This window comes from Clostridium sp., from assembly GCF_026168755.1.
GTDB lineage: Bacteria > Bacillota > Clostridia > Clostridiales > Clostridiaceae > Clostridium.
Genome location: NZ_JAPFDR010000020.1, coordinates 1 through 50,890 on the forward strand (window position 1 = coordinate 1; position 50,890 = coordinate 50,890).

Annotated in this window: 42 protein-coding genes and 1 pseudogene; 6 read left to right on the top strand and 37 right to left on the bottom strand. The window is 27.3% G+C overall.

Annotated features, from left to right (window positions below):
• The 11 genes and pseudogenes from Q0Y03_RS08820 to Q0Y03_RS08870 all read right to left on the bottom strand — a co-directional run.
• Window positions 1-1,353, bottom strand: a 1,353-nt coding sequence (locus tag Q0Y03_RS08820; RefSeq protein WP_297713464.1) for an N-acetylmuramoyl-L-alanine amidase, incomplete at its 3' end; no start/stop codon positions are given.
• Window positions 1,354-1,479: 126 nt separating this feature from the next.
• On the bottom strand, window positions 1,480-2,901 hold the full coding sequence (locus Q0Y03_RS08825; RefSeq protein ID WP_297713465.1) for an aminotransferase class I/II-fold pyridoxal phosphate-dependent enzyme: 1,422 nt from the start codon (window positions 2,899-2,901) through the stop codon (window positions 1,480-1,482).
• A 46-nt stretch (window positions 2,902-2,947) separates the two neighbouring features.
• On the bottom strand, window positions 2,948-4,162 hold the full coding sequence (locus tag Q0Y03_RS08830) for a pitrilysin family protein (protein WP_297713467.1): 1,215 nt from the start codon (window positions 4,160-4,162) through the stop codon (window positions 2,948-2,950).
• Window positions 4,163-4,481: 319 nt separating this feature from the next.
• Window positions 4,482-5,420 (bottom strand): hypothetical protein, encoded by a 939-nt coding sequence (locus Q0Y03_RS08835; protein WP_297713468.1) that lies wholly within the window; start codon window positions 5,418-5,420, stop codon window positions 4,482-4,484.
• 162 nt (window positions 5,421-5,582) lie between these two features.
• Complete coding sequence (gene scfB, locus Q0Y03_RS08840; protein WP_297713469.1) at window positions 5,583-6,935, bottom strand: thioether cross-link-forming SCIFF peptide maturase; 1,353 nt, start codon at window positions 6,933-6,935, stop codon at window positions 5,583-5,585.
• A gap of 140 nt (window positions 6,936-7,075) precedes the next feature.
• Complete coding sequence (gene scfA / locus Q0Y03_RS08845; protein WP_291677670.1) at window positions 7,076-7,213, bottom strand: six-cysteine ranthipeptide SCIFF; 138 nt, start codon at window positions 7,211-7,213, stop codon at window positions 7,076-7,078.
• Between the two features lie 204 nt (window positions 7,214-7,417).
• On the bottom strand, window positions 7,418-7,684 hold the full coding sequence (locus Q0Y03_RS08850) for a hypothetical protein (protein WP_297713470.1): 267 nt from the start codon (window positions 7,682-7,684) through the stop codon (window positions 7,418-7,420).
• Between the two features lie 168 nt (window positions 7,685-7,852).
• Entirely contained in the window at window positions 7,853-8,023 is a 171-nt protein-coding gene (locus tag Q0Y03_RS08855) for a hypothetical protein (RefSeq protein ID WP_297713471.1), read from the bottom strand.
• 16 nt (window positions 8,024-8,039) lie between these two features.
• Entirely contained in the window at window positions 8,040-8,954 is a 915-nt protein-coding gene (locus Q0Y03_RS08860; RefSeq protein ID WP_297713472.1) for a M15 family metallopeptidase, read from the bottom strand.
• A 12-nt stretch (window positions 8,955-8,966) separates the two neighbouring features.
• Window positions 8,967-9,104: pseudogene (locus Q0Y03_RS08865) on the bottom strand (phosphohydrolase); the annotation flags it as partial.
• A 123-nt stretch (window positions 9,105-9,227) separates the two neighbouring features.
• The gene (locus tag Q0Y03_RS08870) at window positions 9,228-11,375 is read right to left on the bottom strand and encodes a YhgE/Pip domain-containing protein (RefSeq protein WP_297713473.1); all 2,148 of its coding nucleotides are present in this window, start codon (window positions 11,373-11,375) and stop codon (window positions 9,228-9,230) included.
• 382 nt (window positions 11,376-11,757) lie between these two features.
• On the opposite strand from Q0Y03_RS08870, the gene Q0Y03_RS08875 reads away from it, so the two are divergent.
• Window positions 11,758-12,897 carry a DEAD/DEAH box helicase gene (locus Q0Y03_RS08875; protein WP_297713474.1) on the top strand — a complete coding sequence of 380 codons (1,140 nt, stop codon included), beginning with the start codon at window positions 11,758-11,760 and terminating at the stop codon, window positions 12,895-12,897.
• 55 nt (window positions 12,898-12,952) lie between these two features.
• Here Q0Y03_RS08875 and Q0Y03_RS08880 read toward each other — a convergent pair whose 3' ends face one another.
• The 4 genes from Q0Y03_RS08880 to Q0Y03_RS08895 all read right to left on the bottom strand — a co-directional run bounded on the left by Q0Y03_RS08880 (window position 12,953) and on the right by Q0Y03_RS08895 (window position 16,527).
• The gene (locus Q0Y03_RS08880; RefSeq protein ID WP_297713475.1) at window positions 12,953-14,464 is read right to left on the bottom strand and encodes a HAMP domain-containing sensor histidine kinase; all 1,512 of its coding nucleotides are present in this window, start codon (window positions 14,462-14,464) and stop codon (window positions 12,953-12,955) included.
• The gene (locus Q0Y03_RS08885; protein ID WP_297713476.1) at window positions 14,454-15,122 is read right to left on the bottom strand and encodes a response regulator transcription factor; all 669 of its coding nucleotides are present in this window, start codon (window positions 15,120-15,122) and stop codon (window positions 14,454-14,456) included. Before Q0Y03_RS08885 ends, Q0Y03_RS08880 begins: the two co-directional genes overlap by 11 nt.
• A 201-nt stretch (window positions 15,123-15,323) precedes the next feature.
• Window positions 15,324-16,277 carry an aldo/keto reductase gene (locus Q0Y03_RS08890; protein ID WP_363318733.1) on the bottom strand — a complete coding sequence of 318 codons (954 nt, stop codon included), beginning with the start codon at window positions 16,275-16,277 and terminating at the stop codon, window positions 15,324-15,326.
• Between the two features lie 88 nt (window positions 16,278-16,365).
• On the bottom strand, window positions 16,366-16,527 hold the full coding sequence (locus Q0Y03_RS08895; RefSeq protein WP_297713479.1) for a hypothetical protein: 162 nt from the start codon (window positions 16,525-16,527) through the stop codon (window positions 16,366-16,368).
• A 92-nt stretch (window positions 16,528-16,619) separates the two neighbouring features.
• On the opposite strand from Q0Y03_RS08895, the gene Q0Y03_RS08900 reads away from it, so the two are divergent.
• Both Q0Y03_RS08900 and Q0Y03_RS08905 read left to right on the top strand, forming a co-directional pair.
• The gene (locus tag Q0Y03_RS08900) at window positions 16,620-17,189 is read left to right on the top strand and encodes a LemA family protein (RefSeq protein ID WP_297713480.1); all 570 of its coding nucleotides are present in this window, start codon (window positions 16,620-16,622) and stop codon (window positions 17,187-17,189) included.
• A 5-nt stretch (window positions 17,190-17,194) separates the two neighbouring features.
• The gene (locus Q0Y03_RS08905) at window positions 17,195-18,004 is read left to right on the top strand and encodes a TPM domain-containing protein (RefSeq protein ID WP_297713481.1); all 810 of its coding nucleotides are present in this window, start codon (window positions 17,195-17,197) and stop codon (window positions 18,002-18,004) included.
• A 65-nt stretch (window positions 18,005-18,069) separates the two neighbouring features.
• Here Q0Y03_RS08905 and Q0Y03_RS08910 read toward each other — a convergent pair whose 3' ends face one another.
• The 4 genes from Q0Y03_RS08910 to Q0Y03_RS08925 form a co-directional block, all read right to left on the bottom strand.
• Complete coding sequence (locus Q0Y03_RS08910) at window positions 18,070-23,730, bottom strand: endo-alpha-N-acetylgalactosaminidase family protein (RefSeq protein WP_297713482.1); 5,661 nt, start codon at window positions 23,728-23,730, stop codon at window positions 18,070-18,072.
• Between the two features lie 249 nt (window positions 23,731-23,979).
• On the bottom strand, window positions 23,980-24,285 hold the full coding sequence (gene trxA / locus Q0Y03_RS08915) for a thioredoxin (RefSeq protein WP_297713483.1): 306 nt from the start codon (window positions 24,283-24,285) through the stop codon (window positions 23,980-23,982).
• A gap of 140 nt (window positions 24,286-24,425) precedes the next feature.
• Complete coding sequence (locus tag Q0Y03_RS08920) at window positions 24,426-24,722, bottom strand: HNH endonuclease (protein WP_297713484.1); 297 nt, start codon at window positions 24,720-24,722, stop codon at window positions 24,426-24,428.
• A gap of 89 nt (window positions 24,723-24,811) precedes the next feature.
• Window positions 24,812-25,639 (bottom strand): alpha/beta hydrolase, encoded by an 828-nt coding sequence (locus Q0Y03_RS08925; protein ID WP_297713485.1) that lies wholly within the window; start codon window positions 25,637-25,639, stop codon window positions 24,812-24,814.
• Between the two features lie 204 nt (window positions 25,640-25,843).
• On the opposite strand from Q0Y03_RS08925, the gene Q0Y03_RS08930 reads away from it, so the two are divergent.
• The gene (locus Q0Y03_RS08930) at window positions 25,844-26,266 is read left to right on the top strand and encodes a hypothetical protein (RefSeq protein WP_297713486.1); all 423 of its coding nucleotides are present in this window, start codon (window positions 25,844-25,846) and stop codon (window positions 26,264-26,266) included.
• A 119-nt stretch (window positions 26,267-26,385) separates the two neighbouring features.
• On the opposite strand, the gene Q0Y03_RS08935 is transcribed toward Q0Y03_RS08930, so the two are convergent.
• From Q0Y03_RS08935 to Q0Y03_RS08960, 6 genes are all read right to left on the bottom strand, one after another.
• Window positions 26,386-26,499, bottom strand: coding sequence for a manganese catalase family protein (locus Q0Y03_RS08935; RefSeq protein WP_363318731.1), 114 nt, complete (start codon window positions 26,497-26,499; stop codon window positions 26,386-26,388).
• 249 nt (window positions 26,500-26,748) lie between these two features.
• Window positions 26,749-27,585, bottom strand: a complete 837-nt coding sequence (locus tag Q0Y03_RS08940; protein WP_297713487.1) for a ParA family protein — start codon at window positions 27,583-27,585, stop codon at window positions 26,749-26,751.
• 640 nt (window positions 27,586-28,225) lie between these two features.
• A complete protein-coding gene (locus tag Q0Y03_RS08945) occupies window positions 28,226-28,609 on the bottom strand; it encodes a hypothetical protein (RefSeq protein WP_204572738.1) in 384 nt (127 codons plus the stop codon).
• A 211-nt stretch (window positions 28,610-28,820) separates the two neighbouring features.
• Window positions 28,821-29,333 carry an adenylate kinase gene (locus Q0Y03_RS08950; RefSeq protein WP_297713488.1) on the bottom strand — a complete coding sequence of 171 codons (513 nt, stop codon included), beginning with the start codon at window positions 29,331-29,333 and terminating at the stop codon, window positions 28,821-28,823.
• A 32-nt stretch (window positions 29,334-29,365) separates the two neighbouring features.
• Window positions 29,366-29,572 carry a GNAT family N-acetyltransferase gene (locus Q0Y03_RS08955; protein ID WP_363318732.1) on the bottom strand — a complete coding sequence of 69 codons (207 nt, stop codon included), beginning with the start codon at window positions 29,570-29,572 and terminating at the stop codon, window positions 29,366-29,368.
• Between the two features lie 115 nt (window positions 29,573-29,687).
• Entirely contained in the window at window positions 29,688-30,239 is a 552-nt protein-coding gene (locus tag Q0Y03_RS08960; protein WP_297713489.1) for a biotin transporter BioY, read from the bottom strand.
• A 157-nt stretch (window positions 30,240-30,396) separates the two neighbouring features.
• Between Q0Y03_RS08960 and Q0Y03_RS08965 the strand changes: the two genes are divergently transcribed.
• Window positions 30,397-31,032, top strand: coding sequence for a 5'-nucleotidase (locus Q0Y03_RS08965; protein ID WP_297713490.1), 636 nt, complete (start codon window positions 30,397-30,399; stop codon window positions 31,030-31,032).
• A 139-nt stretch (window positions 31,033-31,171) separates the two neighbouring features.
• On the opposite strand, the gene Q0Y03_RS08970 is transcribed toward Q0Y03_RS08965, so the two are convergent.
• Both Q0Y03_RS08970 and Q0Y03_RS08975 read right to left on the bottom strand, forming a co-directional pair.
• Entirely contained in the window at window positions 31,172-33,331 is a 2,160-nt protein-coding gene (locus tag Q0Y03_RS08970; RefSeq protein ID WP_297713491.1) for a YhgE/Pip domain-containing protein, read from the bottom strand.
• Between the two features lie 12 nt (window positions 33,332-33,343).
• Window positions 33,344-35,509 carry a YhgE/Pip domain-containing protein gene (locus tag Q0Y03_RS08975; RefSeq protein WP_297713492.1) on the bottom strand — a complete coding sequence of 722 codons (2,166 nt, stop codon included), beginning with the start codon at window positions 35,507-35,509 and terminating at the stop codon, window positions 33,344-33,346.
• A 197-nt stretch (window positions 35,510-35,706) separates the two neighbouring features.
• On the opposite strand from Q0Y03_RS08975, the gene Q0Y03_RS08980 reads away from it, so the two are divergent.
• Entirely contained in the window at window positions 35,707-36,399 is a 693-nt protein-coding gene (locus Q0Y03_RS08980) for a YjjG family noncanonical pyrimidine nucleotidase (protein ID WP_297713493.1), read from the top strand.
• An 81-nt stretch (window positions 36,400-36,480) separates the two neighbouring features.
• Here the strand turns inward: Q0Y03_RS08980 and hydF are convergent, their stop codons facing one another.
• The 10 genes from hydF to Q0Y03_RS09030 form a co-directional block, all read right to left on the bottom strand.
• Window positions 36,481-37,668, bottom strand: a complete 1,188-nt coding sequence (gene hydF, locus Q0Y03_RS08985) for a [FeFe] hydrogenase H-cluster maturation GTPase HydF (RefSeq protein ID WP_297713494.1) — start codon at window positions 37,666-37,668, stop codon at window positions 36,481-36,483.
• Between the two features lie 9 nt (window positions 37,669-37,677).
• Entirely contained in the window at window positions 37,678-39,054 is a 1,377-nt protein-coding gene (hydG, locus tag Q0Y03_RS08990; RefSeq protein WP_297713495.1) for a [FeFe] hydrogenase H-cluster radical SAM maturase HydG, read from the bottom strand.
• 89 nt (window positions 39,055-39,143) lie between these two features.
• Window positions 39,144-40,184 (bottom strand): [FeFe] hydrogenase H-cluster radical SAM maturase HydE, encoded by a 1,041-nt coding sequence (gene hydE, locus Q0Y03_RS08995; RefSeq protein ID WP_297713502.1) that lies wholly within the window; start codon window positions 40,182-40,184, stop codon window positions 39,144-39,146.
• Window positions 40,185-40,368: 184 nt separating this feature from the next.
• Window positions 40,369-41,775, bottom strand: a complete 1,407-nt coding sequence (locus tag Q0Y03_RS09000; protein ID WP_297713496.1) for a [FeFe] hydrogenase, group A — start codon at window positions 41,773-41,775, stop codon at window positions 40,369-40,371.
• Between the two features lie 178 nt (window positions 41,776-41,953).
• Window positions 41,954-42,343: a (deoxy)nucleoside triphosphate pyrophosphohydrolase gene (locus tag Q0Y03_RS09005; RefSeq protein ID WP_297713497.1), complete on the bottom strand. Its 390-nt coding sequence runs from the start codon at window positions 42,341-42,343 to the stop codon at window positions 41,954-41,956.
• Window positions 42,344-42,388: 45 nt separating this feature from the next.
• The gene (locus tag Q0Y03_RS09010) at window positions 42,389-44,071 is read right to left on the bottom strand and encodes a hypothetical protein (RefSeq protein WP_297713498.1); all 1,683 of its coding nucleotides are present in this window, start codon (window positions 44,069-44,071) and stop codon (window positions 42,389-42,391) included.
• Between the two features lie 217 nt (window positions 44,072-44,288).
• A complete protein-coding gene (locus Q0Y03_RS09015; RefSeq protein ID WP_297713503.1) occupies window positions 44,289-44,651 on the bottom strand; it encodes a DUF2809 domain-containing protein in 363 nt (120 codons plus the stop codon).
• Window positions 44,652-44,753: 102 nt separating this feature from the next.
• Window positions 44,754-47,924 (bottom strand): DUF3427 domain-containing protein, encoded by a 3,171-nt coding sequence (locus Q0Y03_RS09020; RefSeq protein WP_297713499.1) that lies wholly within the window; start codon window positions 47,922-47,924, stop codon window positions 44,754-44,756.
• Between the two features lie 420 nt (window positions 47,925-48,344).
• The gene (locus tag Q0Y03_RS09025) at window positions 48,345-48,524 is read right to left on the bottom strand and encodes a hypothetical protein (RefSeq protein ID WP_297713500.1); all 180 of its coding nucleotides are present in this window, start codon (window positions 48,522-48,524) and stop codon (window positions 48,345-48,347) included.
• A 241-nt stretch (window positions 48,525-48,765) separates the two neighbouring features.
• On the bottom strand, window positions 48,766-50,352 hold the full coding sequence (locus Q0Y03_RS09030; protein WP_297713501.1) for a recombinase family protein: 1,587 nt from the start codon (window positions 50,350-50,352) through the stop codon (window positions 48,766-48,768).
• Window positions 50,353-50,890 lie beyond the last annotated feature (538 nt).

Genomic DNA, 50,890 nt, shown 5'->3' on the forward strand with positions numbered 1-50,890 from the left:
ACCTATTACTGAATAGCTTGTTCCTGCTCCACTTCTTACATTTAATGCACCATTTACTTTTACTGTTCCACTTTGGATTGTTGTAGAGCTACTATTTCCATTATTGTTACTATTACTGTTACTTCCATTATTACTGTTTCCGCTATCAGTACTTCCACTATTATTACTTGATGATACTGTTACATAATCTTTACTTACATAACCATATCCACTTCCGTATTTTATCTTATACCAGCTTCCACTTGTTTCTACTATTTCTACTTTTGCTCCATTATTTAATGAACCTATTACTGAATAGCTTGTTCCCGCTCCGCTTCTTACATTTAATGCACCATTTACTTTTACTGTTCCACTTTGGGTTGTTGTAGTACTTCCACTATTATTGTTAGCATTGCCTCCAGAATTATTTAATATAACATTTGATTCTAAGTACTCCATTATTCCATTAACAATACCCTCTGCAACTTTATCTTGATAGCTGCTAGAACTTAAACTTTTAGCTTCTGTTGGATTTGATATAAATCCACACTCAACTAAACTTGAAGACATACTTGATGTTCTAATTACTGCATAATTGGCAGTCTTAACTCCTCTATTAACACCATTAGTCGATTGTATTAAATCTTCCTGTATTTCACTAGCTAATTCCTTACTATCTTGTCTTGTTGAATAATAGTAAGTTTCTATTCCCTTAGCACTAGAACTTGTTGCAGAGTTTTGATGTATAGAAACAAATATATCAGATCCCCAATTATTTGACATTCTTGTTCTATCCGTTAATGATAAATATGTATCATCATATCTACTCATTTTAACTTGTACACCTTTTGCTTTTAACTTAGCTTCTATCTTTTGAGATATTTGCAAGTTTATTTCATCCTCAAGTACTCCATTTTGAACTGCTCCATTATCATATCCTCCATGACCTGGGTCAATGAATACTTTATAATAATCCCTATCAACATTTTTAGTTATTCCTCTTGAATAAGAAGCTGTAGATACTTCATTTTCTGTTATACATACTTCTAAAATATATACTGTATCATCTATTTCTTGAGATACAAATGTACTTCCTACAGATTTTCCTACCAACTCCCCATCAACTATCTCTGCTACATTTTCGTTATAAATAGTCCAACCTTCATTTATAGGTAAGTTTATAGCTTCACCAACAGTTAAAACTAATCCGTCTTCTAATACAATTTCTTCATTCTTATATTTTTCTAATAATTTAATTAAGTCACTTTCTGATACATTATAAATTTCTTCTGCTCTTGCTATGCTAGAAGGAGTTATTAACATTCCTGAAACTATCAATAGACTTAATATCTTTAACTTATTAATATTAACCACCTTGCTTTCTATTTACTTATAAATTAGAATCATATACTACATTATACATAAAATTACGGCAAAATAAACCAAGTTTTAACGAAAATTTTGGTGTAATTTAAATTTATCTATATGTATTCATTTAAATTAATTACCATATTCCCCTTTTATTACCTTAATTAATTTTCCTTCTAGACCTATTACTGTTTTTTTATTTCTAATATATCCACTTATAATATCAATTGCTTCTTTAGATATAACTTCACCTGCACAAATTAATGGAATTCCAGGTGGATATGGAATTAATGCTTCCTTTGAAATTCTACCTACACTTTCATAAATATCTACATATTCAAATTCCATATTAAATACCTCATATGGCTCTAATACCTTCTTAGGAATTAAACTATAATAATTTTGATACTGTATATCTACTATTGATAATAAGTCTAATTTTTCAAGTGAATCATATATTTTTTCAAAGTCTTTTTCTAAGTTAAATGGTGATAAAATTAAAACTACTCCCCCTGCAAAACTCATTTCACATTGTATATTCGTATTTCTTAAGTAATCTAATAATTTATGTCCACTATATCCCTTGGGTAATATCAATATATATCTACTTGAATCTAAATTATATCCATTTGGTAGGTCTCTTTCATTTAAAATACTTACTTTAGTTAACCTATTGATTTTATCGATCCACTTATTGGCTAAATCAATTAATTTATCATAATCTTCTTTCCCATAATTATCTAAATAATATCTTGAATAATCTAATGATGACATTATTAAGTATGATGGTGATGTAGTCATAAACGCTTTTAAATAAAAATCAATATTATTATCATTATTAACCAAAAGATATGAACCCTGAGTTAAACTTGGCAATGTCTTATGTGCACTTAAAACTATATAGTCCGCATATTTTACTATAGATTTAGGTAATTTTTCAGTTATTCCATAATGTGATCCATGGGCTCCATCTATAATTATTTTCAACCCTTTTTTCTTTAGTTCTATTAATGTATTAAATATATCATAACCAATTCCAAAATAATTTGGATAAGTCAATATTATTCCCCTTGCATTTTTACTTTCATCTAATGCCTTGTATATTTCCTTTTCTGTAGGTGGTAGGAATATACCTTTATCTTCATGAATTACAGGTTCAATATATTTAACTTTTAACTTTCTTAAAATAAGTCCATTATAAACTGATTTGTGGCAATTTCTCTCTACTAAAATTTCATCGCCTTCATTAAAAGCATCAAAAATAGAAGCCAAATTTCCAGCAGTACTACCATTAACAACAAAATATGCTTTTTTAACATCATAAGTTTTTGCCAATAATTCTTGAGCTTCTTTTATGACACCTTCTGGACAGTGAAGATTATCTAATGGATCAACTTCCGTAATATCTAAGAACCCCATATTATTTACAAATTCTTTTCCTATATCATCTCTTAAAAATCCAATACCACTTTTATTTCCTGGCATTGAAAGAATAAGATTATTCTCTTTTTTATATTTTAAAACTTCATCTAGTAACGGTATTCTTTTGCTCATATTTTCCTCTTCTTAAAAAATTAATTTACCCCTTATCAAGATTGACTTAATTACTTATCACTTGTACTGTCATATTCTTAAACACCTTATTAGCTGTGTCAATAATATAATCTATAGGTAGCTTATCTAAATTTTCAGTTTCATCAATGTATAACATACCATCACCAAACATAGTATCATATGTTGATATTCCCATTGCTAATCTTACACTTTGCTCATTTGCAAATAACCTCTTTAATCTAAAGCTCTTTATTAAAGATTCAATATCATCCTTTTGTAATTTAGATCTATAGCTATCAATATTTTTTACTAAAGCCTTAACTATGTCTATAGACTTTTCCACATTTTCATGTGAAGTACTATAAGTAATTTTATAAACTTTTATATGTTCTTCATTAGCTACTCTTGTTAATACATCATAAACTAAAGCATTTTTTATTCTTAATGTGTCAAATAGAATCGAATTTACTCCTTCTCCAAAGTATTGATTAAAAATTCTTAATGCTTTTATTTCCCACTGATTTAACTCATCAATAGGGAATATAATTTGAATTTTAGCACTATTAATCTCTTCCTTGTTATCTATAAATATTCCATTCTTAGGAATAGTAATGATTTTTTCCATTTCAGGTAGTTTCTCACTTCTCCAATCTATAAAATATTCTTCTACCATATCTCTTACTTCTTCAAACTCTAAATCTGAAATAATAGTAATAGTTGCATTATTAGCACAATAATAATTATTAAAAAAATCTATTGCATCATCTATTGTCATACTATTTAATGATTCTTCAGTACCTATAATAGGATACTTAACTCTCCTATTCTCCATACAATTATAATAAAGCTTATCTTCTGTGTATTGCTCTAAGTCTTCATCCCATTCCTTAAGTTCTTGCTTTATTACTTCCATTTCTTCCTTAAAACCCTCTTCAGTAAATACTGGTGCTAAAAGAATATCTGAAAATAAATCTAATCCTTTCTTTAAGTCATAACTTAACAAAGTTCCATAATATACAACATAAGGATAATTAGTCATAGCATTTTGGAAACCAAATATACTACTTAACTCTGTATTTATTTCTTTTTCACTTCTTGTCTCTGTTCCTTTATATACCATGTGTTCTGTTACATGTGCCACTCCTAACACTTCACCATCACGAGCTGCCCCTGCATCTAATGATATGCATATAGAGCTTAATTCACTATTACTCTTTTTATAAATAAATTTTAATCCATTGTCAAAAATAAATTCCTTCATTATATGTATCACCTCTTTTTTAATTATATCATTTTTTATATTATGCTTTTCTATCTAATTTAAAGTTATAATACATTCTATCTTTATATAGTATATTGTTATATAAAAATGTTGTTAGCAACACTTTTATATAACATTAGTAAATATAATTAAATATTTATTAATATATCTTACTATTTAAATAGCCAGTCCATCGATCATATAATTAAATTATTTTTCTTAAAGTTACTTTTAATAAACAAAAACAAGCCATTATCAAAATTGATAATCGCCTCATAATACTTATATGTATATAAAACTCTTAATCACTCTTATACAATTATATAGGTATTACCTTTGCCTTTATTTTCTCCCAGGATATATATGTGTTTATTTCTGCTTTGACATTAACTTTAAAATTTATTTTTTCTAAAACCGGTTTATCTTTTTTATATTCTATACTATTTTTATACTCAAAAGCTCTCCAGCTTAAGTAATGTCCTAAATATTTACTAGCTACCCCATTAAATTTACTAAGCCATCTTTTTATTTTATTAGAATACTCTATATCTATATTTGAAATCTTATTTTCTTTTAACTTAACTTTATTAATTTCATTAAATCCTTTTGCAAAAACTTTTAATCTACCATCTAAAAACCCAACAACATAAGCTTTCCTATCTAATCGTGGAATAATATTATCCCTTATATCAAATAATCCAATAAAATTTCTAGCAGCAAAGATTGGAATAATATCTATATAATCATTGACTGCATTTACTATTATAATCTTATCTCTTTTTTCTCCATGATACTCTCTATCTCCTTTAAAATTTTCATTCAAAACTAGTTTTGTTAATTCAACATACGAACCTATCTTTTCAATATAATTTTTTTTACAGAAATCATGTAAAAATCTATGCCTCCAGAAAAATGCTGTTACTAATGTAATATTCATTCTAATAGCACATTCTCTTAAAGATATGCCTTCAAGAAAAACTTCAAAATATTTTTCCCACATCCCTTTAAATTTTTTAGAATATCTAAAAGGACTATTTATATCATTACTAAATGTTTTTCCACAGCCTTCATTCTTACATTTATACCTTTGAATACCATTATAAAAACCATACTTAATAAATTTCTCTCCTTCACAATATGGACATAAATTTTTATTCTCTTTATCACACTTTTGACAACTATTATTCGATTTTCTACATTTCCTTATATCTTTATCATTAGATTTATTATTCATTAAAATTTTATAGATATTAATCATAATTACATCACCAATTGTAATTATTAACTTATATCAATAGTAATAAACTATTTTTATTTACTTTTTTAACTTCTTCCTCAAATTTTATTTATAATATTCATATTTACAATTATAAAAAATAGCAAGAACAGATATATTCTCTTGCTCTTGCTACTTAATAATTTATTCAGCTTTAAGTGCTATTGCACATTCAATTCTCTTCTTTTGCATTTTACATCCAACTTCATATGGTATATTAATATCATTGTTAAATGCTATGTTGTTTGCTTGACATCCTCCACTACAATAGAATCTCGCCCAACAGCTCTTACATTTTGGCTTGTTATAAATATGAGCTAGTTTAAACTTCTTACCTAATTCTGAGTCATAACTATCATCAAAAATAGTACCTAACTTATATTGCTCCTTACCAACAAATTGGTGACATGGATAAACATCACCTTGTGGAGTTATTGCAACATACTCAAATCCTGCACCACAACCTGAAATTCTCTTATAAACGCATGGTCCACCATTTAAATCAACCTTGAAATGATAGAAATTAAATTCCTCTCCAGCTTTTTTTCTTTTCACCATCTCTTCATATAATTTATCATAACTTTCAAATATCTTTGGTAAATCCTCTTCTCTTAATGCTAAAGGATGTCCATCTTCTAAAACAACTGGTTCTATAGATATTTCTTTAAATCCTTCTTCAACCATCATTTTAACATCTTCATAGAAATCAAGATTTGCTCTAGTAAATGTTCCTCTTACAGTGTGAGCCTTCTTCTTATCTCTTTTTTCAACCATCTTTTTAATATTAGGTAAAATGTCATTATATGATCCTGAACCATCAATTTTAATTCTTACCTTATCATTTACTTCTTGTCTACCATCTAATGAAAGAATTATATTTTCTAATTCTTTATCCATATAATCCATCATTTCGTCAGTTAAAAGAGTTGCATTAGTAGTCATAGTGAATCTAATATTTTTATTCCATGCCTTTTCATTTTCTCTAGCATATGCAATTATTTCTTTGATTCTATCCATGATCATTGTTGGCTCTCCACCAAATAAATCAATTTCAATATTTCTTCTTGGACCACTTCTCTTAACTACATACTCAATTGCTTTTTTAGCAGTTTCAACAGACATTACTCCTTTATGTCCATTATATTCTCCTTCATCAGCAAAACAATACTTACATCTTAGATTACAAGCATGTATTATATTTAAACATACTGCTTTTATACAATCTCTATCATCCATTGATGAATGTGCTATATCTTCATATTGATCTTGTGTATATAATATTTCCTGATCTATAAGTTCTAATAATTCTTCATAAGCTTCGCTTATAGTTTCTTTATCATACTTATCTCCAAACTCTTTTATAAGTTCTTCTTTATCTCTTAGTTTATTATCGTCCACTAAATCATAAACTAATTCATCTACAATATGTACAGCACCAGTATTAACGTCTAAAACAAAGAAATTATCTCCCTGTTTAAATTTGTGTATTAAAGCCATTTCAATTTCCTCCTAGTAATATTTTTCCCCTATATCTTGAAACAATATCTTATTTAATCCTAATGTCAATTTGATAAATCAACTTTCACCAACTAATAAAGTTAAGCAGCAACTTATCTCAAGTTACTGCTTGTCTTTAATTAGTTTTCACACTCTAAGTTAGCAACTGTACAAGAAGTTTTGCAAGCTGATTGGCATGAGTTTGCACATTCCTTACATGCTGGTTTGCATAAGCTATTTTTGATGTTTGTTTTGTTGATTGTTTTTATGTGTTTCATGTCGAATCCTCCATATTTCAAATATAACATTGGTAATTATAGCACAGTTTTTCATGGTAATAAAGTATTTATTTTCTAGCACTGTCCCCTATTACCTTTACAGTAAAATATATTGAAAAAATATTTATATTATTACTTTAACTAAAATTTTATTTTCAATAAAACAAAACAGCATTTACATTAATAGTAAATACTGTTTTTATTCTATAAAGAAGTTTCTTTTTTTATTTCTTCTATCATGTCTTCTTCTGATAAAGTCTTATCATCATATGAACTATAAATATCATTTAAATGCACTGTATAATATACATTCTTACTTTTCTTTTCTTTTTTATTATTATTTCTATTCTCTTCATCAACATTCTTAGTTTTTTTATCTATATTATTCTTTACTAAAACACCTGCAGCAACTGATGCTACAACCGCTGATAATGCCCCAAAAATTAACTTTTTATTGTTTTTAATGCTCATATCCTCCACCTCACTGTTATAAAAATTATATACAGATTAACTATTTTAGTCAATTTACAAAACCGTTAAATTTTTATTAAATATTATAATTTTAAGTTTTAATTTTTTAGTTAAGTGTATCTATTTTTAATATTAACATTATTTATGTTTTTCTTACAATACTGCTTATTATTTATTACTAAAATTTTCTCTTTCTATATCTATACTATCCTTTATATCATTAAAATTATTTTTATTATTAGATTTAACTATATCTTCAACATCTACAATAGAAGTATTACTACTTTCACTTTCTATAAGAATATCATCATCTATTATACTATCTTTAAATTTATTCATAATTTTCTCCTTACTCTCATAACTTCTTATTTATTAAATTAATAATTTCCTCAATATTTTCATTTACATCTATATCACCATACCAATTTTCTAAATCTCCCTGTTTATTATCTCCAAAATATTTTGCCTTAAGTATTATTTCTGGTCTATATTCAAAATGTAGGATGTCAAAATGAGCCCACTTATCTCCCCAAACAAATCCATGATTCTCAAAAGCATTAACAATTGCCTGTGGATAAGAAGCTATTCTTTTGCTTCCTTCCTCCTTAGATACCCACTTCCAATAATCCGAATCATTTCTATTTAAATCAATTGAAATTCCATATGCATGTGCACTTAAAAGTCCAGTATCTTGTATATATCTATAATTATATCCACCACTTAATGGAGCTACATAAGATTCATCTCGTGACCCTCTTTGAAGTGTATTTGAAATATCATTTAATGCAGCGTTCAGTTCTTCACTGGCTTTATTAACAGTACTGAACATTACTGTTCCATAATAAGTTGATGTTGACTTTAAGTTTTTCTCAATTTCACTTTTACTTTCTCCATACATGGCTCCTAAAAATCCATAATTTCTTATTCTACCTGGATCATAATTATCATCCATTACTTTATCAATCATATTAAGTGGATAAATATCACTTAATGTATCTTCTAAATCAGCATTAAAAAACTTTTGATCATAAGTTTTTTCTTTTTTATCATCGTATAATATTTTCTTACCATTTTTCATTACGATATAAATAGAATCATTAGAATCTTTTTCTATATCTATTATTTGCTCAGGATAAGCTAACATAAGAACTAATAAATCTTGCTTTACATGAGTAATATACTTACTCTCTTCTATAGTAATTCCATAAACCTTATATGGTATAAATAATAGTATCATTACAAAACATATTATTTTTATTCTATTTTTCATCCACTTCACCTCTTATAGATATAATTTTGTTTCGATTTTTCTATCATATTCTGACCAATTTCCTGCCTCTGTTTTTTCTTTTATTTGAGATATTTTATTCATGGTTGCATCTATAGAATCTGCAGAGTTAAGAAATACATCTTTCTTCATTATCTATTTCCTCCAATGCCCTAAATATTATAATTTAGTTTAACCTAAAGAACGAGTATTTAAAGCCTAAATATCTTTTAAACTTTAAATACTCCATTGAATTAATATTTAATAATTATTAATCTATTCTCCAATTCCACTCTTTTCAAAACTTTCTGTGAAGCCATGTGTTAATTTATTTATTGGTTTCTTAAGGAATAGTGAAATAAGTATAAATATTGCTCCATATATTAAAAGTACTACTATATCCTTAATTAATACACTTTGAACAACTCCACCAATTGCTTCTCTTGCAAGTGAAATAGCATAAGTAAATGGTAAAAATGGATTAATAACTTGGAAGAACTTTGGTGTTAATTGAATAGGGAAAGTTCCTCCTGAACCACCAATTTGTATTACTAATAATACAATACCTAAAACTTTACCTATATTTCCAAGCACAGAGCAAAGTGAATATAAAATTAATGTAAATATAATACTTGTAAACACACTACCTAATACGAATAATAATGGATTTACACAATATATCTTTAATATATATATATCTCCTACAGAAACTATTATAGCTTGAATTATTGCTATGCTCATAAATAATAACATTTTTCCAAAATATTGTGATATAGCTGAATATTCACCCTTAGCCTCAACTGTTAACATTGAAGCTAGTAATAATAATCCTACCCACAATGATAATACAGTATAAAATGGAGTCATTCCTGTTCCATAATTCCCCATCGAGAATAATGTATTTGTCACTATTTCAACTGGATTTGCAAGGAAATCACTTCTCTTTTGAACGTCACTCTTTAATAGATTTACTATATCTTGTAAGTCAGCACTATCCTTTATTCCTTCAACCCTGCTTATTAAATCATTAATCATATTTTCAGCTTCTGGAAGCTTCTCTTTTACAAACTCTATTCCTTCTATTCCCTTATCCGCACCTTGATATACAGTAGTTAATAATTCACTAACTTGTGGTAATTTTGCTTCTGCTTCACTTAATACAGACATAGCATTATCTGCTACAATATATGCATCATCAAAAATAGTATTTATTTTTGATACTATCTCTGAATCAAAATTATTATAAATATTATTAGTTATATTGCTAATGTCATTTGAAAGTGCCATTATGTTATTTAATAACGATAAATTTGGCTTTTCTCCATTAGCAATACCATCTTTAATAGTATTTAACGCAGTGATAGCTGAATCAATTTTACTACTAACTGTTTGTAGATTACTTATTATATCATCAAATTTACCTGGACTAAATTTATTCATAGTTTCAAGAATATTAATTAATGAATCAGCACTCTTATTTATGCTATTTAATTTGTCAAGTAAACTATCTATCATAGCCGGTACATTTTCTGAACCTGCATTTATTGCATCTATCAATGCACTTGTGTATGTTGATACATCATTAGATATCTCATTTAATATTTTTATATCATTTTTAATTATTGGAGCGATATTATTTAAACTACTTTTTGAAGTACTTAAAAATCCCTTTACTTCTGCACTTAATTTTTGCGCATTTTCAACTGTTTCTTTTATCATAGGAATATCTTCTTGAATTCCTACAACTAATGTTTTAAGCTGTTCTGCCCCTTGAACAGCTAGATTAACAGTATCATTAATATTTCCAAAATTCCCTTGAACATCTAATAATGCATTATAAATTGTAGTTATTTTAGGAATTTGATTTTCAAGCTCTATTCCTAAATCATTTGCTAATCCAAATATTGTATCACTTACAGTACTAACTATTGCTTTGCTTATCTTTTCTTGAACCGCAGTAGCACCTTTATCAGTAAGCTTAGGTGCAATAGCATTTATTTTCTCATTAACTGTATAAATTATTTCACCTTTTTCTATATCATCTGTTACAATAGATGTTAAATTCTTAGAAAAATCTTCTGGTATTGTGATCATCGCATAGTATTTTCCCTCTTCAACCATTTGATTTGCTTCTTCTTCACTAATAAACTGCCACCCCATCTGTTTGTTATCTTTCAATTCATCAACAACAGTATTTCCTAAATTTATATCTTCTCCATTTAAAGTTGCTCCCAAATCCTTATTAACTACACCAATTTTTATTCCACTTGTTGCTGACTCTGCATATGGATCCCAGGATGCTTTGATATTAAACCAAGCATACAAAGAAGGTAATATACATAATGCTACTACAACAATAAGAGCCCCATAATTTGTAAATATATTTTTTAAATCTTTTTTAAAAATTTCAAATGCACCCTTCATTTTTCTACTCCTTTGACCTTTACTTACTTTCGAATAAATATATATTATCATTTTGGTACTAAAATTCAAGTTTTAGTTTTATGCTATTTTTCTTCTATTTTTACTATTAATCATCATTTTTCTAATTATTAAAACGTTTTTTCTATGCTTAAATAAAAAATTTTTTTAATAAAATTTAAACACGCTATTAACATTTTATTCATCTTTTTATCTCCATTTTTTATTCTACTTTTGTTTTTCACCTTTTTTAAATTAATATACTATGTTAAATTTATCAATTTACTAATAAATTTTAATTTATATGTATAAATTTCTATACTAAAATTATTTTTAGTGTATACTAATATAGATACTAAAAAATACCGAGGAGAAAATAACGAATATGTCATTTAATGAGCTTAATTTAAATTCAAATATAATAGAAGGTTTAAAACTTCAAGGAATTACTTCTCCAACAGAAGTACAAAGCCTAACTATTCCAAAAGCATTAGAAAACTTAGACATTATTGCAGAGTCACATACTGGTAGTGGAAAAACTTTAGCTTACATATGTCCTATTTTTCAAAAAATAAATACAGAAAAAAAAGAAATGCAAGCTATTATACTTGCTCCAACCCATGAATTAGTTATGCAAATTGATGCACAAATAAAACTACTTTCAAAGAACTCAAATATGAATGTAACTTCTCTTACTATAATGGGGGAATCTAATATTGAAAAACAAATAAAAAAACTTAAAGAAGTAAAACCACACATAATAGTAGGTTCAGCAGGAAGAGTTCTTGATTTAATTAAAAAGAAAAAAATATCTGCTCATACTATAAAAACTATAGTTATGGATGAAGCTGATAGCTTATTAGCTAAAAATAAATCTACAATAATAAAAGATATAATAAAATCTACTATGAGAGATAGACAGCTTATGTTCTTCTCTGCAAGTATAAATAATACAGCCTTAGAAATTTCTAAATCATTAGTTAAAGAAGTTCATATAGTAAAATCAGAATCTAAATCAGTTTTAAACCCAAATATTTCTCATATGTTTATTACTTGTGAATTTAGAGATAGATTTGAAACTTTAAGAAAACTATTAGCCGCTGAAAGTCCTGAAAAAGCTATAGTGTTTATTAACAATAGCACAGAACTTCAAAATATTAATGAAAAGCTAGATTATCATAAAGTTAAATCTACAGCTATTTTCGGAAATGCTTCAAAAGAACAAAGACAAAGATCAATAGAAGCTTTTAGAAATGGAAAATTTAATGTTTTAGTTTCTTCTGACGTATCTGCTAGAGGTTTAGATATCCCAGAAGTAACTCATATTATAAGTATGGATTTCCCTGAAAATCCTGATGAATATTTACACAGAGCAGGAAGAACAGCACGTGGAAACCTTTCAGGCTCTTCAATTTGTATAGGTACAAGACGTGACTTAGATGCTATAAAATCATACCAAAAAGCTTTCAAAATTAAATTCAAAGAAATGAAATTATACGGTGGTAACTTAATACCAGTTAAATAAAAAAATTTAATTCTTAGCTTCAGATAAAGTTAAACCTTCATTTGAAGCTAAGAATTTAGTTATTAAACATTATTTTAAATACAACCGAGTTATCTTTAGACGTAATATTATAACTAATATTTTCATGCTTATCTAATATAGTCCTTACTATATAAAGTCCTAATCCAGTTCCTCCTGTTTTTCTATTTCTAGATTTATCAACTCTATAGAAGGCATTAAATATATTCCCAATTTGATCCTCAGAAATTGTTATGCCTGTATTTTCAACAGTTAATTCCTTACTAGTCAGCTTTATAATAATTTTCTCATCAACCGGAGAATAAGTAATTGCATTTTTAACTATATTAGTAATTACTTTTTTTATTAACTTTTCATCTGCAATTATAAAAATATCTTCATTAATATCAGTTTCTAAATTTAAACTCTTTTCATCAATAAAATATTTTAACTCTCTAACTACACAATTAGTAACTTTGCTTATATTTACATTTGTAAAATTATACTTAAATTCTCCATTTTCTCTTTCACTTAAATGTAATATTTCCTGTACTAACTCACTCATCTTTTGTATAACATCATAAGATTCTTTTAAATATTTATCCCTATCTTTATACTTCCCAATATTATAAATCATTCCCTCTAACTGTCCATTAATTATAGTAATAGGTGATTTTAATTCATGAGAAATTGTTGCAATAAATTCTCTTCTTTCCTTCTCCAATTTTCTTTCCATTTCTATTTCTTCTGTAAGCTGTGAATTCATACTTTCTAACTTATGAAAAGACTCTTTTAAATTCTTATTCATTAAATTTAAACTATTGCATAATTCCCCTATTTCATCTTTATCATTTATTTCAATAACATTATCAAAATCTAAATTTGCCATCTTTTTAGCAACCTTATTTATCTTAATTAATGGTCTACTTATTAAAAGAGCATAAAAACCAGAAATTGTAAAAGAAATTATTATAATTGCTATAATAGCAAATGGGAAAAATAAAATAATACTATCTGCTGCTTCATTTTCTGGACTTATAGGGAAATGTACTATCATATTATATATTTTATCTAAGCTTTTTATATAAACAGCTTCATCTATATTTAAACTTCCATTTTTATTAATTAATTGATATACAAGTTGTGTTTTATTTAAACTTCTATTTATATCAAATTGTAAATAATATTTTTCAAATCTTTGAAAACCTTCATACTTATTATTATATAAAAACGGTATATTATTGGGTGAGTTTGCCCCCTCCCTAAATGATGAATATATTATACTATTAATTAAATTATTATTATCCTTACTTACTAAAATAATATCTATGTTATTATTATAAGAAAATTTATCTAATAATTCATCTACATCTATATCTTCATTAGACCCTAGCTCTCTTTTTAATTCTTCTACTCCCGATTTAACACTCTTAACCTTATAAATCTCATAGACTCTTGGCATAAAGAAATATATGCATATATATAAAAGTGTAAAAGCTAATATTATTATTAAGCTACTCCATATAAATAATTTTTTCTTTATACTTAGGTTTTTCCATTTATTTTTCAAGAACATATCCTACACCTTTAATAGTTTTAATATAATCCTTCTTTATTTTCTTCCTTATATTTTTCATATGTGCATCTATAACTCTAGTATCTCCAAAATAATCATAACCCCATATTTTTTCAATTAACTTTTCTCTAGAAACTACCGTTGGATAACTACTCATCATTAACTTTAATATATTAAATTCCTTTAAAGTTAATTCAATTTCCTCTTCATCAACATAGGATTTAAATGTTTGTAACTCAAGCTTTAGTCCCTCAAATCTTAAAACTTCATCTTCAGATAATTCCCTATTCTTTCTCCTTAAAACAGCTTCTACCCTTTTAATTAATATGTTAAATGAAAATGGCTTACTAATATAATCATCTGCTCTTAAATCAAAACCTTTTATTTCATTTTCTTCATCACCTAATGCTGTTAAAAATATTACTGAAACTTCTTTATCTATATTTCTTATCATTTTACACAATGAATGTCCATCAAGCTTAGGCATCATTACATCTAAAATTACTAAATCATATTCTCCTGATTTAAATTTTTCATATCCTTCTACTCCATCATTTGCTGTATCTACTATGTAATCTTGTGAAGATAGAAACTCCACTATTAATTCTTGTATTTGATTGTCATCTTCCACCACTAAAATTTTGTAATTCATATTTTCCTCCAATAAGTTATATATATTTAATTTTACCATAATCCTTACTTTTACATATTAAATTCATTTAAATTTCAGTTTTTTACATTTTCATCAATTATACAATTAATATATTATTATTCAAAAATATACCACTAATTATTAACAATTAGTGGTAATATACTATTTATTTACTACATTATTGTTTTTCTCAACTTCAGCTTAATTATTTGAATCTATACTTTTAGTAGCAATACTAGTATTACTACTAATTTCATTGTTGATCTTACTGATATCTTCCCCAGTTTGATTTAAAGCATATTTTATATTATTAAATTTACTCATTAAAGTATCATATGTTGTATTTGAAGGAGTATCTGATACTTTTTCATTTCTATCTAACTTATCAATTTTTCTTATATCTTCTTCTGATAACTCAAAATTAAAAATATCAATATTATCAGTCATTCTTCCGAAGTGAGATGACTTTGGAATAGGAATAATACCTTTTTGTATATGCCACCTTAAAGCTATTTGAGCAATACTCTTGTTATATTTTTCAGCTAAATCCATAATTAAGGGAACCTCTAATAACTGTCCCTTCATAATTGGACTCCATCCTATAACTTGTATCTTATAATTATTGCAATAATTAACTAATTCCCTTTGAGAAAAACATGGATGTACTTCAATTTCATTAACCATAGGCATTATTCTTGCTGTTTTTTTCAAAGCTTCTAAATGTCCTATTTTAAAATTGCTTACTCCAATAGCTCTAATCTTACCTAATTCATAAAGATCCTCAAATGCTCTCCAAGTTTCGCTATTCAATTCAGTTGGCCAATGTACTAATAGCAAATCTAAATAATCAATATCTAATTTTCTCATGGACTCCTCAAAGGATTTTATTGCTTTGTTATATCCATGACTATCATTCCAAACCTTTGTGGATAAAAATATATCTTCTCTTTTAACTCCACTTTCTTTAATTCCTTTACCTATCCCCTCTTCATTTCCATAAAAAGATGCTGTATCTATAAATCTATATCCAATTTTTAATGCACATTTAATAGTATCTATAGTTTCACTTTCATCTCCCAATTTATAAGTCCCAAATCCTATACTAGGTATAGTAATACCATTTAATAAAACCCTATAGCTATCCATAAACCCTATCCCCATTTACCAAATATTTTCTATATTATTATCTAATAATCTATTACTACTATAATACTTATTAATTAAAACATTGTTTAATGCTTTTTTAATTAATCATATCTTCAAAATAAATACAATTTATATCATCTATACATTCTTCTACGTTAAAAACAAATTTATTTTCTAATAATAGTGATATTACGAAGTCTCTACTTCTATACTCTTCATTATCAAATTTACTCTCTCTACCTTTCCATGAATTTGGCAAGTTTTTTTCTATAATTTAAAAGTTTAAAGCGAGATAAAACATATATTAATTTAATTTATACATATACTAAAGACTAGAAAGGAGATGAAACTATGAAAACTTGGATTAAATCTTTAATAGCAGTTATTATTATACTTATAATAATTGCAATTCCTATGATATCAAGCTATAACAATCTAGTTAACTTAGAACAAAATGTCAATGTTGCTGAATCAAATATTGATACACAACTTCAAAGACGTTCTGATTTAATTCCAAACTTAGTGAATACAGTAAAAGGATATGCCTCTCAAGAAAAAGATATATTTACTGAAATTGCTGATGCAAGAAGTAAATTAGCTGGTGCTAATAATATTACTGAACAAGCTAATGCAGATAGCGAATTAAGTGGTGCTCTTTCAAGATTATTATTAGTTGTTGAAAATTATCCTGACTTAAAGTCAAATCAAAACTTTCAAGACCTTTCTATACAACTAGAAGGTACTGAAAATAGAATTGCTATAGCGAGGCAAGATTATAACACTGCTGCTACAACATATAATACAAAAGTTAAAAGCTTTCCTACCAAAATAATTGCATCATTATTGGGTTTTCAGGAAAAACCCTTATATAAGGCTACTGAAGGTGCACAACAAGTACCTGAAGTTAACTTCACAAGTTAAGTATTATGAAAAGTTTTAAAAGTAAACTTAAAGCTTTTACTTTATTTTTATTATTACTATTATGCAGTGTATATTACATACCTAATGCTAGCAGTAATTATCCAACTCCAACCAATTTAAAATACATTAATGATTATACTAACACAATTAATAATGATTATAAGGAAAAAATTGTTTCAATAGGTAAAGAACTAGAAGATAAAACAGGTGCTCAAGCTATAATTGTAGTAATTAATTCTACTAATAATATTTCTATTGAAGATTATACTAATAAACTTTTCAGAGGTTGGGGAATAGGAAAAAGTGAAAAAGACAATGGTCTTCTTATATTATTAGCCATTAATGATAGGCAATACAGAGTTGAAGTAGGACGTGGACTTGAAGGTACTATTCCTGATGCTTTAAGCAATAGAGTTATGGAATCTTTAGCTAAACCAAGTTTTTCACAAGGAAATTATGGAGAAGGTCTTTTAAATAGCTATAGTAAACTTTGTGATTATATTGCTGAAGAATATGGAGTTACATTAGATAAATCATTAAATATTGAACTGCCATCTCAAACACAATCAACCACATCTAACAATAAAAATTTAGGCTTTGTTGGAATTGGATTTTTAGTTTTAATATTTTTAGATTTAATTTTTAATAGAGGTCGTATTATGTCAACACTATTACAATTACTATTTTGGAATAATTTCTTTAATGGTGGAAGACGTGGTGGTGGCGGATTTGGTGGTGGCCCTAGCTCTGGCGGGGGATTTGGCGGATTTGGTGGTGGCTCATCTAATGGTGGTGGCTCATCTGGAAATTGGTAGATAAATATAAAATAAAGTGTATCAAAATATAAATCTGATACACTTTATTTTTCAATTATTAAAATTTATTTCTTTTTCTTAAACATTACAGAACCAATAGTTGCAATTATTGTACCAAATAATCCTACTGCAACTGATGAAGTTCCTCCTGTCTTTGGTAAATTAGAATTTCCTTTATTTCCATTGTTAGAATTTCCACTATTATTGTTATTAGAGTTACCATTATTGTTGTCACTGTTATTGCTTCCATCATTACCATTATTGTTACCTGAATCAGCTATAACTAATCCATCCATTGCTTCCATTAATTCTTTTTCTGAATTAGAAACATCTTCAGCTGTAGCCTCTCCATTTTCCATTACAGTTTTAGCTTTAGCTAATTTATCTTCTAAAACCTTCCAAGATTTTTCAGTGTATTTACTTGAATCTAAACTTTCTGCTTTATTTATTAAATCTTGTAACTTATCTTTATTTGGTTTTAATCTTAATTCTAAGAATGATCTTATTAATTGATCATAGCTCTTAGCAACATCTACTTCTAATGCATTTTTATCAGCTATAACTTCATTTGCTTTACCTAAAGCAACCTGTAATTTAGCCCAAGTACTATCTATATATTCACTAGCATCTAATTTGTTAATTTTATCTACTAATTGTTGTAATTGCTCTTTATTACCTTTTTCAAAAGATAACATTTGCATTACAGTGCTTAATCTATCAAATGCTTTATCTACTTGATCTTGAGTATATTTTCCACTTTCTAGTAAAGCTTTTGCTTCAGATAATGCAGCTTTAAACTCTTCTGCAACTGCAGGCACAACATTTGAAAGTTCTTCATCTGTAATCTTATTAGCTTCTTCTATAGCAATTTCTAAATGCTGCTTGCATACATCTTCAACTGGTGGTGTTACTTCTCCTCCATCTTCAGAACCCTCACCAACCTTAATATTTATAGTATTAGAAGTAACTTTCTTATCATTAATTGATATATTAACTGCTAATGTAGTATTTCCATCCTTTAATCCAACTAACTTACCATCTTCAATCTTAGCAACTTCATTATTACCTACAACATACTCTATTTTTCCATCACCTATATTAGCAGGAGCTCCATTATTCATTAAAGCCTTTATTGATAATAAAGATAAATCAATACTTTCATCTACACCTATTTCTGTAATAGATGATCCTAATGTTACCCTATCAATTACTGGATTTTCAATACTTTCATCAATTTCAACGACATAAATATCATCTAATATTAAATCTGCATATCCATTTCCCTTATCAATTGAAATATAGTAATCATCATTGTTACCAGTAGTGAATGTTTTGCTCTTAGAGCTTGTCTTAGTATATTGTCCTTCTTCAACACCTGTAGCCTCAAGAGGTATACTTACTAAAGTTCCTTCACTTCTTGATTTAATATTTACTGTGTAACCTGGTGTAGCATCTTTAAGTGAATATAAGAAGCCTAATTCATAAGTTTTATTTGGTTCTAACTTAAATGTTGAATCATCTGTTACTAGCATTTGACCTGTTTCACCAGCTTGTTGATTAGTCTTTAATGAGAATCTTCCATCAAGCACCCAAGTCATTTTTTGTCTTCCAAGTAAATCCTTTTCTGCTAAGTGAGATCTATTTGAAGTGCCTCTTCCTGGTGCTAAGAAGAATGGTGTAATACCTTCATCTACATTTTCAAAATCTTCATAGAATACATATCCATCCTTATTAGTATTACCTGGATGTTCCCAAATTCTGAAGTCATCTACTATTACATCACCTTCTCCAGCTTCTGCATTAAGATAAATATCTGCAGTAGTCACATTTTCTGGTACTGTAACTTCAATCTCCATTCTTTGGAAAGTATCTTCTAAATATTTATGACCTTCACCAGATCTAGCAAAAGCTTCTCTAGTAATTACATTAGTTAATTCCTCATCTCCACAGTTTACACCTAAAGTAACTTTTCTATTACCATCATTTTTAACCCATGCAGATATAGAATAAGTCTTGCCTGATTCTAAACCTTCAATCCTTTGTGATATACTACCTTGCTTATTAGATATTGATACAACATCATTACCAGCTCTTCTACTTGCCTCTTCATTTACAAAAGAAATATGATCTGTATTTCCATCTTCAGAATCTTTTGTCCAAGTTTTCCACTCTTGAGAGTCAAATCCTGGGTCCTTTATTTGTGATCCATATCCCCAATCATCAATTCTTTCTTCTGCTACCTCACCTTTTGTTACAAGGTATGGAGTACTTTGTTCAACATCTAATTGAACTTTACCATTTACAACAGGAACTGATTTAACATGCTCTCTTCCAAGGTCAGTTAACTCATATACTTCAACTGTAGATAAGTTTTCCCATCCATCAGGTAACTCCCATTCAGAAGATGTTCCAAGTGGATTCCAATGATAAATCTTTGTATCTTCTTCTTCATCAAAGTTCCATTCTAAGAATAACTTAGTCTTTCCTTCACCAATAGTGTTATATGAACTTTCTGGAGTAGTAGCTACTAACTTATCATTTTTATAGTAATTAATATTAGCACCTTCTCTAACTCCTACTAAGTTATCAGTAAATTTAACTTCGTCATCAGTTCTAGACATTATTTCAAAGTGTTGCATATATTTAGTAGGTAATACTTGGTTGTAGAATCTTTCTATACCATTTACTCCTTCAATTGCATGATTATTACCCCATCCACTTGATAATAAATGCTTATTACCTTTTAAAATTGGATCTGATAAGAATCCATCCTTAGTACTATTTCTAATAAACCTTAATATTTCACTTGTACCACCTTTATTTGGATATGCAGGGTCTGCCCCCCAGTGAGTCCAAGTTACATGTTCTTCAAGAGGACTATGGAATTCTGTTGCAACTTGATATCCTAAAGCATTTAACTTTTCACCAAGTTGGTGAGCATTCCATCCATTACCTGTATAAACGTCAACATATACCCAACCTAAATTAGGTAAATCTGCTTTTAACATATCTAATCTTCTGAATAATTCACCTGTAGTTAAATCTGCTCTTTGATCAACATAATAAGCTTGATCTAACCAGTTCCATCCTGGAGCGTTCGTATTTACTGAACCATTATCAGGATATTGGAATGCATCTAATTGATATTCTGTAGCATTTATATGAACACCAAACTTAGCATTATATTTAGCACCTTCTTCTATTAAGGTGTTGAAATCTTCAACTCCACCTTGTCTTATACCAATATGTCCGCCGTAATCTGGAATTGAGTCATCATGTCCTTCAGATTGATATCCTTTTTCAAGTACCATTTGTCCAAATCCATCTGTATAATTATATAGCTTCTTAACTGTATCTAAAGTTCTTAAGAATGGACTTTGAGTATATCCTATATTAAATGCAATATATGAAAGACTATTTTTTAAATCCTCAGCTCCTAATGGTGCTTCAGTTCTATTTCTATATTCAATTGCAGCATCTTGCCAGTTTATTGTTTTATCTTCATTCATATCTTTAGTAATATATGCTTCTGCCCATAAATTTTCTTCATGACTATAAAAATCTACATCTGATTCAGAATCTAAAACTTCTCTATATGTCCAAGCGCCTGTTCCAATGCTTGTACTCTTATATCCATTTCTATTCTCAGTGTTTAAAAGTATTCTACTAGAGTATTCTATAACATTATTATTTAGTGACACAGCAAAATCATTATCATTAATAAATGCATAAGTCTTAGCTTTACTTGATGGATCTAAATCTTCAACAGTACTTATTTCATCAGAAATTTCATGCCAAGCTCCTGTTGATAATACAGCTGCAATAGCACCACCATTATCACTTCTTACTTCTGCAAAGCTTTGATTTGGTAATGATACTTTCTTAACTATAAACTCACCAGTTTCTTCAATATTAGTTATCTCTAACCTTATTTTATTATCTTCTACAGACATAACAGCAGTTAATGTAACTCCAATTTCATCAATAGCCATTGTATAAGTAGCTTTATTACCTTCTACAACACAATCAACTTTTGGAGTATAGTTTTTACCATTAAGATTAACTTTATTAGATCTTGTTTCTTGTCCAATTAATGTTGAACCATCATCTTTCCAATTATACTCAATAACTCTTGGGAAAGTATTATCTAACTTAACTGTCATTATATCAGATTCGATAGTTTTCTCTGTTACTTCCGGTAAATCTTCATCTGTTTCAGGAGTAATTTCATTAACTTTAACATTATCTAAAGTAACAGTCTTATTTCCAAACCATCCAACTAATCCTATCTTACCAGCTGTTGTTGGCAATTTATCTGATGTTGCACTACCTATAACTTCTCCATCAATAGATAATGTAATATTATTATCCTCAACTTCAAGTTTCATTTTATACGTTTTATTTGCTTCTAATTTCTTTGATCCTGGGAAAGAACCATAGGATTCAGTACCATTTGTACTTGCCTTCCATACCCAAGAACCTGCATCATAACAAACAGCTCCCCAATTAGTTGCGTCTTTTACTCTAAACCCTAACCCTATTCTTCCATCATCACTACTTGTTGTAAATTCTGCTTCATATATAAAGTTTTTAACATCTGGAGATGCCATATCTGCAGCTATTGATTTTGCATTCATACCAATTTTAACTACGCCATCTTCAACTGTTACTGCCCCACCACCAGATAAAGTTTTCCAGTCACCACTAGTTTCAGGAGTTTCAAAATCAGTTGAATATTCTATCTTTTCTCTAACTGTAACATTAGCTTTAGCTTTTGGTGTTCCTTCAGCAGCGCCTTTAATAGTACCTTCAACAACAAAATTACCTACTTCTGCATATTTAGATGGATCAATATAATCCCAAATTACAACTTCTTCACCTGTTGTACCATCAGAATATGTTACATTAACTTTATATGGTAATTCCGGCTTGGTTTTTAATAATGTTGATATATTTAACTCTTCTACTTCTTGTATATCAGTTACAACCTCATTATCAAGAGACTTAACTTTTAAATAGTCAACATTTATGCTCTTATTGTCAAACCAAGTTCTATATCCAAACTTACCAGCTTCTTGAGGGAAACCACCAATATCAACAGTACCATTAAATATTTCACTATCATCTACAGTTAAAGTTACATTATTTCTTTGCACTTTTACCTTCATTGTCACCCATTGGCCAGCTTCAATTGTTGGTCCTTCAATATCATCTTTCCACGCTGTTGGAGTTTCAATAAGCCATTTTCCTTGTGCAGTTTCCCCTCCATTGTATCCAATAAATCCATAATTATTAGCATCTTTTCCTCTAAATACAAGTCCAAACCTTCCAGCTGCCTTACCTTCTTCTGGATTAAGTTGAAATCTTACTTCAGCCTCAAAATCCTTTATGCTTGGACTTTGATCTTCTAAAAATACTAATTTATTATCAGCAGTAGCATCTCTAGAAATTTCCAGATATCCTTTCTTTCCTTCTGTACCTGGTACATCATTATCCATATTCTTATTAATACTTCCATTTCCTATTAAGTTTGTCCAAGATGTACTTGAAAAATCATCATACTCTTGGCTATAAGCATATTCTTCGGATGCCTTTTCTACAGCACTATTTTCCACTATCATAGTAGTGTTATTTTCAGCTAATGCTGATACTGGAATTTGTCCAACTGTTACTGCTGTTGCTATAATAAGAGCTATTTTCCTATTCATTGATTTGTTTTTTATCATTAATGATACCTCCCCTATTTAATTAATATCTTTTAATATAAAACTCAACACTCTGTATACCTTTACACTATATATTTATATTTTAATATATTTTTCTATTATTTTCCTTATTCAAATTGTTAATTTATATAAGTATCTTGCTAAATTTAACTATTTTTACTAATTTATCATTTAAATTAAAATAAAAAGATGTCCTGAATTAAAATTTAAGACATCTTTTTAGATAATAAAAAACATTTTTATATTTTATTATTTACCTTTTTCTATTAACTCTTGTATTGTTTTCTTAGGACTAAATCCAATAATTCGATTCAAAAATTGTCCATTCTTTAATAATATTAATGTAGGTATTGATTGTATTTGATAATAATTTGCTAAAAATCTTGAATCATCAATATTCACTTTAATAATTTTTACATTTTCATCTTCTTCATTTATTTGTTCTAATATTGGTGAAAGCATTTTACATGGTCCACACCATTCTGCATAAAAATCTACCAAAACTAATCCTTCATTTATTTCATTAATAAACTCTGATTCTTTAATAACTTTCATTTTAATTCTCTCCTATAATTTATAAAAAAGACAATTCTAAACTATTATTTTTTTGTCTTTACTAAAATTATATTCAATAAACTAGCTATTGTTGCCCTTGAAAACTACTACATATGACTTTATCACATATAATCTTTATTTTATCCTTTTTTTCTTACTGCCCGTGACTTTTTTATAGTTATATCTTTAGTTGGAGGCTGATTTCTAATATATCTCAAATATCTTGAGACTCTTTCATCCCTCTCTAAAGCTGATATTGTATTTAACCTCATGGCAAGCTCTTTATTAGTGTATAAAGCATGAATTTGCTTATGGCAATCTTGACATAGCAATGCCACAGGCAATTTTCCTCCTCCCACTTCTTTAGGTACTAGATGGTGCTCAGTAATTTTAATAATTCCTTCGCGTTTACATAACTCACAAATATAATCCTTCACTATAAAATCACCTACATATTACTAATAATTATATTGAATAAATACTTCTAAATATATTTTATACTTTTTTCTATAACTTATAATCTATATTAAATTTTATTTATCCACTGACACGCTAAATTAAACCAAGTAGCCAGATGCTCATCTATGTGTTCATTTCTCCCACTCATAGCAGTACTCTCTTCACAAAGTGCCATTCCATGTCCTCCATTTGGATATACATGAAGTTCGAAAGGAACTTTATTTTTAGCTAAGGAACTTGCAAATAATAGTGAATTTTCAACTGGGACTGTAGTATCAGTAAATGTATGCCATAAAAATGTTTTAGGTGTATCTTTAGATACCAAATTTTCTAAAGATAACTTATATCTATTTTTTTCACTTTCCTCTTCCCCAAGCAAATTATCAAAAGACCCCTTGTGAGCAAAATCTCCAGCAGTTATAACTGGATAACATAATATCATACCATTAGGTTTTATATTTTCTTTGTTTATCTCTAACTCTTTTTCTATAAATTCATTATTCCAAAGTACCCCTAAACTTCCAGCTAAATGTCCTCCTGCTGAAAATCCGCATACAATAACTTTTTCTTTATCTACATTCCACTCATTTTCTTTTTTACGTACATAATTAAATGTTTCTGCTAACTCTAACAATGCATTAGGATATCTTGCTGGTGCAACACTATATCTAAGTACAATTGCATTAAAGCCTTGCGCCATAAACTTTAAAGCTATAGGTTCTGCCTCTCTATCTGAAGTAAATCCATATCCACCGCCTGGGCAAATTACTATAGTTTCTCTTTTTCTATTAATATTAATTTCTTCACTATTCTCTGGAATATATGCACTTATAACGGCTTTACTTTCTCTTAAATTATTACATATATCACTTATTTTTATCTTCTCATAAATCATTTCTTTCTCTCCCTATATAAAAAATAAACTTCAAATATTATTTTAATGATATTATTTTATTTATACAACTTTCTATATTAGTGACATTATACATTAAATTATTTAGAAACAAACGGCCTTATTTTTCCCATTAATTGTATTATATCCATTTTTATGTTATTATTTCCTTATAATATCTTATTTAAAATAAGGGGGAAAAGTTATATGGAAAATAAAAAGCTTGGCGGGGGAATATTAACCATATCAATAATTTATCTAGTATTTTTAGCCTTTGGACTTATCGGAAGCATTATCAGCCTTTCAACTTTGGATGAAATTAACTCTTTAATATCTCAAATGGGAGGAGTACAACTTACATCTACCGAATTAATTGTTAGTATTATTTTAACCTTAATTTTATTAGTTGGAATAATTTTAATTTTGCTAAAAAAGCAAATTGGAATTTATACTTTTTTCACTGTAGAAATAATAAATATTATCTATTCTTTAATAATGAATGGTTTAAGCATATCTATTTTAATTTCAACATTAGTAGGATTAATATTACCTGGTTTACTTGCATACTTTATATATAAAAAGAAAGAATTATTTGGATTTGAAAGTAAAGAAAATAATTTAGATGCTTAATAAATATAAAAAATAAGGAGGCTGAAATAATAGCTTCCTTATTTTTATATCTAATTATATATAGCCTTTATTGGATCTAATTTAGAAGTCTTATATGTTTGAATAAAATAAGTTAGAGCTTATGTTAACTCACCATTAGCTCCACCTAATTGCTCTTGCATTATATCAGCATATGTTGAATTAGGTCTCTCAACTTTAACTTCGCGAATTAAATGTTTCTCATGTTTAAACATAATCTAACCTATTTCTTTCTAATATTTAACTTAGTTATAAAAGTTCCTTATTAGTTTTTCTCACTTTATTAATGTTATGCTAATTCTATTCTAATTTTTTATACTTTCATACCTTTAATTTCTTGATAAAAATAAGCATCATGTTAAATGCTTTCTAAAATAAAATAAGACTTTAATAAGCTTTTATTTTACTTGCTTATTAAAGTCTTATTTTTTATATTCACCTACAGCAGGTTTTAAAACTTTTCTCTATCCCACTTTAGCTACTTCACTATTAATATTCTTTTTACTTCTTATAGTTGATACACTATTAATCTTCTTAGTAATACCTACATTTAAAATTTCATTAGCTACACTTCTATATTCCTTTGTGGCTTTACATCTTGGATCATACATAGATACTGGTAATCCATTGCTTTGGCTTTTAACTATTATACTACTTTGATGAATTTCTGTATCAAAAACTTTATATGGATAAAGTTCTTCTATTTCCTTTCTAAAAGATTCACTAAGCTTTGTTCTTGAATCTACTCTTGTTAATAGTATTCCTTCAACCCTTAACTTCTTATTAAATGTTTTTTGAATTAACTTTATTGTCTTTGATAAACTTTTAAGACCTTGCATATTAAATAAAGAAGGCTCCATTGGTATTATTATGCTGTCACTAGCAACTAGTGCATTAATAGTAGTAATGGATTGACTTGGTGGACAATCTATTAATATAAAATCATAATCAACCTTTAAATTTTCTTCTTCTATTAAATTACTTAATAATCTTTTACAATTTTTCATTTTTATTAAAGCTAAATCACAATTTCCAAACTCTGAATTATTCGGAATAATATCTAATCCATCTAATATTGTACATTTCTTTATTGTTTTTCTTAAAGATTTCTTTCCTCTAAGGCTGTTAACTAATGACTCTTGATCCGTCTTAAATCCTACACTAGTTGTTAAATTAGCTTGATAATCATTGTCTATTATCAAAACTCTATAACCTGAATTAACTAACTCAGCTGCTATATTTACTACTGTTGTAGTTTTAGCACATCCCCCTTTGTGATTACATACACTAATAATCTTCATTGTTTTTCTCCCCTAACTCTCATACCTTTTTATTTTTCTTATCATAGTTTATCTATTTTTTAAACTCTAATATGTATAAATTACATTATAATATATTTTATCATTTATGTAATATTTTTACAAATATTATTTAAAAACTCTACTTAATCTCTCTAAATAATCATAACAATTGGCTATTGAACCATTAAAATTAAAATGGAATGCAGCAGTAACTGCTAACATTGCTAATATGCCTTATCTTACTTTTAACTTATTATATAGAAAATTTGGAAGACTTTCAGAAAAGTTTTTTAAATTATTAACCTTTGAAAAAATAGGACAATTTGGAGAGTTTCTGGCTTATATTTAAATGATATAACTTTAAATAATATTCCTAAGACAAACAATATACTACTAACAATATACTACTAACAATAATAAATATTATAGATGAATATTTCTGAGCTTAGTCTCAATTTGATTGTAATAACTTGGATAATCATGTTCTATAACCATACTAAACATTTCTTTTTTTAGACTTAAATATTTTAAATAAAATACTTATCACGAATAATAATTTTGAATTACGCACTAAAAAATACCGCATATTAATTTTGAGCAATACGGTATTTCTATTATTTAATATTTAGTTTTTATTTAACTAAATTTTCTTTATCTGATAATAAATCATATTTATTACAAATTTATTATTATTGTATAGATCATAATAAATACTATTTGACTCATGTCTTATTTTATAATTATTTCCTTTATAAGTTTTAATTGTTTTATCTATAGTTTTGCTTAAATCATAAATATATTTTATCTTTTTCCCATTAAATTCTATTATTTTAAATGATGGCTCACCTTCTAATGTATATTTCTCAATAATTATTTTTGATGGATAATTTAGACCTATATTTTCAAAAAAATCACGTATTGGTATATCATTATCAACTATACCACTTGAATCTATTACGGAGTTAATAGTCATATATCCTGTATCCCTTAAAGCAAGATATTCATGAGGTTTTTCATTATTCATAACAGCTCCTATAATATTATAATTATTTCAATATTTATTATATTATATATTATTTTTAATGTTAAAATAATAAGTTTAACATTCTTAATTCTTTACTTAAAATATAATTAAATAATAAATATACGTAATACCGTATTATTCAATTTTCAAAGATCATTTAGTTCACAATAATTTCAAATTGTTCAATAAAATCTACTCGATAAACAGGAATTTATAAATTAGCTTCCACTTGATAACAATCATCAATCAGAATATAATTACAGTTATATTTTTCGCACATATCCAGATAGTAATCGTTATCTTCAAGCGTAGAATCAATTGTGCACCATGAGTCATCAATGCGCTGCTCAATTACATTGGCGTAATTCTTTATATCTGAAAAGTGATTTTCAATATATTTTCTGCTCATAACAAGACAATAATACTGGATCTCTTTCAAATATTTATCATCAAAATACTCCTTCCAATCAAACGGAATGTAACATCCTTCTACCACAAGATTTTGTTTATTCTCTATTGCTGTCTTTATCATTTCTTTAACAATAGGCCACAAATAACATTCCAGTTCTTTGTCATCTTCGGGAGTTAAATCTGTGTTTTCGCTTCGTATTAATCCCATTTTCAAAATATCGATAGAAAAGTAAGGATATTTGTATTTTTCAAGAAATTTCTGCGCCAACAGAGTTTTGCCTGTATGAGAAGCTCCTGTAATTAAAACAATCATTTTATCATCATCTCCTATAAATTCTAGCTAATCTATTTTTTCTCCATAGCAAAGTTTACAATAACAATTCCTTGTCTCTCAACCTGTTGCTCTTTAATAACCTTGTAACCTCTTTTTTCAAAGAAAGCTCTTGCTGTAATGGAAACGTTGGTAATAACTTTCTTTTGAACTGCTTTTTCCAATCTATCACAAATAGCAGTAGCAACACCTTTTCCTTGATAATCTTTATGAACAAACAATCTATCAATATTATCAAAAGTATATTTATTTCAAATTTTAATAATTTAACAAAAAAATTTTTAAAATTTATATTTCCTTAATATTTTAATGGTAAAATTTAACTATTGAATAAATCTAATGTTTACCATAACTAATAACTCCTTTTATTGATTTATGATTTCTTAACCTAGAACCAATTATAGTTGCTAATGCTGCTTTAATTATGCCAACTAAAATAAATGGTAATACAGTTACTAAAAAAGCATTATAGATACTTGTGCTTGTTACCAATGAAAATTGAATAGCTCCAACTAAGTAATTAGGAGTTGAAGCTATTAACATCCCCAAAAAAATTATCACTTTATTATCTGTTCTTTCACAAACTAATCCTATAATAAAACTCATAATTGGAAAGGATAAAATAAATCCTCCTGTTGGTCCTACTATCGCACCAACTCCCGCTGAAAATCCTGAAAATACTGGCAATCCAATTGCACCCATTAATACATAAACTGACATTGATATAAAGCCTTTCCTACTCCCTAAAAGAATTCCCACTAAAGAAACTGCAAAGGTTTGTAATGTTAATGGTACTCCCCCTGGCATTGGTATTGCAATTTGTGAAAGTATGGCTGTTATTGTTGCAAATATACCACAATATATAATATCCAAAGTTTTTTCTTTCATAATATTCCTCCATTAATTGTTAACCAACTTTAATATTTTGGTTTACAAATATTTTATCTCACAAAATTTACTAAGTCAAATTTTTTAACTTATAAAAAATAAATGTGGTATAATCAATATTATTTTTATAAATCTAACTAACGAAGAGGTATTACTAATGAAAGATTTAAAAATTTATTTTACATCTGAACTTCAACCTACAACTCATTTAGATATGGCTTTAAATGGTTCAAATTTAGCTAACTTTATAAATCAAATCCAACTTGAAAGTAGTAATGCTGATATATCATGTACAGCTTTTGCAAATGTGATAAAAGGTTTTGGTAAAAATGTTACTGTAAGAGATATTTTATCTACTTATCCATATCCAAATACTTTAGCTGTTCTTGAAGTTAATAAAGAAATATTAAAATTAGCTTTAGAAAGAGCTGCTAGTTACTTTGAAAATAATAATGGTCATGTAACCATATCTGAAAGGTTTTTAAAACCTAAAGTTGAGCATTATAATTATGATTATTTTACAAATATTAATTATACTTTTGATTTAAATAAGGAAGTTGGAGATAGAGTTACTTCTATTAAATTTAATGGTGAAGAATTATCAGATGATCAAACTTTAACTTTAGTTATGAATAACTATAGATCAAGTGGTGCTGGTGGATATGAATTCTATGAAAATTGTAAGGTTGTTAAGGAAATTTTAATTGAAATGCCTGAAATAATTATTAATTATTTTAAGAATAATCCAAAAGTAGTTGTAGATACAGATAGATACTATAATATTTTAATATGATAAAAAACAAAAAACTAAAAGAGTTCATCTTATAGATATGTTCTCTTTTAGTTTTTTATATTAACTACAAATAATACAATAATACTTATTCTTTTAATAGTTAAATTACCAGAAGGTACAAATAATAATTCATATAAAGCTACATTCCACTTTCTCTAAATTTATGATCCATCTTACTTGATAATTTAGAAAATGGCTTCTTTACTATTGATAACACTAAAAATACACCTATAAATGCTATCAATGACAATAAATATGATCTAACATGTGATTCTAATGCTCCTGATATACCTTCCCTAAAGCCATTTATAGCATAAGTAAATGGCCATAAAGGTTGTAATACTCCAAATATCTCTGGATTTGTCTGTATAGGATATATTCCCCCTGAGCCTGCTATTTGAAATACCATCATTATTACTGCTATAGCTTTACCTACATTACCAAACATGGAAACTAAAGTAAATATAATAACTGTAAAAGTAATTGAAGTTATTATTGTAAATAAAAATAATATCATAAGATTATCTGGTTTTACACCAAGTATATAAACATCTCCTAAAACTATAATAAATGATTGTATTAGCGAAATAACTAAGAATAATAATAATTTTCCAAAATGTTCATTAAAAGTGTTTAATTTAAACTCTTTTTTCAACTCTTCTTCACAGCTTACAGATAATAAACAGCAAGCTAATAATATTCCAATCCAAATAGCTAATACTGAATAAAATGGTGTAAGACCAACACCAAATATTCCACTTTCATAAACTTCCTCTTCCTTTAAATCTATTGGTGAAGAAATAAACGATGCTATGTCATCTGGATTATTAATCACAAATGAAATCATTTCATCTATAGTCTCATTAGTAAAATCTTGAGTTTTTTCATTTAAGCTTTTTAATTTATCATTTAAAGAAATAACCTTACTATTTAGTTCATTTATTTCCTTAACAGATAAGCTATTAGTACTAATCATAAAATTAGATAATGCTTTAAGCTCTGGAACTATTACCTTTGTACTTTCTAAAATATTATCAACACTATCTAGCTTAATACTTAAAGATTCTTGAAAATTATTAAATACTGTAACCACAGATGAATAATAGAAATTAGAAGCTCTAGTTAAGTCATTTGATATATTATTCGATGTTTCTGATAAACCATCTAAAATAATATTAATATTTTCACTTGTTTCACCACTTTCTATGGCTTTAGCTAAATTTTCTATAAGTTGTTGGCTACTTGTTAATGTGTCTTTTATATTTGTTAATAAATTAATTTGTGATAAAACTATATCACTATTAGTAAAATCATAAATATTTTGTAATAACTTAATATCTCCCTCTAAAAATGCTATAGCTTCATTATTTAGATTACTGATTTTATTTAAATATTTTAATATAGCTTCATTATCATTATTTTTTATAGCTTCTTTAATTTTAGTTATTAAGCTTTGAATATCATTATTAATATCTTGTACCTTTATAATATCATCCTCAATATTATTTGATAATGAATTCACCATTTCACTAGTATATTCTGTTACATTATTGCTGACCTGAATAATATTTTGAAGATTATTTATTGAATCTGTTATTTTAGGCAAATCATTCTTCATTTTCTTTAAATAATTTTGAAACTCTTCTGATTGTTCTGTTGTATTGCCCATATACTCAGAAACCTTATCTAAATCTTCTGTTGCTGAAACCATAGTTTCTTTCAAGCTTAATAGTTGTGGTTTGTTTACTTCTAATTTATCAGCTAATTCATTTATTGTTTTTATGGCTGTTTCATTTACTGTATCAACAAAATTTGTTTTTATTTCTCTTACAACACTCTCTGTTGCTGTATCTGTTATTTTAGTAGCTATAGCATTTGCTTTTTGATTTGCCTTATATATTATTTCTGGCTTTCTTGGTGATGTTGTAGTTAAGCTTATTAAGCCTTCTGTAAAATTATTAGGTATCTCTATTAAGGCATAATACTCTCCCCTATTTAATCCATCATTAGCTTGCCATTCATCTTTAAATACCCATCCAATTGAATCATTTTCTTTTAAATTATTAACTACTTCATCTCCTACATTAATGTATTGACCATTAAAATCTTTTCCTTCATCGTTATTTACAACAACTATAGGAAGATTTCCAGTATTAGAATATGGATCCCAACATGCTTTAATATTAATCCATGCATATAAAGATGGTAGTATACAAAGTCCTGCTACAATAATAATAGCTACAGGGCTTTTTATTATTTTTTTTATATCATTTTGAAAAACCTTAAATATCTTCTTCATATACCTCACCTACTATTCCACTTCTGCTATTCCAGATTCCTTAAACTTACCTTCAAACTTACTAACAATTGGGTGTAATGGCGCTTTTAAATAATATCCAAATAATATGAATAATATAGATATTGCACCTAATACCACGAAGTCAATAATTACACTTGATGCTAAAGGACCTGCAATTGCTTCTCTAAATCCACCTAAGCTATAAGTAAATGGGAAAAATGGTTGAAGTATTCTAAAAATCAATGGATCCACTTGAATAGGATAACTTCCTCCACTTCCAGCTAACTGAACTATCATAAATATTATTGATAATGCCTTTCCTACATTTCCAAAAATAGCTACTAACGTATATATAATAATTGAAAATGTAAAGGAAGTTGCTAAAGCAAATAATATCATTAGCGTTGTATTTACTGTATAAATATTCAATATTAATTTATTTCCTACTGATACTATTAACCCTTGAATAAGTGCTAAAAATACAAAAGTAATCATTTTTCCAAAATACTTTTGCCTTAAAGTAAGCTTTTCGCTACCTTCAAAATCTGTAACCTCAGTTTTCAATATAGCTGTTAACATTAATCCACCTACCCATAATGACAATACTGTATAAACAGGTGCCATTGCTGATCCATAGTTTGGAATTTCATATATAGCTTCATCTACTATATCAAAAGGTGCTGATATAAATTCCCCCATAAAGCTTGGATTACTTTGCAGTATTGAAACTATATTAATTAAGTGATTATTATCAACAAGCTTAAGCTTTTCACTTAATAAATCTATGTGATCTTTAAATTCATTCAATCTTTCAGATAGTTTTTTAGTCATTTCTGCTGTTAATTCACTACCTTCACTTGCTGTATTAATAAATTCATCAATTTCACTTACTAACCCTTTTGATTGATTTATTAAATAATTAGCATCATCAATTGTAGCTATTAAATTATTAAACATATTATTTAACTCTTCTTTAATATTTGAGTTATAGTGTTGTATTACTGAAATTATATTATTGTTTATATCTGCAAAGCTCTCACTTAAACTACTCAATGTAATTGATAAATCATTGCTAGTTGAACTAATATCATTTTGAAATGTTTGTATTTTATCTTGTACACTTTCTAATTTGCTTTGTAAGTTTTGTAATGAAGCTATTAAATTTGAAACTTCCCCATTTTGAATAATGCTATTTACCTTTTCTAAGAAACTTATTGTAGATGTTACTGATTCATTCATAGTTTTTATAGTTTTGTTTATATCATTTAATGTTGACTTAATATCACTTACTAAATTATTATCTGAACTATTTTGTAATACTTCTAATTGTATTTGTATTCTTTCATTAGTATCTTTTATACTTTCTAAATTAAATCCAAGATTATCAATAGTATTATTTAGTATATTTCTTGAATTATCAGCTGAAATTGCTGTCTCATTATTTATATTAACAGCTGCTTCTAAGCCGCTAGTTATCTCAGGCACAATATTTTCAATCTCTAATAAAAAATCACTAATATTAATTGAAAGATTATTAGTTCCATCTAAAGCACTTAATACTAAATCCATATTTTCATCTAAAAGAATTATAGAATCTTTTAACTTTATTATTTTATCTTTATTTTCATCAGCTTTTTCTCCAATATCATTTGCCAATGAGAATATTGTTTCATTTACTGTCTTTATAAAATTTGAAGTAACTTGGTCTATTAAGCTAGTTTTGGCTGCACCTGCTATTTTAACTGCTACAGGGTTAGATTTTGTTTGAACTTTATATATTATTTCTGGTTTTTTAATATCCCCTGATACAATACTAGTTAAATCTTTTGAAAAATCTTCTGGTATTTGAATCATTGCATAATAAGTTCCATCTACTAATCCTAAGTCTGCTTCCTTTTCGCTAACAAACTCCCATCCTATTTTCTTATTATTTTTTAACTCTTCAACTACATCATTACCTACATTTATTTCTTTATCATTTAATGCTGACCCCTTATCATTATTAACAACTGCAATTGGAATAGTACTAGTGTTGTTATAAGTATCCCAACAAGCTTTAATATTTACCCAAGCATATAAAGATGGGATAATACAAATTCCTAAAACAATTATTATTGCTACTGGATTTCTAATAATACTCTTTACATCTCTTTTAAATACTAATAAAGCATTTTTCATTCCCATTTCCTCCATTATTTTTAAAAGTTACCTTAATCTAACTTTAGACAACTCTCATTTTATTACTTTCAATAAACTATATCAACTTTTTCCTCATTTGTTAAAAATTTTGTAATATTTATTTGCTATTTTTCTCTTTAGAAGATATAATTCCATTAGTTGAAATTTTATATATTTATTATAGGAGAATTAAATTTATGAAATATAAAGTTATATTATTTGATGCAGATGAAACATTATTTGATTTTAAAAAAGCTGAAAAAGAGGCCTTTAAAAATACTATGATAGAATTTAACATTGAGTATGATGAAAACTATCACTTTAGTACTTATAAGGAAATAAATACAGCTATTTGGAAAGAGCTTGAAGATGGGCTTATTACTCAAGAAAAGCTAAAAACAGAAAGATTTAAAAGATTTATTCATAAATTAGATTTGAAATTTAATGAAAATGATTTTGCAAGTACTTATATAAAGCACTTAGCTAATGGTTCATTTTTATTTGATGGATCTATTGAACTTATAGAAGATTTAAGTTCTAAATATATACTTTCTATTGTTACTAATGGGCTTACAGCTGTTCAAGAAGGAAGACTTAAAAACTCTATAATAGCAAAGTATTTTAAAGATATAGTAATTTCAGAAAATATAGGTATAGCAAAACCTCACCCTGATATATTTGAACATGCTATAAATAATCTTGGTGTTTTTAATAAAGATGAAATTCTTATGGTGGGAGATAGTTTAAGTTCTGATATAAAAGGTGGTATTAATTATAATATAGATACCTGCTGGTATAATCCAAATAAACTAGAAAATAAAACGGATTTAAAGCCTACTTATGAAGTTTCTAATTATACAGAACTAAGAAGTTTATTATTAGATAAATAAATTATACAAAAAAAGAAGCTATTCTCTATTTTGAAATAGCTTCTTTTATTTAAAACCTTATGCTTTAATACTTTTTATAAATTATTTAAAAATCTCAACTGATCTATCTAATATTTTTGTAAAATAAGCTATAACCATTCCGTAATTAGTTATAGGCACATTTTTTTCTTTACATGCACTTATTTTATTTAGTACACTTTTTCTATTTACCATACAGGCACCACAGTGAATTATTAAATCATAGTCTTCAACATTTTCCTTGAAATCATAACCAACCATATATTCAATATTTAAATCTCCACCTGCTATTTTTCTTAACATATTAGGTATCTTAACCCTACCTATATCCTCATGTGACACATTGTGTGAACAGCTTTCGCAAATTAATATTTTGTCATTAGGCTTTAAAGTATCAAGCTTCTTTGTTCCTTTTAAAAACTCATAAAACTCACCTTTTTGTCTAGCAAATAATATTGAAAAACTAGTAAGTTTTAAATCTTTAGGTATTATACTCTCAACTTCTTTAAAAGCTTGAGAATCAGTTATAACTAAATCTATATCCTTTAACTCTTCAATAGCTTCTTTAAGCTCAGTATCTCTTACAACATAAGTCTTTATACCATGATCTAAACAATCTCTTATAACTTGTACTTGTGGAAGAATTATTCTTCCCTTTGGTGCCTCACTATCAATTGGAACTACTAAAACTACTTTTGAACCATATTCTAATAAATCACCAACAATAGGCCTTTCCTCTTCACCATCTTCTAGATGTTTAATGATTTCACTTCTAAGATCATCAATTCCAACTTTATCCTTAGAAGATACAAGAACATATTCCTTAAAGTTTTTAACTAAGTTGTCTATTTCATCTTTACTTACAGTATCTACTTTATTTATGACTACAATATGATTTACATTATACCTAGCTGCTTCTCTTTTCCAAGTTTTGTAAGTATCTAAATCAGCATTTCCTGCATCAACTACATATAAAGCAAGGTCTAATCTTTTTAAGAACTCATAACTTTTCTTAATTCTTATAGCTCCAAGCTCAGTTTTATCTTCAAGTCCTGCTGTATCAATTAATAAAACTGGACCAAAGGGAATAAGCTCCATAGCTTTTTGAACAGGATCAGTAGTAGTTCCTTCTACACCAGATACAAGTGATATATCTTGTCCCAAAATAGTGTTCATAAGAGATGATTTCCCACTATTTGTATTACCATATATCCCTATATGTTTTCTATTTGCATTTGGAGTAGTATTCATATTAACCTCCTATAAATAAAAATCTCTTTCACCTTTTTTCATTTTTTCTAAATTTGCTTTAGTCATATTCTTTATATCTTCTCTTGGAATATTTTCAACTTCTGCATTTATTATTTCTTGAGCTTTATCATATAACTCTTTATCTCCATAATCTAAAGTAAATTCAAGAAGAGTCATAATTGCATTAGGCTCACAAACATACTTTATATTTCCTGATTTTGCAAGAGCCATAAATCTATCTCCAGTTCTTCCTTTTCTATAACAAGCTGTACAGTAGCTTGGTATATATCCATCTTCTAGTAACTCTTTTAATATTTCTATTGGACTTCTTTCATCATTAGTTTTAAATTGTTTTACTTCGTTTCCTTCTTCCCTTTGTTTATATCCACCAACACCTGTAGATGAACCTGCAGATATTTGACTTACACCATACTTAAGTAACTCTCTTCTCATTTCTGGCGTTTCTCTAGTTGAAAGTATAAGACCAGTAAAAGGTACTGCAATTCTTAATATTGCAACTACTTTCTTAAACATCTTATCATCTAATAAATGTGGATAGTTTTCAAGTGTAACCCCCTTAGCAGGTTGAAGTCTTGGAACTGATATAGTGTGGAATCCTACTCCATACTTTTCTTCTAAGTGAGCATTATGCATCATAAGAGCTAGTACTTCAAATCTAGGGTCAGCAAGCCCAAATAATACACCTGCTCCAACATCATCTATTCCAGCTTCCATAGCTCTATCAAAAGCAGTTAAATGGTATTCATAATCTCCTTTTAAAGATTTTGGATGCATCTTATTGTAAGAATCTTGATGATAGGTTTCTTGGAATAATATATATGTACCTATTCCTTTTTCATTTAATTTTTTGTAATTTTCTACAGTAGTAGCAGCTATATTTACATTAACTCTTCTTATTTCTCCATTTGCATTTTGAGTTTTATATATTGTATCTAAACATTCTAATGCATATTCTATAGGAGCATTTACCGGATCTTCACCAAGTTCTAGTGCCAATCTTTTGTGTCCCATTTTCTCTAAAATTCTAACTTCTTCTGCAACTTCTTCCATAGTTAGTTTTCTTCTTTTAAAGTTATTATCTCTTTTATAACCACAATATACACAGTTATTTACGCAGTAATCACTAACATAAAGAGGTGCAAACACTACTACTCTTTTTCCGTATATATCTTTTTTTATTTCCCCTGCTAATTGGTATATTTCCTCTAAATCATTTTTATCTTCAGCCTGAAGTAATATAGCTATATCTTTATATGATAATCCATCTCTTTTTTTAGCTTTTTGTAAAACTTCTTTAATTTCTTCATTACTTGGATTTTTTGTTTCTTCTAATATCTTATATATAAAATCATGATTTATGAACATAACTTTTCTCCTTTTATCTAAAATTCACTTTGTTCATATCGCCATTGTCTATTCAGTAAATTCTTATCACATAGCTCAAAATTTAAAAACTATACAAAGTCTGGATTATCTCCTCTTGAAACAACTAATTCAAAACCAGCTTCCTTTAACTTTTCCTCTATAGTATTTCTATACTCTGCATCTTCATCTAATATAAATGCTTTATTATTATATAAAGAGTACTTTTTTCTAACTCCCATTGGTGATAAGTTTGGCATTATAACATTTGCTCCAGCTCTTAGACCTTCATTTCTTCCATTACTATCAATACTTGCAAGTGCTGTAGTTGCAGGTAATAATACCTTTGGTAATAATAGTCTTGTTATCGCAAGTAAAATTATAGTCTTTTCTGTAGTACCTGCACTACATTCTCTAAGAGGTGTATCTTCATGAGGAATAAATGGACCTATCCCACACATTGCAGGTTCTAATTCTTTTACAAATCTTAAATCATTTACTAAATCTTCATTGGTTTGATTAGGTAATCCTACCATAAACCCTGCCCCTGCTTGGAATCCTATTTCCTTTAAATCCCTTAAGCAACGTCTTCTCTCTTCAAATGATTCAGTATTATGTATAGATTCATATAAACTCTTAGTTGCACTTTCATGCCTAAGTAAAAATCTATCTGCTCCAGCTTCATATAGCTTTTTATAAGAATCATAACTTCTTTCCCCAATAGATAAAGTTAGTGCATTGTTAGGTAGCTCTTTTTTAATAGCTTTTATAATTTCAACCATTTTTTCATCTGTGTAGAAAGCATCTTCTCCACCTTGTAAAACTATAGTCTTATACCCTAGCTCGTCTCCTCTTTTAGCACACTCTAATATATCATCTATATCTAATCTATATCTTTCGGCATTTTTATTACTTCTTCTAAGTCCACAGTATAAACAATCTTTTTTACAGTAACTACTAACTTCTATTAGCCCTCTAACGAATACTGTATTCTTGAAATATTTATATCTTGTTTCATAAGCTTTTTCTATAAGAAATTTTTTACTATCATCATCTATATTATCTAATAGATACAATAATTCTTCCCTTGATGCATCATTAGTATCATATAGCTTTTGTATTATAGCTTTAATATCCACTTTTATCACCTCTATATTTATATAATAAACTTAGATTTACATAAATATATCTCCAATATTTTTATGTAATTTACCATATTTAAAAATTATAAAACTCTTAATAGTTTATTATAAATAGGCTGTCCTAAAACTATGTATATTTAAGACAGCTTACTAAAAAAATATTATGTTCTAAAAATTATATAATTTCATCTGAAGATATTTCTTCGTTGTTATCAAGACCTAGCATATGTTTTTTTGAATAATATGATGTATGTAAAAGTTCATGAGCTAAATGTGATAATGGTTCTTTATAAAACTCATTGTATACTGCTATTATGTCTGGATTTTGGTAACTACATTTTATTTTTAACTTTTGATCTTTGTTGTATAGACCTTCTATACGGCTAAGTCTTATTTTATCGTTTATTACTTTTGTAGTTTTAGGTTGACCTCCGCCACCTATGCAACCACCTTTACAAGCCATTACTTCAACAAAGTCATAATTAACTTCATTATTTTTTATCTTTTCAATTAATGTTCTTGCATGAGCAGTTCCTTGTACTACTGCTAATTTTAAATTAACATCTCCTATAGTTATAGATGCTTCTTTTACTCCATCTAATCCTCTTACTGGCTCAAAATTTAAAAGCTCTGTAGTTGGATCTTCACCTGTTATTGAATGATATGCAGTTCTAACAGCAGCCTCTGTAACACCGCCACTATTACCAAATATAACTCCAGCACCACTACCTAGACCTAACATATTATCAAACTTAGAACCTTCTAAATTATCAAAGTCTATTCCTTCTTCTTTAATCCATTTAGCTAGCTCTTTAGTAGTTATTATAATATCATTGTCTCTTAGACCTTCTATGTCATTAAATTTAGCTGAATCATTCATTTCTGGTCTATCTATTTCAAACTTTTTAGCCGTACATGGCGTTATTGTTACATTTACAATCTTACTTGGATCAATATTTGCTTTTTTAGCAAAATATGTTTTGATAGTAACTCCCTGCATAGAAATTGGACTTTTAGCAGTAGATAAGTTATTTAATAACTCAGGATAGAAAGTTTCTACAAATGTAACCCATCCTGGACAGCAACTTGTAAACTGAGGTATATTTTCATTCTTTTCAACTATTCTTTTTACAAGCTCATTTGCTTCTTCCATTATAGTCATATCAGCTCCAAAAGTAACGTCAAATACATAGTCTCCTCCTAGTTCTCTAAGAGCATGTACCATTTTATCTTCTACATATGAACCTGCATCCATTTTAAATTCTTCACCTAAAGCAACACGAACTGCTGGTGCTGTATTAAATATTACTATTTTATCTTCATCTTTTATAGCTTCTTTTACTCTATCTATATCTTCTACTTGAGTTATAGCTCCTACTGGACATGCTTGAGCACATTGGGCACAGTTTATACATATTGCTATATCATTAGTTTTTTCTAAATCAAAAAAATTAGCAACTCCTATTTCTCTTTCACATACACGCTTACATAGACCACATTTTATACATTTGTCATAGTCTATTTTTATAGCCTTGTTATCTGATTCTATTGGTACAACTTTCTCTGTAAATAAATGTTTCATTTTTAGCACTCCTTGTAAATAATATTATAAAAAACATTATAATATTATTATAATATTTTTTATAAAAATTTTAAACATGTTATTATTTGTAATTTTATGTATTATAAAGATTTAAAGGAAATAATATAACATTATTATTAATAAATCTGAATTAAATAAAATTAAAAACTAGCAGCTGTTACTTAATAACCGCTACTAGCTTTTTAACTACTTCAATATCTGCCGGAACCCAGTTTTGTGCTGATAACTGTTCTAATGAAGCCCACTTTGCATCATTGTGAGCATTTAAGTTTAATGTTCCACCGCATATTTCACAAATAAAGCAATGCATTATTAAGTGAAAATTAGTATAATCATATTCTACTGTAGTTAAATGGTTTAGATTATTAATATCTAATTCTAACTCTTCTTTTACTTCTCTTATTAATGACTCTTCTTGAGTTTCACCTGCTTCTATTTTTCCTCCTGGAAATTCCCACATATCAGCAAACTCACCATAGCTTCTTTTAGTGATAAATATTTTATCATCCTTTTTTATTATTGCTGCAACAACTTCTATTGTCTTCATTGTTATTACCTTTCTACATTGCTAAATAACTTTACTTCTATATTTTTAAAATATATTCCAGTCATCTCCATATATATATTCATCAAAATAATCAAGATAGTTCTCTTTATTTTTTGAAATATTCTTAAAATCCTGTAATAATTTAGACTCTACAATCCCTTTATCAACTAAAAACTTTACATACTGACTTAATGATGTTATTTGATCTTTAACATTACTTCTACTTGTTGCAACCTTTGGAATAAACCAATCTAACATAAACATATGAATTGAATCTTTTGTGATTCTGTTTAACTCATCTAAACTCTTCATATTAAGATAGTTACTTATATAAAACTCAACATTTTCACAATGCTTGTCAGCTGTTTTTTCTTTTAACTTTTTATTAATAAATAAATAATCATAAAAATCTACTAAATGTTTCACTATCTCTCTCGACATATGTTCACCAAATAAATCTGCTATCATTTCATCATCTTGCCAATAGTCATCGTCTTCATCAAAATCAAAGTCCATAACATTAGATATCCCATTCATACCTTCTAACATACCTATATATTCTTCTAGTATATCTTCTTTATTTTCTATATAAAAATTAATACCATTATTCATAATGTCTATCGGAATATCTTTGAAACTATTTTCTCTATTTTTATTAATTGTCTTTTCTAAGATTTTCTCTCCAAATGCAGTAAGATTATGTGCAATTTGCAAACTAAATAAACCACTCAACGCATCTTCTTCTCTAATTAGAACATTCATCACTTTATTAAATATTTCTATAAAAAAAGGTCCTTGATGTATAGGGTTTATAATTCCTAGGTAATATCCAAATATCATAGTAAAATTAATATCAAAAAATACTGAAAAGTCCTTAGTTGCCATTACATTTACAATATTATCTTGTGCTAAATCTTCTATTATCTCCACTGCCTCAATAGCTTCTTTATCAGTTCCTAATTTACTTATATCCTTAGTAATTTCTTCATAAAATCTAACTATTTCTTCTATATATTTATCATACTCATCATAAGAAACATCATTATTTAATAAATCTACTGCTATGTTAGAATTTTTAATCTTACAGTTCTCCTCTAAGTTTTTATTTGATATTTCAATACTAGCTTCTATTATTTTATTTATTTTTTCTTCATTACTTAGACTACTGTAATTACTATATAATTCACTAAGTTGATAACATTGGCACCCTATTGCCTTAACTTCCTTTATTATATTAAGCCTTAATGATAAATCTAATAAATACTCTATATAATATCCACTTCTATAGCTTATTTCATTTATAAATTCTTCTCCACCATCTATAACAAAGCTATTATTTTCTCTTCTTATAATAGTTGGATCACAGTATTCTACTAACTTATCTAAATCTTTCATAACCGGATTTTCATCTTTAGAATAAATATTCCACTTAGTTTCAAAAGTAATATTATTAGACTCTATTATAATTTTAATATGTGGAGCAATTGAATAATCACCTTTTTTATAACTTTGTGCTATTCTATTGAATATGTAATATGGTGACATATATGTATCTTCTACAAGCGGTGAAAATAACCACTTTCTAAATATTGTATCTCTATAATTTATCATTGAAAATTCATCTATATCATCAGCTTTTTCAAAATTACTTTCAAAATCTTTTTTGAATGATTTTAATAACATTTTTATTTGCTTATTTTTTTCTAATTTTTTTATTAATTCTTTCATAATTATTCCTCCTGATTTATTATTAATGGGATTTATTATAGACGAAATCCTTTTATTATTAAAGTATTATTTTAAATTATGTAGTCTCAGCCTTGAATTTTTTCAATTACTTCATCTCTTAATACTCCATGTGTATCTAAAATAACTCCTAATCTCCACCTGTTTCTCCTTTTTTATTTAATAGCTTTTCAACTACTTCTAGCATTTTCATTTGTTCTTATCTTTCTGCATTACCCATAACTTTAATATTAGTTTTATTTATCATAATATCTATTATTATTCCTATAATAATACCAATTGTATAACATACTAGATCACTCCATAAAAATCCAAAGCCTAATATTAGTCCTCCTAAAGTTGTATTTCTTATAGCATCTATCCAAGGTGAATGATATAACTGACTTATTTCTATGCTATATGAGAAAATTATTGCCCAGGAAATAATGAATATTGTCGATTTTTTATTAAATATAAATGCAATAATTAAAAATACCATAAGTGCCCATAATATATCTCCTGAATATAATTCTATTATTTTAGGTAAGCCACTTATTTTTCTTGATAATAATCCTAATATCATAACTATTATTGTTAATATTAAATATAATAATCTACTTCTTTTCAAACAACCTCTCCCCAATACCCTTAAATTATTATTGATTAAATACTAAATTTCATCATTTTAAATTATTATTGATTTATTAGCTTTATTAATCATACTTGCTGGAATTTCTTCATGAAGCTCCCATACAAAACTAATAGGTTTATCACCACTATGACTTCTATATTCACAAGTACCTAAATAGGTAAATGGTGATGTAAGTCCATCTCTAGCTTTATATTCTCTAACAAAAAGAGCAATCTTATTTCCAGTTTTTAAATGATTAATATATCTTTGACCTGTTGTACTTTGTATTGAAGTTTTACTTTGAGTTTGCCAGTGAAATAGCTTTTCATTAATTGCATAATCTTCATAAAGTGTAGATGGTGAAAAATCTTTATCACTCTTATTTAATGTTATAAAAAATATATCTGTTTTTTTATCTTCAAAATACTTAACACCTTCTCTAAAAGCTGGCTTTTTCTCTTCATTAAAGTACCCAAAGGCAGCCATAATTACATCTGTTGTATAATCACAATGTAAATCTAAAGGGCAATCAAAGCCTAAATCAACTTTCTTATCTATAAATTCAATATGTTTATAATTATATCTTAATATATCACGAGCTTCTTTCATCATAGTTTTATTGCTAAGTAATTTATTAATTCCTTCATTTATAGATGTTAATCCAACTTTATTAGGTGAATCATTATAGAAAATATAATACATCATATTTAGCATTAATTTTTCTTCACTATTAAAATCAACTTCTGAAATATTATCATAGTTATTAATTATTTTAACAATAAATTCTATGAATCTTCTTGAATTAATAAATAATAAATTATATAGCTTTTTAGTTATTATATCTTCATTTTCATCATAAAAATCTTCTTTTTCTTCTGCAAGTACACACATTCTTGAAAAGCTTCTATCTTTACTCTTGCCATAAAAATCTGTTAAGGATAAATTATGATAATCTAAAAAGTTTTCTAAAGTTAATTCTAAGTCTGTGTCACCTTTAAATGTTCTAATCTTATTTATTAAATTTGTTTTTGTATTAGCTGCAGATTTTATATTTCTTAAAATATATTCTTTAGCTTCTTTTTCTAATTGAATATAACATCCCTTAGGTAAAGTTAAAAATCCATTTTCAATATACTCTTTTACAGATTTATTAGTTCTACCAATTAGTGACCTAAACTTTTCCTCAAAGTTATAATTTTTATGCGCTTGTCCAACATAATCGAGAACAGTTAAACATTCTTTTCCTTCACTTAGTCTTAATCCTCTTCCTAGCTGTTGTAAAAATACAGTTAAGCTCTCTGTTGGTCTTAAAAATAAAATAGTATTAACTTCTGGAATATCAACACCTTCATTATATATATCAACAACAAAAATAACCTTTATTTCTCCATTAACTAATCTTTCCTTAGCATTATTTCTATCCTCTTTTTTACTTTCATCTGTTAATGCTAATGATGGAATACCTGCCTCATTAAATCTTAAAGCCATAAATTTTGCATGCTCTTTACTTACACAGAATCCTAGCCCTACTACTTCATTTATATCTGTAATATATTTATTTAAACTTGCAAGTATATTATTAACTCTTATATCATTTCCTGTATAAACTTTATCTAATTCACTTATATTATATCCTTTTCTTTGCCATTTAAGTTTTGATAAGTCTACTGAATCCGATACTGCAAAATATTGAAATGGACTTAATAACTTTCTATCTATTGCTTCTGGTAATCTTATTTCTCCTGATATTCTATCTTCAAAATATTTAAATATATCTTTATTATCATTTCTTTCAGGAGTTGCAGTTAATCCTAATAATACTTTAGGCTTATAATAACTTAATAATCTTTGATATGATGGTGCGGCTGCATGGTGAAATTCATCAACTATAATAAAATCATAGTAATCTTCAGATGTTATTTCACATAAATCTTTACTATTTAAACTTTGTATAGAAACAAATAAATGATCTAAGGTTTCAGGAGTTCTTCCCCCTACCATTAATTCACCAAAATTATTATTTTTTAATATTGCTCTAAAGGTATCTCTTGCTTGTTTTAATATTTCTTCACGATGAACTACAAATAATAACCTATTAGCCTTGCCCCTGTTTTCTTTGCAAAAATCTTTATAGTCAAAGGCTGAAATTACAGTTTTACCTACACCAGTTGCAGCAATAACTAAGTTTCTATTTTTATTGAAAATCTTTCTTTCAACTTTAAGTTTTTCTAATATTTCTTTTTGATAAGCATATGGTCTTATATCAAAAGTAAAGTTTAAATCATTATCACTGTCTTTTTGTTCTTTTCTTAATGATTTTTGCAATCTTCTTTTATCCTCTTCTGTTCCATTGTAAGAAACAAATTCCGAATCATACCAATAGCTTTCAAAGGTAGCTTCAAACTTCTTTATAATATCAAAGGAATCTTGTTCTGTTATTTTTAAATTCCACTCTAACCCTGAAGTTAATGCAGCATTTGAAAGATTTGATGAACCTATATATGCAGTTGTAAAGCCTGTTTCTCTTTTAAACATATAAGCTTTTGCATGAAGTCTTGTTCTATCTGTATCATAAGAAATTTTAATTTCTGTATTAGGTAGCTTACTTAACTCTTCAATCGCTTTAACATCTGTAGCTCCCATATATGAAGTAGTGATTATTCTTAGTTTTTTATTATTGTTTATTGTTGCTTCTTTTAAACTTTCAATAATACATCTTATTCCACTCCACTTTACAAATGAAACTAATAAATCTATAGAATCACAGGATAGTATTTCTTTATTTAATTCTCCTAACATATTAGGTTCTTGTCCTGATCCTGTGAATAATGAGCTTTGTGATAATGGAGTTACTGGTCTTGTTGCTTTTTTGCTGTTTAATGCTCTTTTATTGTTTACTTTTGAATATAGAGCTGTTAGCATTTCTCCATTTTTATCTATTTCATATTTTTTAATGTCCTCTTCATTTGACACTTTGCTTAATATGTTAATTATGTCATTACATGCTTCTATTTGTTTTATTAGTTTTTCGCTATCTTCTTTTTCTTTATCTCTAATATAGTTTAGGGATTTTCTTATTATTTGTGATATGTATTGTGAAAGGATTGCTTTTGCTTCTTCTTTATCTATTTTATCTTTATCTATAATGAATTTTTCTTGTTCTAGGTTGTTTAGTTGTTGTAGTATTTCTTTGTTTATTATTTGTTCGTATATACCTTCTTTCAATGTTGCTCCCTCCATTATTATTTTCTTTCTTATATTTTATCATATTTGGGTATAATATTTATATTTACGTATAATAAAAGCCACATTACTGCGGCTTTTATAATTCTGTTAATATAAAGTAGTAAACATCTTAAGTTTAAGTAAATTAGAATAAAGCTCTCTTATTAGTAGATTTTCATTTAGCTTGATCCCTAAAAAAGTGACAAGCAATGCTTGTCACTGGAAGTTTACTGGACCCGACGGATTTTTTAGAAGAACAGAGTTCTTCCTTTTGCTCTCATCAAATACTATAAATAAAGTTATTTTTTACTATTACTTATGATACGTTTCTCCGTATCAGTAGCAAGTGAGGTTTTTATCTATTATACAAACTGAAATTTATCTATTAGATTTAGATAAATAATTCTAAAGTTAAAGTATTTATTTCGTATTGTTCATCACTTCTATAATATATTCTTTAAATTCTGATTTTATTTTAGGTAAAAGAGCTATTATAGCCTGTCTTACTGCTATTTTAATAATTAAATAAAATATGTACATCATACCTAAAATTAATATTGCACTAAATAATATATTTCCTAATATTTCTCCTAAATCCATATAAGTTCTCCTTTATTTTCAATTTAATTATTAATCTCTCTAGATAGCAAATTCCTATTTATACGATAAATATAAATACTTTCACACGATAAAATTATACCATTTATTGGTAATAATATCAATGTTATATATTTTTATTAAATTTATACTTTATATGGCAATATCCAAGTTCAACATACTCACTCCAACATTTCTTAACATAAAAGAAGAAGGAGCATCCTTTATAGATACTCCTTCTTCTTTACTTACTATAGTCTACTAGACTATCATTTATTTTTAGTTTTATTGAATCTATTTCTCTTGATTCATTTATAGTTATTTCTGATATTATCATATGAAGTAACTTCTTCTGTTGCTCTCTAGTTGAACTTTCTGTTAGCACTTTACTGAAATTTTCTAGTATGCTCTTTATGAATTCATATGGTATTTCTTCACTTACATCGTCTGAAAGTGTAACTAGCAATGGCTCTTTTTCCTCTTGAAGACTTTTTGCTCTTTTATTTAGCTCATCTTTTCTCTCCTTGAACTCTTCCTTAGATATTAGCTCTTCTTCATATGCCTCAAAAAGTTTATGCTTCTTCTTATCTATCTTTTCAAGCTCCTTATCTATTCTTTCTAGCTCCTTCTTAGCTGGATTTATCTTATTATGTCTTTCCTTATTAATGTTATTTACTATAGTTTCAACCATTTTCTCATTAGAAAGTAATTCTGATAACTTGCTAAATACATATTCATTAGCTTTATCAACTCTTATTGTATTAGAATTACATACACTTGTACCTTTATTCTTCCATGCTCCACAACAGTAGTAAGCTATTCTCTTCTTAGTTCCATCAGCTAACTTATTAGTAGTTCTTGAAATCACCATACCAGCCCCACATTTAGGACATCTTAGTATTCCTGTTAGTGGATACTCACCATCATATATTCTTGAAGGCTTACCTTTCTTACTTTCCATGATTGATTGTACCTTATCCCATAGCTTTTCATCAATTATTGCTTCATGTATTCCATCTGTTATTATCGGATTAGTATTTATATTTCTTCTTCTCTTTTCTGACCAGTTCTGTCTTACAGTATACCTAACTTTTCCTATGTATACTGGGTTAGTTAGAATTTCTCTTATTGAACCTACTGAAAAATCATTCCCTTTCTTAGTCTTATAACCTAGCTTATTTAGTTGATTAGTAATAGCTTTATATCCCTTCCCATTAACATATTCATTGAAAATAAACCTAACTACTTCTGCTTCTTTCTCATTTATTGTTAGTCTATTCTTTCTTCTTTTAGCTCCTTCTTGACTATCTATTGGTACTAGGTCATACCCTAAGACTCGTCCTCCACACCATTCTCCTGATTTTGCTTTTGCACACATCCCCATTTTTACATTTTGAGCTATTGTTCCTCTCTCGAATTCTCCTATCAATGCCATCATCTGAAATTGCATTTTTCCTGCTGGTGTACTATTATCAAATTGCTCTGAATAAGAATTAAAAGCTATATTATTCTGCTCTAGTATATCTACTATCTTTAGAACATCTGAAAGCTTTCTACTTATCCTATTAATTTTCCAAGAAATCACCATCTGAAACTTTCTTTCCTCTGCATCCTTTAGAAGTTCCTTTAATGCTGCTCTATTTTTTATATCTTTACCACTTATTCCTCTATCTGAATATACCTTATAAACTGAGTAATTCATTCTATTACACCAATCTCTTAGAAGTCTTTCTTGTTCATCTATACTATATCCTTCTTCTGCTTGTTCTATTGTACTTACTCTACAGTATATAGCAACATGTTCTATCTTATTTACTTTATCTATATTCATTTTTATTCTCCTATAATCATTAACTTATTTCTACTGAAAATATCGACACTATTGGCACTACGGTTATGACGATATTTTCTATTACAATTATTCTTAGATAGTAAAGGTGGAAAGGTAGATAAGTAGATAAAAAGTTTTATTTATAAAAAATAAATTTTTATTTTTTAATTTTATTTAGGTCTACTACTTTTCCCCCTTTCCCCAATCATTTATTACGCTCTTATTATTGGATTCATCTTACTTCCCCGTTTTTCCCGTAATCCCGTAAGATTTTATTATTGTTATAAAATCTTATTTATTTTTAGTTCTCTTTTCTATTTATTATAGACCTATTATTTTTTTACGGGTTTGCGGGATTTACGGGAATTATACATCTGGGTGTTGATTCTAGTTCTATTGGTGTTAGTATAAAGTAGTGGACACATTTAGTCGAACTAAGTAAAATATTATTTAGTTAAGAAAGGATGTGTCCATTATGGGAAAGGGCAGAAGATACGAGCAAGAATATAAAGACATGATAGTAGATTTATTTAAGTCA

What these genes read in the sequence shown, in the direction of transcription:
- Q0Y03_RS08885 (WP_297713476.1), bottom strand. Translation starts at nt 15,122, where the DNA reads ATGAATTACAAAATTTTAGTGGTGGAAGATGACAATCAAATACAAGAA.
- Q0Y03_RS08830 (WP_297713467.1), bottom strand. Translation starts at nt 4,162, where the DNA reads ATGAAGGAATTTATTTTTGACAATGGATTAAAATTTATTTATAAAAAG.
- Q0Y03_RS08860 (WP_297713472.1), bottom strand. Translation starts at nt 8,954, where the DNA reads ATGAAAAATAGAATAAAAATAATATGTTTTGTAATGATACTATTATTT.
- scfA (WP_291677670.1), bottom strand. Translation starts at nt 7,213, where the DNA reads ATGAAACACATAAAAACAATCAACAAAACAAACATCAAAAATAGCTTA.
- Q0Y03_RS08875 (WP_297713474.1), top strand. Translation starts at nt 11,758, where the DNA reads ATGTCATTTAATGAGCTTAATTTAAATTCAAATATAATAGAAGGTTTA.
- Q0Y03_RS08975 (WP_297713492.1), bottom strand. Translation starts at nt 35,509, where the DNA reads ATGAAAAATGCTTTATTAGTATTTAAAAGAGATGTAAAGAGTATTATT.
- Q0Y03_RS08970 (WP_297713491.1), bottom strand. Translation starts at nt 33,331, where the DNA reads ATGAAGAAGATATTTAAGGTTTTTCAAAATGATATAAAAAAAATAATA.
- trxA (WP_297713483.1), bottom strand. Translation starts at nt 24,285, where the DNA reads ATGAAAGTTATTAAAGAATCAGAGTTTATTAATGAAATAAATGAAGGA.
- Q0Y03_RS08945 (WP_204572738.1), bottom strand. Translation starts at nt 28,609, where the DNA reads ATGAATAATGAAAAACCTCATGAATATCTTGCTTTAAGGGATACAGGA.
- Q0Y03_RS09015 (WP_297713503.1), bottom strand. Translation starts at nt 44,651, where the DNA reads ATGATATTAGGATTATTATCAAGAAAAATAAGTGGCTTACCTAAAATA.
- Q0Y03_RS09030 (WP_297713501.1), bottom strand. Translation starts at nt 50,352, where the DNA reads ATGAATATAGATAAAGTAAATAAGATAGAACATGTTGCTATATACTGT.
- Q0Y03_RS09010 (WP_297713498.1), bottom strand. Translation starts at nt 44,071, where the DNA reads ATGAAAGAATTAATAAAAAAATTAGAAAAAAATAAGCAAATAAAAATG.
- Q0Y03_RS08835 (WP_297713468.1), bottom strand. Translation starts at nt 5,420, where the DNA reads ATGATTAATATCTATAAAATTTTAATGAATAATAAATCTAATGATAAA.
- hydG (WP_297713495.1), bottom strand. Translation starts at nt 39,054, where the DNA reads ATGTTCATAAATCATGATTTTATATATAAGATATTAGAAGAAACAAAA.
- Q0Y03_RS09000 (WP_297713496.1), bottom strand. Translation starts at nt 41,775, where the DNA reads ATGAAACATTTATTTACAGAGAAAGTTGTACCAATAGAATCAGATAAC.
- Q0Y03_RS08960 (WP_297713489.1), bottom strand. Translation starts at nt 30,239, where the DNA reads ATGAAAGAAAAAACTTTGGATATTATATATTGTGGTATATTTGCAACA.
- Q0Y03_RS08900 (WP_297713480.1), top strand. Translation starts at nt 16,620, where the DNA reads ATGAAAACTTGGATTAAATCTTTAATAGCAGTTATTATTATACTTATA.
- hydF (WP_297713494.1), bottom strand. Translation starts at nt 37,668, where the DNA reads ATGAATACTACTCCAAATGCAAATAGAAAACATATAGGGATATATGGT.
- Q0Y03_RS08825 (WP_297713465.1), bottom strand. Translation starts at nt 2,901, where the DNA reads ATGAGCAAAAGAATACCGTTACTAGATGAAGTTTTAAAATATAAAAAA.
- Q0Y03_RS09025 (WP_297713500.1), bottom strand. Translation starts at nt 48,524, where the DNA reads ATGGATTTAGGAGAAATATTAGGAAATATATTATTTAGTGCAATATTA.
- Q0Y03_RS08905 (WP_297713481.1), top strand. Translation starts at nt 17,195, where the DNA reads ATGAAAAGTTTTAAAAGTAAACTTAAAGCTTTTACTTTATTTTTATTA.
- Q0Y03_RS08850 (WP_297713470.1), bottom strand. Translation starts at nt 7,684, where the DNA reads ATGAGCATTAAAAACAATAAAAAGTTAATTTTTGGGGCATTATCAGCG.
- Q0Y03_RS08855 (WP_297713471.1), bottom strand. Translation starts at nt 8,023, where the DNA reads ATGAATAAATTTAAAGATAGTATAATAGATGATGATATTCTTATAGAA.
- Q0Y03_RS09005 (WP_297713497.1), bottom strand. Translation starts at nt 42,343, where the DNA reads ATGAAGACAATAGAAGTTGTTGCAGCAATAATAAAAAAGGATGATAAA.
- Q0Y03_RS08950 (WP_297713488.1), bottom strand. Translation starts at nt 29,333, where the DNA reads ATGATTGTTTTAATTACAGGAGCTTCTCATACAGGCAAAACTCTGTTG.
- Q0Y03_RS08870 (WP_297713473.1), bottom strand. Translation starts at nt 11,375, where the DNA reads ATGAAGGGTGCATTTGAAATTTTTAAAAAAGATTTAAAAAATATATTT.
- Q0Y03_RS08980 (WP_297713493.1), top strand. Translation starts at nt 35,707, where the DNA reads ATGAAATATAAAGTTATATTATTTGATGCAGATGAAACATTATTTGAT.
- Q0Y03_RS08925 (WP_297713485.1), bottom strand. Translation starts at nt 25,639, where the DNA reads ATGATTTATGAGAAGATAAAAATAAGTGATATATGTAATAATTTAAGA.
- Q0Y03_RS08940 (WP_297713487.1), bottom strand. Translation starts at nt 27,585, where the DNA reads ATGAAGATTATTAGTGTATGTAATCACAAAGGGGGATGTGCTAAAACT.
- Q0Y03_RS08930 (WP_297713486.1), top strand. Translation starts at nt 25,844, where the DNA reads ATGGAAAATAAAAAGCTTGGCGGGGGAATATTAACCATATCAATAATT.
- Q0Y03_RS08910 (WP_297713482.1), bottom strand. Translation starts at nt 23,730, where the DNA reads ATGATAAAAAACAAATCAATGAATAGGAAAATAGCTCTTATTATAGCA.
- scfB (WP_297713469.1), bottom strand. Translation starts at nt 6,935, where the DNA reads ATGGCTTTAATACACAAATTTAAACAGGGAGATAATTTCTTTGTTTTA.
- Q0Y03_RS08965 (WP_297713490.1), top strand. Translation starts at nt 30,397, where the DNA reads ATGAAAGATTTAAAAATTTATTTTACATCTGAACTTCAACCTACAACT.
- Q0Y03_RS08935 (WP_363318731.1), bottom strand. Translation starts at nt 26,499, where the DNA reads ATGTTTAAACATGAGAAACATTTAATTCGCGAAGTTAAAGTTGAGAGA.